The sequence below is a fragment of the candidate division WOR-3 bacterium genome (assembly GCA_039801085.1).
Lineage (GTDB): Bacteria > Hydrothermota > Tepidihabitantia > Tepidihabitantales > Tepidihabitantaceae > JAOABP01.
In genome coordinates, this window is sequence record JBDRTY010000001.1 from 115,344 (window position 1) to 173,014 (window position 57,671).

Consider the following 57,671-nt stretch of genomic DNA (forward strand, 5'->3'; position numbering starts at 1 on the left):
CGCAGATGTAAGATAAGCGTTGAAGAATAAAGGAGGATAGAATGAAGAAGTTGTTTACCGTGGCAACTCTAATCAGCACCATGCTCTTTGGTGCTGAGATCATTGTCAAGGGTTCGGATACGATGCTGAATCTGACTCAGCGTCTTGCCGAGGCTTTTTCCGCAGTCCGCCCCGATGTGACCGTCTCCATTACCGGTGGTGGTTCGGGTGTCGGTATCAATGCGATCATCAACCGCGAGGTTGATATCGCCAATGCCTCCCGAAAGATCAAGTCCAAGGAAATATCATCGGCGCGCTCCAACGGCGTCAATCCGGTTGAGATTGTGATTGCACTTGACGGATTGTCGGTGATCGTGAACGGCAAGAATCCGGTCAGTCAGCTCACGGTTGAGCAGATTGGAGCCATCTACCGGGGTGAGATCACCAACTGGAATCAACTCGGCGGGCCGAACAAAAAGATCGTGCTTTATGGCCGTCAGCCCAATTCCGGTACCTTTGTTTTCTTCCGCGAAGAGGTGGTAAAAGGAGAATATTCACCGGCGATGCGGCAGATGAATGGTAATGCCCAGATTGTGGAAGGGGTCAAGGCGGATGAGGGCGGTATCGGCTATGTCGGTCTTGGTTACATCAAGGGGATAGAGGGGATCAAGCCGGTGGCAGTGGCAAGAAAGGCGGGCGAGGCATATGTCGCGCCGACTGATGAAGCCAAGGTGCGCAGTGGTGCCTATCCATTGACGCGGCCGCTCTATCAGTACACCAACGGCCGGCCAAAGGGCATCGTCCGGGACTTTATCCTCTTCGAGCTCGGTCCTCAGGGGCAGAAGATTGTGGAGGAAGAGGGTTTTGTGCCGGTAACCCAGAACTACAGCGAGCGCAATAACCAGATTCTGCAGCAATAGCGGGGCAGATGGCAGGTTGATCATATGAAGCGACGTAGAATCGCCGACAAAGGCGTCCGGGTTCTGTTTTCTGTCAATGCGGTGCTGGCAGCGGCAGTCCTGCTCGGAATCCTGATTTTTCTGCTTGTCTACGGCATTCGGGCATTCATCCCGGCCGGTGCGGTTGACCCCGAGGATCCGAGCACGCAGCCATTGACGCTGGGCGGTTTCCTATTCGGTACCTCCTGGAATCCGGACGCCTATGGTCAGCCTAAGTACGGAATTGTGCCGCTGCTGCTGGGCAGTCTGATCACTACCGTGCTGGCACTGCTGATTGCAATTCCCATGGGTATTGCCGGTGCGGTTTTTATTGCGGAACGGCTAAAGGGCGGTGTGCGGGTGGCAGTGAAAATGGCGGTTGAGCTTTTCGCCGGTTTTCCTTCGGTGGTCATCGGTTTCTTCGGCTTGATCGTTCTCGGACCTGCTCTTGCCCGGTTTTTTAATGTTCCCTCAGGGCTCAATGTGCTCAACGCCTCGGTGCTGCTGGCGCTGATGTCACTGCCGACGATCATTTCGGTTTCGGATGACGCGCTCCGGGTAGTCCCTCATTCCTACCGCGAGGCGGCTTATGCGCTCGGGGCATCACCCTGGACGACTGCTATCCGAGTGATTCTGCCCGCTGCCCGTTCCGGTATCATGGCGGCGGTGATGCTCGGCTTTGGCCGGGCGGTTGGCGAGACCATGGCGGTACTGATGGTAGCAGGGAATGCGCCGATCATTCCCCGTTCACTTTTTGATCCGGTGCGGACTATCACGACTACGATTGCAATTGAACTCGGGGAGTCTGCGTTCAATTCAATTCACTTTTTTGCGTTATTTGCACTAGGTTTCATTCTCTTTCTGATTGCACTGGTTACCAATCTGATTGCTGAGTCAATGATTCGAAGAGAAAAGAGGAGTTTTACGCTATGAACTCCTTGCCTGCCGGCAGACGGCGCAGAAAATACTTTCTGAGTAATGTTTACTTTTTATTTCTGGCGGTTCCGGTGATACTTTTCCTCGTCTTCGTTGCCTACATGGTTTTTTATCTTTTCCGCAACGGTATCAATGTCATCTCCTGGGAGTTTATTACCCGTCCGCCGGAACGGGGTATGACTGCCGGCGGTATCATGCCCTGTATTGTCGGTACCCTGTATGTGACCTTGGTCTCACTAATCTTCTCGATTCCGATCGGCGTTTTCGCTGCCATTTATCTGGCAGAATATGCTCCTAACAATCTGCTGACCCGGATGATCCGTTCGGCGGTCCGTTCGCTTGCCGGTATTCCCTCAATTGTCTACGGTCTTTTCGGTGTTGCCCTGTTTGTCCGGGGAATCCAGCTCGGACTGTCGGTTCTGGCTTCGGGTTTGACGCTCGGCCTGATGAACCTGCCCTGGGTTATTGCCACTGCTGAAGAGGCACTCAGTTCCATTCCCGGCTCGTTCCGCGAAGGGGCACTGGCGGTCGGGGCAACGAAATGGGAAGCGATCCGGCACAATGTTCTGCCATTTGCCTTTCCCGGGATCCTAACCGGAATTCTGCTGGCGCTCGCCCGGACAATGGGAGAGACCGCTCCGATCCTTTTTACCGGTGTCACCTATTTTACCCGGGAACTACCCCGTTCACCACTGCAGAAGTTCATGGCTTTGCCCTATCATCTTTTTGCACTTGCAACTCAGCACGATCAGCTGATGAAAGCCCGGCCGATTGCCTTCGGAACCGCTGCAGTGCTGCTGATTCTGGTATTGATGTTTGATGGTGTTGCTTTCTTGCTCCGGATGCGGATTGCAACTGCCAACAAGTGGCAGGTTTGATTGACAGGAGGAATATGGAAAAGGGGAGAATAGAGATTCAGCAGTTAAATCTCTGGTTTGGAACGAATCATGTGCTCCGGGATATTTCGCTCGGCATTCCGGCTAGGGCAGTAACTGCCATCATGGGACCCTCAGGGTGCGGTAAGTCAACACTCCTGCGGTGCATAAACCGTATGAATGACCTGATCAGTGATACCAGAATTACGGGCGGGATTCTGATTGACGGCCGGGATATTTTCAGTCCGGAAACCGATGTGATTGAGCTGCGCAAGCGGGTAGGAATGGTATTTCAGAAGCCAAACCCGTTTCCCAAATCAATTTTTGAAAATATCGCCTTCGGCATCAGAATTCACCGGCTGGCACAAGGCCGCGAACTCAAGGAGCAGGTCGAAAGGGCACTTCGCCAGGCAAATCTTTGGGAAGAGGTTAAGGACCGCCTGCATGACAATGCCTTCTCCCTCTCCGGGGGGCAGCAGCAGCGGCTCTGTCTTGCCCGTTGTCTGGCGGTAGAACCGGAAATCATACTGCTCGATGAACCGGCATCGGCGCTGGACCCCCATTCTACCGCCCGACTGGAGGAGTTGATCATTCAGCTGAAAAATGAGTACACGATTGTTATTGTGACCCACAACATGCAGCAGGCAGCACGCGTTTCCGATTACTGCGCCTTCGTGATGCTCGGGGAGCTGGTGGAGTTTAACCGGACGGAGCGGGTCTTTACTAACCCCAATGACCGCAGAACCGAAGATTTCCTCGGAGGCAAGTTTGGTTGACGCTTGTCAATGATTTTGTTATCATAAACTAAAGGAGTTGTCATGACGATTCTGGAACAGAAGGTCAGTGAGTTGAAGGAGAAGCTGCTGACGATGGCAGGCAGGGTTGAGGAGATGGTGAGAGCAAGTATTCAGGCACTGGTCAAAAGGGACACCAGCGCCGCGGAGCGGGTGATTCAGGAACTTGAAGAACAGGTCAACAGTTCAGAAATTGAAATTGAGGATCTGGCAATTAATCTCGTTGCACTTTATCAGCCTGAAGCCTCCAATCTCCGGACGATTACCATGGTGATCAAGATTAACAACGACTTGGAACGGATCGGTGACCATGCGGTTAATATTGCCGAGGCGGCGCTGTTTCTCATTCCCCGCCCGCCGGTGAAGCCTCTGATTGATCTACCCCGCATGGCAGAGGCGGCGGTCAACATGCTTCACGACAGTCTTGATGCCTTCACGCGCAGTGATGCCGAGCTGGCACGCGCCGTCTGTGCCCGGGATTCGATTGTCGATTCGTTGAAGGATCAGATTAATCGGGAACTGATTACCTATATGACCTCTGATGCCAGCACAATTGACCGGGCACTGAAGCTGATGCTGATTTCACTCAATCTGGAACGGATCGCAGACCTCGCCACGAATATTTCAGAAGATGTGATCTATGCCGTTAAGGGCGAGGTCATCAAACATGGCAAGTGCGAGTCAGCCGGTTGAATTCCGGCAGCGGCTCATCGCTGTCGTTGATGATGAACACGACATTCTGGAACTGGTATCGCTTCATCTTAACCGGACCGGCTTTCAGACTGAAACCTTTGTTAACGCCGCCAGTTTTTACGAGTTTCTAAAGAGGCGCATTCCGGATCTGATTATACTTGATCTGATGCTGCCGGATGTGGATGGGGTTGATGTCTGCCGTTTTCTAAAAAGTCAGCCTGATTATTCAAGGATTCCGGTCATCATGCTTACGGCACGGACCGACGAGGCGGACCGGGTGCTGGGTTTGGAGCTCGGTGCTGATGATTACATCACCAAGCCGTTTTCACCCCGGGAGCTGGTAGCAAGGGTACGTTCGGTGCTCCGTCGGGGCGAAATCAGCAGCGATGAAGAACAGATCACAGTGGGAGGGATTCTTACCATTCATCCCCGGCGTCATGAGGTGGTGGTCGATGGGAGGAAGGTTCCGCTGACGGGCACTGAATTCCGATTGCTCTGGGCACTGGCAAAAAGGCCGGGCTGGGTATTCAGCCGGGACCAGCTTCTTAACGAAATCTGGGGGGAGGAGAAGGCGGTAATTGACCGGACGATTGATGTTCACATCAGTCATCTGCGGGTAAAGCTCGGGCAGGCAGGCGAGCTGATCAAAAATGTCCGGGGCGTGGGCTACAAAATTGAAGCCTAAACTGCTGATACCGGATTTACGGGGGACCGTATACCGTTCAGTGGTCCGGCTGCTGGTGGTAGGAATTGTGCTAGGTATTTCTACTTATGCGTTGCTGGTTGCCTACCGACCGCCGGAGGAATTTTCGGACTATGTCCTTTGGGGGCTGATTGCCCTTGCTGCCGGACTGTTACCAGCCGGACTGCTTAACTGGATGCTGTATCGTTCACTGCGGCATTCCGTTGATGAGGTCGTCCTTGCCTGTCGGAAAATTGTCAATGGAGCTTATCAGTTTCGATTTACCCCGAGCAGATTTGATGAGTTTAACCGTCTGTTTATCGCCATCGGGGAGCTGGGGGAGACGATCCGGGTTAATTCTCGGGAACTCCGGCAGAAGCAGAGCTGGCTGGAGGCGGTCCTGAATTCAATTCAGGACGGACTGATAGTACTCGATGACCGCGGAATGATTCTGATTGCCAACCGCAGTTTCGGGCAGATTGCAGGGGCAGGGGATTTTTCAGGAAAATATTACTGGCAGGCGATCCGTCATCCGGTATTAAGCGAGATTGTTACGGTTCTGAAAGATGAACGCGGGCCGGTGAGCCAGCGGATTGATATTGCTGACCGGCATTTTCTAATTAATGCTGCCCGTTCAGCAACAGGTGAAAAGGTGATTACATTCAGTGATATTTCGGAGATAGTCCGGACGGCAGAGATGAAGCGTGATTTCATCCAGAATGTCTCCCATGAACTGCGAACTCCGCTTACCGCGATCAAAGGGTATGTTGAGACACTGAGCGAGACGGTTACCGATCAGGAACAGAACTATCTGAATATCATAAAACGGCATACAGACCGGCTGATCCGGATCGTTCAGGATCTTATGACCCTTTCCCGGCTGGAAACGGACCGGCTGGTACTTGAAAAGGAGAAGACAAGCGTTCGGGAGCTGATAACCGATGCGGTTACCGCCTGCAGACCGCTGCTGGAGAATAAAGGGCTGGAACTGAAGCTTGACCTGCCGGAACCGGATGTCAGCATTTGGGGTGATCGGCTGTATCTGGAACAGGCACTGGTTAATCTGCTCGATAATGCGGTGCGGTATACCGAAAAGGGGGGGATTAAGGTCAGCGGCCGGTTTGAAAATAATGATCTGTATCTGACGGTCGAGGATACTGGAATCGGGATACCGGCTGAGCACCTGCCGAGAATTTTTGAACGCTTCTATGTTGTGGACCGGGGACGGTCACGGCAGACCGGTGGAACCGGGCTGGGGCTGGCGATCGTCAAGCATATTGTCAATCTGCACAAGGGAGAGATCCGGGTTGAAAGTACCCCGGGTGCCGGTTCCAGATTTACCCTGATACTGCCGGTTGGAAAATGAGTGCAGTTTGCCGGCTGGTTCATCTTTCAGATCTGCACCTGGGCGGCGGCTACTTTGTAGAGGGATGGGGAAGGCAGGTGGTGGATACTATAAGTATGCTGAACCCAGATCTTCTTATAATTACTGGTGATCTGACGACCGAGGGGCATGTCCATGAATATGAACAGGTAATTGAGTATTTAGGAAAATTTTCAGTTGCCCGCAGGCTGATTGTACCCGGAAATCACGATGCCCGCAATGAGGGGTACATGATTTTTGAGGAACTGTTCGGTACCCGTTATCCGTTTTTTGAGGATGGAAAAATTACTGTTCTGGGGCTTGATTCCAGTCAGCCGGATATTGATGATGGTCACATCGGGCGGTCAAATTACCTGATGATTGCGCACCGGTTTCAGGACCGATCAGGGCTGAAAATTGTCTGCCTCCACCATCATCTGGTGCCCATTCCCGGAACCGGCCGGGAGCGGCACATCTCCACCGATGCCGGCGATGTGCTGAAACTGCTGGTGGAGCTCGACGTCAGAATCGCCCTTTCCGGTCATAAACATCTGCCCTGGGTCTGGCATATTGAAAACACCTGGCTTATTACCGGCGGAACCGCAACATCCCGGAGGTTGAAAGGGAGAAGTTACCCCTCGTTCAATTTGCTGATGATTGGAGAGAGGGAGTTTGAGCTGGTGGAGATCAATGTGGCTACCGGTGAACACATTCGGAAAACTGGTGGCGCCGGTTTAAGATTATCTGATCTTGATGATTTTATGCGTCACCGGTTTCCCACCTTGGTCAGAATGGATGATGAAATAAACACCGCAGTGGAGGTGCCGGTTCCGGACGATCCGTCCGGTTGCATCATAAATTAGTGGCTGGTCAAGGACCGGCTTCTTTCCGGAATTTAAAGCCAAAGTGGGACTGTCGCACCTGGTGAGCTGTTCCGCAGAAACAGGAAAGGGACTGCGCCTCGGGCAGATGGCAGCGGTAGTTTCGTAACACCAGAATTCTCTGGTGCCTCCGCCTTTGAAGGCATAAATCCGGCCATTGAGAAAGGCGAGCGCACCGCCTGCTCCGATCCGGCGCCATCGGATGCCCAGCGGGATATCTTGAAGTCGTTCCCAGCTGTCCGAGACCGCGTCATAGCGCCAGAATTCGGTGGTTTTCCCGCCCTTGAAGGCATAAATGTAACGGCGGTTGTCGCTGGTCAGAGCGGTGCCGCTGCGGCACTTTTTCAGTGTGCCGGCGGAAGTTAGGGGCAGGGCAGAGCAGGTGCGCCAGCTGTCGCGCTCAGTAATGTATTCATAGAACTCGTTCGTTGCACCCTTGAGCACAAATACCCGCTTACCCAGCCCGGTCATAGCACTGCCGGACTTTACCGGTTTATCGGACGGTCCCTTCGGAACCGGGCGACGGGCATGCCATTCCCGCTGTTTTACCCAGTAGACAAGAAATTCGTTTGTATTGCTGCCCTTCAGACAGTAAAGTTTACCGGTATCCTGGGGTGGGACATACGCCAGACCGGAACCGAACCGGACACCAGGAGTGAAGTCCGGCAGGGCAGGAAGGGAAAGCCAGGTGTCATCGGGAATGTAATAACACCAGAATTCGCGGGTGTTGTTACCCTTCAATGCGTAAATCCGGCTTCCCCCATCCCAGCACAGTGCCGAGCCGTTCCGGATTTTCCGGCCGCGTTCCCCATCGGGCAGCGATGCTCTTGCCATCCAGGAACGGCTGGACGGCTCATACTCCCAGAATTCATTGCTTCCGCCGCCCTTAAAGGCAAACAGCCTTGAGCCCGTTGCCACCAGTGAACCGCCCGCCCGTACCGGTTTGTTATGCGGTCCGGGCGGAATTGACAGGAGCTCCCGCCAGTGCCGGGCTGAGATTGAGTCGACAAAACATATTAAACCGGTGCTGTCATTGGCCGGGTTTTCATCCCCTTCAAGTCTGACCCGGGCAAGCACAAGATAAGAGCCGGGTTCAGCCTGCCACTGATTGAAGTCAAGCCGGGCAGAGTCCCCGCTTGCCAGCCGGACCGGAAGAGATTCGGCGTAGACCGGGGTGGTATCAGGTAAAGATGCGAAGATATAAAGAGAGGAATTAAATTCTGCTGTTTCTTCTCCGGGGTTGTGAACCACAATTACCGGTGTTACCGCCTCAGCCAGTATTGTTTCAGCCGGGGCGGCAATTCTGAGTACCGCAGCATCCCGGCGGGTAACACGAAATAATTTGGTCAGGGTGTCGTTTGCCGGTTGCATGTCGGCAACAAGACTGGTGCGTGCCGATGCCCGGTAACTGCCACCAGTTGCCTGCCAGAGGGAAAAGCAAAGCAGTGATTCCTGTTCCGGTTCAAGTCCCGCAAGTAACAGGGAATCGGCATATATCCGGCTTCCGGCACTGTCATAGATTGAGAGATAAACCGGCAGGTTTGACGGTCGGTTGCCAAAGTTCCTGACCTGAATCTGGGGAACAATTTCCCGCCGGCTGTTTATTGATTCAGGTTTCGGTATCGCCACCACTCCGGCATCAAGCACCTGCACGAACAGACTGGTGCTCATCGTGTCATTGGTGGGGTTCCGGTCACCAGGGCATGATAATGAACAGAATACCGTCTGATGGTTTCGTGCCCTTGCCTGCCAGATGTTAAACCGGGTTATTACCGAATCTCCTGATGCAATGGCAATAAAAACGCTGTCCTGATAGGTGTTACCAATAATAATCTTGGCTTTGACCGTTGCGGTATCATCGCCGTAATTTTTAATCAGTATCTGCGGCGGTCCGGCGGTTCCTGAGTCAACTATACCGGTGGGCCAGATGATTGCACTGACCCCGGCATCCTGGTTAACGACACGGAAACAGCGGCTGGCGGTGTCGTTTTCCGGATGCAGATCACCGTTCAGATTTAACCGGAAGCGGGCATAGTAATTACCAGTATCAGTTTCCCAGACCGGGAAAGCGGTGTCGCGCCTAACCCCTCGTCCCAGTCTTAAATTTATCATGCTGGTGTAAACCGGCTGTTGACGGGCAAGGGAAATGATCGAACAGCAGGCGGTGAAACTGGCGTCGACATTTCCGGCATTCCAAATCCGGATCCGAGGCTGGACCGTGAGTTCGTAAATCCGGTTCCGGGGTGCGATGATACTTTCCAGGACAATGTCCTGCACCCGGACAAAGATGTTTTTCCGGACGGAATTGTTGTTACGAATGGCATCATTCCGGAAAAGGGTTGAGCAGACCGCGGTTGCATTTCCCCGGGTGTGCACCGGCAGGCTGGCAAATACAACAACAGTTGACTCATTGACACCCAGTTGGTCAATGAACGAGCTCCGGCTGGAATCGGCAAGATGGAAAAATACGAGGATTGATTCTGCAGCCAGATCACCGGTGTTTTTGATTACCGCCATCGGCGTGACCACTGCCGCCGAATCGATCGTATCACCAGGGTGAGTAATCCTTAAAATCGCAACATCACTCAGTTGTTCGTAACGGAGGAGCCGGACTTGGGATACGGATGCTCCCAAAATGTCGGTCCAGGCGATCTGAACCGTGCCCTGCCGGGCAGAGATGGAGAGGCGCTCCCGGTCGATACTTGCATTAGCCGGCTTTAAAACCTGAACCGTATCCCAGTCACCGGCAGCGGTGCGCTTGCGGTAACAGATCTGCTTTGTTCCATTGACCGGTTCCCCGTCAATCCAGGCGCAGTGCAGATTGCCAGAATCGTCGCAGATTATTGATGGTTCTGATTTGCCCCTGCTCCACTGGTTCAACCGGCAGGTGTCACCCCAGCCACCTTCGCCCCGGGCACGATAGAGAACTGACTGGGCGCTCTGAGAACCGCTTACCCAGATAACATGGAATGAGTCGGCATCCGCACAGACGGCAGGCTGGGAACTGGTCCGGTAACTGTAAACAGTTTCAATTTCTGCCCAGCCAGTGGCAAGCCGGAGCCGGGCGGCGACGATGTAGGGATTTGGAGGCTGCTTCCAAGTAACCATGACCGTTCCTGACGGCGAGCAGGCGACTGCCGGTCTAACTGGTTCGTAGTTTGTTATAAAGGCTACGGTTTCACCATGGCTCCAGCCGGTATCGGAACGGTAGGTGTACAGAAGCAGAGCGTTGCCTGTCGGGGTTTTGCGATTCCAACAGCAGTGATGGTGCTGAAATTGATCGATGGTAAGTGCGACAGCTATGTCACTCAGATCACCACTTAAACTGTCAATGAGTTCCCATTCTCTGGTAATAAAACTACGCCGTTTCAGCCAGAGTAACCCGTTGGCAGGCCAGACGACATAGATGTTGCCACCAGAGTCGCAGGCAATTGCAGGCTCACCCGCACTGCGAGTGCCGTGGTAGATGATGGTGTCGCTGTTCCATTGCCGGCGTGCGTGATCCCAGCTGGAGTACCAGATAGCGAATGTATCGGGTGCTCGACCCCGCCAGACAATGTGAATATTGCCAGCCGGATCGGCGACCACCGCCCGGGCATTGTTATGGCAGGTCTGGTCAACGCTGTTCCGGGTGGTAACTGAGTCCAGAAGCCAGACGGCTGAAGTGGAGCTGGTGGTCATCAGGACAAAGATCAGCAGGGATAGCCGTTTACTCACAGATTACATATAGGGAACAGGGGTTGCCGGTCAATATCTCCGGATGGTATTACCGCTGGTCATAATTTGACAGTGCCGGTGTAAAATATTAAACTATATATAAATTTATCGGAAGTTGAAGCGGGCTTGTGCCTTTGGTCTTTCAGTGAGGGCAGAGCCCTAACCAGAAAGCTGATAATGGAAAGCAAATCCATCGAGCAACTGCTGGATGCCGGTTTTCTTGATGAATTACAGGAAGGCATCTGGATTGCCGACCAGGAACACCGGCTGGTCTTTGCCAACCGGGTGCTGGTCCGGCTGCTGGCATATGAAAGTGAACAGCAGCTGTTGGGGCGGAGCTGGCGGGAGCTGCTTCTGCCAGGTGATGTGGCGCAGGTGATGCGAACTCTGGAAACCGGCAGTGTCAGCTGCAGTCTGCCTTACACCCGTCTGCTGGGAAACAATGGCCGGACGGTCCCGGCGAAGATGGTCGTCAACCGGAGGTCAAAAGAAAAGGAAAGCTGGCTGGTGGGGATGGTGGTAGAATCGCCGCTGGCGGGAATTAACCGGGATATCGACATCTGGGTAAGTGGCCAGGTGATGGAGAATGCGCCTGATGGTATCTGTATCATTGAGAACGGGCAGATTATCTATGTGAATCATCGGTTTGAGGAATTGACCGGCTACAGTTCACTCCAGCTGGGCAGAATGACGCTGGACCGGCTGCTGGCTCCGGCTTACCGGAAAAGCGTAAGCCAGTTCATTGAGGACCAGCACCGGCTGCTGACGCCCGCGCATCAGGAGGTAAAGATTCAGCACCGGACCGGCCGGGAGGTTGATTGTGAGTTGCGGGTAGTGCCGCTGGAGCACGCCAACCGGCATCTCCTGCTCTGCTATCTGCACGATATTTCAGAACTGCGGCAGGCAGAGCGGATGCGGACCGAGTTTGTGGCGATGGTTTCTCATGATCTGAGGGCACCACTGGCAGCGATCCGGGAGGCGATTGCGCTCCTCGCCGATACCGCGGCGCAGCGCCTGGAGGAAAAACAGCGCCGGTTTCTGATGATCGCCCAGGAGGAGGTGGACCGGCTCAACCGGATGATTGATAACCTGATTGAGGTTTCCCGGATGGAAGCTGGCAAGGTTGAGCTCAATTTGAGGGCGGTGGACCTGAATGATATCATTAATATTTCGCTGGAAAGTATGGCGCTGCTGATTAACAAGAAGAATCTCAAGGTGGTGCGGCGGATACCGCCACGGCTGCCTCCGGTAGCCGGTGATCCGGACCGGCTGCTCCGGGTGTTCAACAACCTGCTGGACAATGCGATTAAGTACTCCCCGGACTCCGGGACAATTCAGATTGAGATTGATTTCGTGGATCCGGAGGCACCGGTGCTTTCTGAGCCCGGAATTCTGGCAAATACCCGTTACCTGAAAGTAACAATTACTGATGAAGGTCCGGGAATTCCGACTGAATTTCTTGACCGGATATTTGGCAAGTTTGAACGGGTGGAACCGCATGGTTCCGGCAGCGGTCTGGGGCTGGCGATTGTCCATTCGATCGTGGAACTGCATCATGGCAAGGTGTGGGCGCGTTCTACTATTGGAGAAGGGGCAAGTTTCAGTTTTATCCTGCCGGTGAAGGAGATCTGATGAGCGAAAAGAAGAAAATTCTGATAGTTGAGGACGAGGTCAATCTCCGGGAGCTGGTGAAGGCACGGCTCGAGGAGAACAATTATGAGGTTATAACCGTCGCCGACGGGTTCAATGCAATTATTCAGTCCCGGAAGGTCAAGCCGGATCTGATCATCCTTGATCTGATGATTCCCCATATCGACGGGTATGCGGTCTGCCGGGTGCTGAAGTCCACTCCGGAGCTGAGCAGTATCCCGGTGATCATGTTCACCGCCCGCACTTCGATGGATGACCTGCGCCGGGGGATGGAGATGGGTGCGGATGCCTATCTTATGAAGCCGTTCAAGCCGGAAGAGATGCTGGCGAAGATCCGGGAGCTGCTGGAACGCAGGGAGTCACCGCCGGAAGCGGCGCCGGCAGTCACTCAGGGCGGGCCGGTGGGCGGAGTGGTTTCTGAGCAGGGTGGCCAGACATCGCCGGAGAACACCGCAGGGAGCGGTGCAGGTCCGAGTGCAAAATGAGGCTGACAGTTGACAGCCGGCAGAATTGTTCTGATTTCCCGGCAATAAAATTTTTGAGTGGTCGGTTTAATTAACAGGAGTGTGTATATGAACCTTGAACAGCTGATTAAAGCCGCACTGGCAGAGGATATCGGTTCAGGCGACATCACCAGTCGCCTGCTGATTCCGGAAAATCAGAAGGGAGTTGCCCATATTATTGCCAATGGCACCGGCATTCTTGCCGGAATTAAAATCTGCGGGCAGGTTTTCAAGGCGGTGGACCGTCGGATCCAGTATGAACCCTTTTACCGGGACAGCAGCCGGTTCCGGCGCGGCGCGATTCTTGCCCGGGTTGCCGGTCCGGCACGTTCAATTCTGACTGCAGAGCGCACCGCGCTCAATTTCCTGTGCCGGCTTTCCGGAATTGCTACCCTGACCGCCAAGTTTGTCTCCCGGATCAAGGGTTCCCGGGCGATTATCCTTGATACCCGGAAAACCACACCCGGCTGGCGGGAACTGGAGAAATATGCGGTCCGGTGTGGAGGTGGCAGAAACCACCGGATGGGGCTCTATGATATGGTGCTGATCAAGGATAATCACCTGACGCTGGTCGGTTCAGTGACCGAGGCACTCAACCGGGCAAAGGGGGCAAAGGTGCCAGTGATGATTGAGGTCAAGACGATTGACCAGCTGCGTGAGGCGCTGGCAGCCGGTGCCAAGCGGATCATGCTGGACAACATGACCGTCCCGCAGCTGCGCCGGGCGGTCCAGATCAATGCCGGACAGGCGAAACTTGAGGCATCGGGCGGTGTCAGTCTGAAGAATGTGCAGCAGATTGCCCGTTCGGGCGTTGACTTCATTTCGGTGGGCGAGCTGACCCATTCGGCACCCGCTGCCGATATCAGTCTGGAATTTTCAACCGAAATGTAGGGTTCAGGTCCGGACAAAGAACTTGCCGGGCAGCTGCCGGACCAGCCCTTTTACTTCCAGCTGGAAAAGCAGGGTCATAAGTTCCGGTATCGGCATACCGGTGGCGGCGCAAATTTCATCAATATGGACCGGCTCCGCACCGACTGCCTCCAGGACCGGTTTCTCATCGGGCAGTGGTTCAACTGGCTGTGGAGTTTCAGCCGGTGTGTTCATGCCGAGTGATTCGAGAACCTCACCGATGCCGGTAATGAGCCGGGCTCCCTGCTGAATCAGCCGGTTGGTGCCCGTGCTCCGTTCATCATCAATTCTCCCCGGAACTGCGAATACCGGCCGTTCCTGCTCCCGAGCCCAGCTGCAGGTGCTGAGCACACCGGATTTCTCGCCGGCTTCAACCGCAATTACCGCCCGGGACAGGGCGGAGATGAGCCGGTTGCGCTTGGGAAAGTTCATTGCCAGCGGTCCGGTACCCGGAGGGAATTCAGATACAAGCGCGCCGGAACCGGCAATTTTCTCCGCAAGCTGGCGGTTTTCCGGCGGATAGAGGACATCAATTCCGGAACCGAGCACCGCAATTGTTCTGCCGCCGGCAGTCAGTGCTGCCCGATGGGCGCAGGTGTCAATTCCCCTTGCCAGACCGCTGACTACGGTCAGCCCGGCACGGACAAGTTCGGCTGCCAGCCGTTCCGCAACCCGCTGTCCGTAATGGGAAGGTCTTCTCGTGCCGATGACCGCCACCGCCTGCCGGTCACCAGATTTGATTTCTCCCCGGATAAAAAGGACTGGCGGCATATGGGGTAAATTCCTGAGATTTTCCGGGAATTCCGGGTCAAGAAAGTCGATGATTTTGACACCCAGTGTGCGCAGGGTTTTCAGTCGGGCAGTAGTTTCGGCACTGCGCTGATAGCTGATGATCGCCTGCGCCAGTTCCGGAACGATACCGGGGACCGCGGTCAGTTTTTCCTTCTCGGCTTGGAAAATTGCCTCAGGATTCTGGAAAGTTGCCAGCAGTCCCTTAAGCCGGTACTCAGTCATGCCGGGAATGGAATAGAGGTCGACGAGGAGTTCCTTATTCTGCACTTTCCCCGGGAAAATGGTCCTGAATCAGCTGCTGGAGCCGTTCCAGCCCGGTGCCGAGGAGTGCAGAAACCCAGATTACCGGCATCGGGGCAGAAACTGACGGTTTCTTCCCCTTTATCAGATCGGCTTTGTTCAGCACCAGCACCGCGGGCCGGCTCAGCAGTTTCTGATCATAAAGCCGGAGCTCCTCCTGCAGAATTTTTAAATCCTCTGCCGGTGTCCCGGCACCATCAACCACATAGAGCAGCATCCGCGTGCGCTCAATATGACGCAGGAACCTGAGCCCCAGTCCTTTTCCCTCATGAGCACCGGCGATGATGCCCGGCATGTCGGCAACGGTGAAACGGAAATTCCTGCCGGTAATCACCCCCAGATTCGGAGTAAGCGTGGTAAATGGATAATCAGCAACCCTGGGCCGGGCTGAGGTCAGGGCACGCAGCAGGGTGGACTTGCCGGCATTGGGCAGACCGACAATGCCGATATCGGCCAACAGGCGCAGAACCAGCCGCAGGGTCCGTTCCTCGCCCTTTGCACCCGGTTCAGCTTTACGGGGCGCCTGCTCCACCGGAGTGGCAAACCGGGCATTGCCCCTGCCTCCTTTTCCTCCCCGTGCCACCACCAGCTCCTGACCTTCGTGCAGGATTTCGCCCAGTTTCTCACCGGTCAGGGCATCAAACACATCGGTGCCCAGCGGCACCGGCAGGACCACATCCTCACCATTCCTGCCGTGCCGGTTCTTACCCATGCCGTGCTGACCTCTGCCTGCCTGATAACGGCGCCGGTAGAGATAGTCCGCCAGAGTCTGCAGATGCTCACTCCCCCGCAGGATTACCGAACCGCCGTCACCGCCATCACCGCCGTCCGGACCACCGCGGGGCACATACTTCTCCCGCCGGAAGGAAATGCAGCCGTCACCGCCGTCGCCCGCCCGGACCGAGATTATCGCTTCGTCAACAAACCGCATCTAACGGGAAAATTTTCTTTTCAGCGCCGCTACCACCACCGGTGGAGCGAAACAGGACAGTTCCCCGCCGGCGCGCGCCAGCTCGCGCACGAGTGAGGAGCTGAGATAGAAATACTTTTCTGAGGGCAGAAAGAAGACCGTCTCCAGTTCACCGGCAAGCTTGCGGTTGGTCAGCGCCATCTGGAACTCATAGTCAAAGTCCATCACCGCACGCAGACCCCGGATGATGGCGCAGGCGTTCTGGCTGCGGACAAAATCCACCAGCAGTCCGTCAAAACCTTCAACTTTGACCCGCTCCAGTCCGGCGGTTGCCTGTCTTGCCAGTTCAATCCGTTCCTCCCAGGAGAAAAGCGGATTTTTCTCCTCCCGCCTTGCCACCGCGACAATCACCTCATCAAACAGCCTTGATGCCCGCTCAACGATATCCAGATGACCCAGCGTAATCGGGTCAAAACTGCCTGGATAGACCGCTCTTTTCATTCCTGCCTCCTGAAAAAGGTTACTGCTGTCTCACCATAAGTCCGCTGTTTGAGGACAATCCAGCCGTTCGGGACCCGGACCGTCTCCTGCCGGCTGTGTTCAATGACCAGCCAGCCGTTTATTTTAACCAGCCGGTTCCGGGCAACAAGTTCGGCGGTGCGGTCTGCCAGCTCCTGATGATAGGGCGGGTCCGCGAGGACAATGTCAAAGCCGGCATCCTGCAGTTTCGGCACCACCCGGAGTACATCACCGCGGATGATCTGCACATTTTCCAGCCCGGCAAGGTTCGCTTTCAGACAGCCGATGATCTTCAGGCTTTTTTCCACGAACACCACCAGAGCTGCACCCCGGGAAAGCGCCTCAATACCCAGCGCACCACCACCGGCAAAGAGATCGCACACCCGGGCATTTCGGACCGCGGTGCCCAGGAGATTGAAGATTCCCTGCCGGGTGATGTCCTTGGTCGGGCGCAGGCCCGAGCGGGGATAAACCAGCCTTCTGCCTTTCAGTTCGCCGGCACTGATGCGCACAGAGCAATATAAAACGAAACGGGCAGAAAATCAATCGGCGCCGGACTTTTTACCAGACGGTCCGGGGCTGGTTATTCGCAGAACAGGGATTTTCTCCACTGCGGTCGAAATGACCTTTACCTTTTTTTGTCATTCCGAGTGAAGCGGAACCGGGGAATATTTCCTTCTCAGACGGAGAGGGATTTCTCGACTGCGCTCGAAATGACCATACCCTCAGATGTCATTCCGAGCGGAGCGTAGCGGAGTCGAGGAATCGGTAAATCAGTGCAAAATGCAAAGTGCAAAATGAAAAATGAGGTTGCCGGTTTTTCTCTATTCATTTAGAGTCATAAAGAAAGCAAAATTTCACATTTGCAAGCCGGTTTCCTAGAGGGCATTCGAGTAAGTTACGGTTCTGCAGAGTGTTGGCGGGCTGATTCCGTTTCCGGAGTAAACAGGGGGCAGTTCCCCCTACCGTGCCAGTTTTGGTTCGGAATAAAATAAAAAGGCTGGGACACGCCCTGATGTCCCAGCCTCTGCTGAATAAGGCTCGGTCTAACGGACGAGTATTGCCCGTTCGGTTGTGTTCATTCCCGGTGTCTGGAGCCGGATGAAGTAGACACCAGGGGTAAGTCCTTTTGCGGACCAGCGGAATTCATTTGTGCCCGGTTGCGCGGTGCCTTCGTAGATTGAGCCTACCGTTCTGCCGGAGATGTCGTGGACCGTCAGCCGGACCGGTCCGGCAGCAGGCAGGTTGAGCCGGATCGTCAGGTTGCGGGTGAAGGGGTTGGGGATGATGGAGAGGGGGGAGTTGAGCGGTGCCGGTGCAGATGCCAGTTCGGAAATTGCCACATTCCGGTCAAACCAGGACTGGGCGCTGTCCGCATTTGCCCGCGCCGAGGTCTCGTCCGCACCACCGACAAAGGCAACCGCAAACCGGTAGGTCTGACCGACCGGCAGATCAAACGGACCGCTGGAGACCAGCACTGACCAGTCATAAGCCCGGTTGGAGTTGCGCTGGACAATCGTGCCGTTGAGGAAGCGGAATTTCATATTGTCGGTCATTGCCGAGTCCGGATAGACATAGATCGCATGGTCAACTCCAGAGAGGTTGGCAAAGGACTGGGGCGCGAGAATCTTGACACCGACGGTCGGGTTGGCGGTGGTGGACTGGCGCATGTAGGTGAAGCGGCGGACCGTGTCGGAGAACAGGGTGTTGGTGGTGGAGGAGGAGCCGATGTCAAAGTCGGCGAAGATGCCGGCATAAAGACCGTTGACCGGGTTTGAGCCCTGGTTCTGGATGTCAAAGACCATGACCACAAAGTCGTCGTAGCCGGGCTGGGCGCTCATATAGGTGTTCTGGGTGATCTTCAAGCCTTTGGGTGTCGGATGTCCCGCATCGGAATAGGAGCCGCGGAAATGTTCATCACCATAGACCGGCGGTGTGACCGGACGCAGACTGTCAACCGGCCGGAGGTCGGTGTTGGGGGTTCCGGATGCAGGATTGCCGTAGTGGTGATCTGCTACATAGGAGGGCGAGTTGCCAACTGCAAAGCTGCCGTAATAAAGGGCGGTCGCTGAGGTTTTGGGATAACAGAAGCCGGAGCCGGAGCCGTCCGGGATGTCATAACCGATTGAGCCCTGACAGGAGACGGTCAGTTTGCAGTAGCCGGTGTCATGGGTCATGAGCAGCTGACCCGGAATCGGCGGTTCACCAATGATGAGGCTGATTCTGAACTTCGTTGCATAGTCGGCGCTGTCGCCGGAGACAAACAGGGTGCAGGGGATGGTGGTGCCGGGCGGAATGGTGCTCAGGGCTGAGACTGCCAGCGGGTCGGTGGTGTTGGTCCGCTCCTCGCCCGACGGGATGTTGCCCCAGGTGGCAAGCGAGTCGGTGACCGTCAGCCGGCTGTCATAGGCACGCAGAATGCCGCTGGTGTTGTTGCAGGCAGCACCACCGGAGTTGCGCAGGGTGATGCGCAGCCGCGCCTGTTCACCCGGGTCAACCCGGCCGTTGTTGTTGCCACCAGGCGGCGAGTCGTGAATCGCAATCGTGCGCAGGACCAGCATCGGACCGCCCGAGCCGGTGATGTAGTTGACCGCTGCCAGCGCATCAATTCTGCCCGCACCGAAGTCATTGTCCTTGCCGCCAGGTCCCAAGTCCACCGCGGTCACCTCAAGGATTGAGTCCACCACCGCCGGGGTCAGGTTGGGGTTCTTGGAGAGCATCAGGCAGACCGTGCCCGCAGTGTGCGGGGTCGCCATTGAGGTGCCGTCCATGCTGGTGTAACCGCCGCCAACCCGGCAGGAGATGACCGCCACCCCGGGCGCACTCACATCCGGCTTGGTCAGTCCGGGCGGATAGACATAGTCGTTATAGGGCGCAACCGTGCCCCAAGTGACCGGACCCCGGCTGGAGAAGGAGGCGATCGCATCGGTTGAGTCGGTCGCACCGATCGAGATGATCCCGGAGAGGGTGCCGGTGCCGGTGTTCTGCGGGTTCCACCAGGGCGGCGGCACATTACCCGGACAGCGGCAGGAGTTGGGCGGAGTGAGACTGCGCTCGTTGCCCGCCGCCACAATCTGGATCACACCCGCCGCATTGACATTGTCCGCCACCTGCCGCCAGGTCGCCTGGTGCGGGTTCCAGGAAAGCATCCAGCCCAAGGACATCGTGTAGAGGTCCGCACCGTTGGCCGGTGAGAGCGGGGGCGAGACCACAAACTGCATCGCCTGCCAGCACTGGCTCTCCGCCACCGAGTCCGCTACCGTCCGCACCCGGCAGACCATGATCCGGGCATCCGGCGCCACCCCGCACTGGGTGCCCGAGGTGCCATCACTGGCAACCGTGCCTGCCGTATGGGTGCCATGCCCGTTCTGATCCATCGGGTTGTTGTTGTTGCTCTCGAAGTTCCAGCCGTGATAGGGGTAGTTGGGGTCCTCCCACATGTGGTCTGCCAGGTCGGGATGGGTGTAGTCACAGCCGGTATCAATGTGCCCGCAGACCACACCCTGCCCGGTGTAGCCCTGTGCCCAGACCTCAGGCGCCCTTATCTTGCGCACACCCCAGGTCGCATCATACTGCGGCTCTGCGGGCGCACCCGGCTTCTCGAGCAGGTCCGGACACCAGGCAAGATCATAGTTGACATAGTGGACATCTGCCCGCTGCGAAAGCTCCCGGATCACCGCCGGCGTCGCCTCGCAGGCAACCGCATTGACAATCCAGATCGAGCGGATGTCCCGGACCAGGCCCTGTTGCTCCTTCTCCTCGAGATAGCTCAGGATGGAGGACTGCTCCCTTCGGGCAAACTCGCCGAGAATCTCTGCCACCCGCACCCGGCGCTCCCGCCGGCTCAGACCGTCAACCTGCGAGAAAAGCAGCCGGGTGTCATACTGGTTTTTCAGAACGATGTGAACCGGCAGCTTCTGGTCAGCCGCCGCGGTGCTCAGATGCCGCTCCAGCTCCGGACTGATCATCCCGAAGCCGAAGGCAAGGAGCAGAAGTAGAGTTGTCATGATGGTTTTTATCATTTGCGCTCCTCTGGTTTGTTTGATCGGTTTTCCATTTTATCGAGCCTGACTTTAATTAGATTATATCCGGAAGATTTGTCGGGTCAATTTTCTTGACTGAGGTCAGGCGCAAGGGCAAACTTTTAAGGTGAGGTATCTGCAGGTCTTTGTCTCGGTACCGGACCGAAGAACCGCCAGCCGGATCAGCCGGATGCTGCTGGCGGAACGGCTGGCAGCCTGTGTACAGATTTTAGGTCCGATTGTCAGCAGTTACTGGTGGCAGGGGAAGATCGAGCAGAGCCGGGAGTGGCTTTTGGTGATTAAAACGGACCGGGCGCATTACCCCCTTCTTGAGAGGCGGGTCCGGGAGATGCATCCGTATCAGGTCCCCGAGATCATTGCAATGGTCATCAGTGCCGGGTATCAGCCATATCTGAAGTGGCTGAGTGCGGAATTAATCCCGGACAAAAGTAAATTTCCGGGCAGGAGGATTTGATGCCGGTCAGCCGGCTGATTCTGGAGCTGAGCCATCCAGAACCGGCGGTTCGGCGTGCTGCCGCCCGTGAGCTCGCCCGGCTTGATCCGGAGACAGCCGCAGGTGCGATCGTCTTTCTGCTGAAGGACCCGGAGCCGGAGATCCGCCGGGAGGTGGCGGGAATTTTAAGCCGGCTCGGCAGGACAGCCGAGGAACCGGTGGCACGGTATCTTTCAACCTGGGAGGGACCGCTTGAGTTGTGGGTAATAGAGCTTGTCGGGGAGCTGAAGCTGGCTGATGGGGTGGATTATCTCCTCAAGCATCTGAACGAACCGGAGCCGATGACAAGACGGGCGATCGCAGTGGCACTGGGCAGGATTGGTGCTGCTTATGCAGATGCGCCGGGGATCACCAGTACCCGGGCACTTGAAGGACTGCTGGAACTGCTGCGGGATTTGAATCCCGAGGTGCAGGTCGCAGCCGCCGAGGCGCTTGCCGGACTGAGCAGGCAGGAGGCGGTTAATCCGCTCCTTGATGAGTTGCAGGATGAAAATCCGCAGGTGCGCCGGGCAGCAGCAGTCGCACTGGGAAGAATCGGGGTGCCGGTTGCTGCTGCTGAACTGGTTCGACTGGCAAACAATGATCCGTTTGCTGAGGTGCGCCAGGCAGCACGGGAGGCGCTGGAGCGGATTTCGGACCGTTCGGTGCGTTCACTTTTGGAGGCGTTGACTGCTGAGAATTTGGATGAGCGGGAAGCGGCGCTGCGTCAGCTTCTGGATGCTGGTCCAGCGGCGTTGCCGCCGTTAATCCGGCTGGCAGGGAGTGATGATTCCGGCATCCGCCGGCTGGTTGCCTGGGTTCTGGGCATGCTCGGGGAAGAGGCGGGACTGGCCACTCTGTTTCTGCTGACTGAAGATTCAGAAGGTGGCGTCCGGCTGGCGGCGATTCAGGCGCTAAGCAGAATCCGGCATCTGCGGGCAGCGGAGCGGCTGAGCCGGTTGCTGGAGGATGCGGATCCGAAAATCGCCGGTATGGCAGCCAACGCCCTGGAAAGGCTGGGAGAGCTGGCAGTAGAGCCGGTTTTCGGAATACTGACTCATCAATCACCCGATGTCCGGGTGCGGGCAATTGATGTGCTGGGCCGGCTCAGACATGAGGGGGCGGTGGAACGGCTCATCAGCGGTCTTGATGATTCTTCATACTGGGTCAGACTGGTTTCGGCGCAGGCGCTGGGTGAAATTGGCGATGTGCGGGCGGTGCCGGCGCTGATTGAGCGTCTTGATGACCCGGACCGGCTGGTAAGGGCGATGTCCGCCGAGGCACTGGGCAAGTTGAGAGATTACCGGGCGAGCATGAAGCTGCTGGAGCGGGTGGAAGATGAAAGTGATCTGGTGCGGGCGAATGTTTTTCTGGCACTGGGAAGGATCGGCAATCCGATTGCGGTTCCTTTTCTGATGAAGGCGCTGGACGATCCCGAAGTCCGGGTCCGGCTGGCGGCAATTGAGGCGCTGGGATTGTTACGGGCAAAGGCGGCAAGAGAGAAACTCAGGGCGATTGCCCGCCCCTGGCCCTGGAGCCGGGAGCCGGGAAGAGTCAAGGACGCAGCACGCTGGGCACTGAGTATGATTGATTCCTCCGGGACAGTTATTTGATGAGCGCCCGGGCGTATTCCTGCGGGTTGAACTGCTCGAGGTCATTAAGCCCCTCACCGGTGCCGACAAAGAGGACCGGAAGTTTGAGCTCGATGACCACCGGGATGATGATTCCGCCGCGGGCAGTTCCATCCAGTTTGGTGATGATAATGCCGGTGAGGCCGAGACGCTGATGAAAGATTTCTGCCTGGCGGAGTCCGTTCTGGCCCACGGTCGCATCGAGTACAAGCCAGATTTCCTCCGGTGCACCCGGTTTGACCTTGCTGCAGACCCGTTTGATCTTTTCCAGTTCTGCCATCAGGTCCTGGCGGGTATGGAGCCGGCCGGCGGTGTCGACCAGCACCGTGTCAAACTGCTGCTGGCGTGCCCGGGTTATGGTATCAAACACAACCGCTCCCGGGTCCTGGCCTTTCTGCGAGTGGACGATTGCGACCCCCGCCCGCTCCGCCCAGATGCGCACCTGTTCCGAAGCGGCGTCGCGATAGGTGTCAGCGGCAGCGATGATGACCCGTCTGCCCCGGGCGGCATAGTAATGGGCCAATTTCCCCACGGTGGTTGTTTTGCCCGAGCCGTTGACCCCGACGATCATGATCACTACGGGAGTTTCCGGTGACGGGCGGTTACCGCGATCGGTTCCGCTCAAGAGCCGGATAATTTCCTGTTCCAGCGCCGCCTGCGGGTTTTCCTCCGCCCGGTTGAGACGGTCCAGCAGCTGAGCGGTGGCGCGGGCGCCGACATCCGCGCTGATCAGGGCGGCTTCCAGTTCCTCCAGGTTGAGCGTTTTGGCGGTGATCAGCCGGGAGAGGAGTTGGCGAGTCCGGGCAAGTGTTTCCCGCAGTCCCATGGGTTAATTTTCGGGCAGGGGCGATGCCGGGTTGTTCCGGCGGTAGTCTGCAAGGCTCACGGAAATGAGTTTTGAGACCCCGGGCTGTTCGGCAGTTACACCGAAGATGACATCAGCCCGTTCCACCGTTGCGCGGTTATGGGTAATGATTATCACTTGGGTCTTTTCGGTCATCCGTTTGAGGTAGTCGGCAAAACGGCTGACATTGGCGTCGTCCAGGGGGGCATCGATTTCGTCCAGAAAACAGAAGGGAGCGGGTTTCACCCGGTAGAAGGCGAAGAGGAGTGAGATCGCCAGCAGTGCCTTTTCGCCGTCCGAAAGCTGCTCCAGCCGTTTCGGATTTTTCCCCCGGGGGCGGGCAATGATGGCGATTTCAGACTGGAGCGGGTCCGCATCATTAACCAGAACCAGATCGGCATCCCCTTCCAGAAACAGTTCCCGGAAGACCTGCTGAAAATGAAGCCGGACTTCCCGGTAGGTATTGAGAAACTGTTCCCGGGCGTGCCGGTCAATTTCCTTTAATGACTCTTCCAGATTCTGTTTTGCCTGCAGGACATCGTCCCGCTGGAAGAGCAGGCGTTCAAGGTCCTTTTTTTCCTGTTCATACTCTTCTGCTGCCAGTGGATTTACCGGACCCAGGGCGGCAAGCCGGCGACGAATTTCCTCCAGCCGGTTCAGTTCATCGGCTGATTCTGCCGGTGCCGGACTGAACTGGCTGAGATCGGCACCCAGGGATTTGGCCTCATCAAGCAGGGCACGGACTCGGGTTTCCAGTTCGGCGCGCTGGAGCCGGTATTCCAGAAGCCGGTTCTGGTTATTCTGTTGCTGGTTCCGTAACTCGGCAATGTTTTTTTCCAGTTCGGCGGTGGCTGCGGAAACATCGTCAAGGTTGAAGCGGGCATAACTCTGCTCGGCTTCGGCAAGCTGCGCCTGGAGCTGATTGATGGCAGTGTTTAACTGCTCGCGGCGGTCCTTCAGCTGCTGCTGGCGTTCGTGATGGCGGGTCATGGTGGCGGTAATTTCCCTGATCCGCCGGGATTTGTCCTCAATGGACTGTTTGATATGGCTCATTTCGGTTTCCAGATGCCGGACCCGGGCCCGTTGTTCTGCCAGCTGAGCCAGCAGTTCGGATGCGGCCTTCAGTTCGTTTTTAACCTGCTGTTCGGCGGTGTTTGACCGCTGTTCCAGCCCGGCGAGTTTCTGTTCGGACTGCTCAATCGCGGTGCGGAGTGCGGTCAGCTCCTGCTGATGTTCTGCCAACGCAGTGGTTATGGAGCCGGTTAATCCGTTCAGCCGGCGGATTTCCGCATTCAGGCGTTCGTATTCCCGCTGCAGTTCCGCGGCAACACCGGCAGTGGTGCTCAGCCGGGATTCCAGAGCATAAAATTCTCTTTCTGTCAAGCGAAGTTCACTTTCTGCCTGGTCCAGCTGAGCCTGCAACTGGAGGCGCTGTTCGTTGAGGTGGGCAGCGGTCTTTTCAATCGCTGCAAGCCGTTCATTGAGTGCGGCAGTGCTGTGCTCGAGTTCCCGGATTCTGCTCAGGATGACCATACTGCCTGCCTGTTCACCGGCAAGCACGAGCCGGCCGTTACCGAGATAGGCATAGCCGTCAGCGGTGACGAAACGGGACGCCGGATACTTTTCAATCATTGACCCGAGAGATTCACTGTTGCGGAGGGCAGCAAAAGATTCCAGCAGTGACCGCAGCAGGGCAGGGGCACCGGTACGGAGTCGGACAAACTGGTGGAGCGTGCCGATGATCGCCGGATCCGCGGGGGGCGGGCTTTCGGGTACAGGTGCGGTCGCCAGTGAGTTTATGAGCAGGCCGAAACGCTCAGTCGGGAAGCGGTCAAGAAGCCGCTTCAGTTCCGCCGGTTGAATTGTCTCGGTGTTCAGGAAGTCGAGCAAAAAGTTGAATGCTGCCTCGCAGGCACGTTCCCAGCCCGGGTCCGGTTCGAGCCAGTCGCTCACCGGAGTAACATCGCCCAGTATTTCCCTTGCGCCCGCCAGCACCGAGCGGGCAACCCGGGTTTCGAGCCGGGCAATCTGGGCAGCGTTACCGGTCCTCTGCTCCTCGAGGTGGCGTTGTTCCCGCCCGAGCTCTGCCAGTTGCCGTTCAATGGCAGCGAGTTCCTGCTGCCGGAGTGTTGACTGCTGTCGCTGGTAGTCGAGCTGATTTTTTAAGTGCTCGAATTCACTCTGCAGTGTGTTGCGGTCCGTTTCTGCCTGATTCAGTTGCTGGCGGAGGCGGCGGGCTTCTTCAGTCAGGCGCTCAGTTGTTGTTTTATTATTTGCCAGTTCTGCTTCGAGGCGGATGATTTTTCCCCGGAGTTGCTGTTCATTTTCCCAGAGCTGACGCAGCCGGTCGCGCTCCTGTTCTTCCTCCTGGCGGGAAGTAATAACTGTGGTTTCCTGCTGCCGGCTCTCAGTCTGCAGGTGCTGCAGTTCAGCCTCCTGTTTCCGCAGGGTGGAATTGGCGTTTTCCAGCTGGTTAAGTGCGGTGTTAAATATCTGTTGCAGTTCGTTGATTTCCTGTTCCAGCCGGGTCTTCTCCTTTTGCAGTTCCTCTGAGGTACGGTCAAGAAATTCAGATTCCTGCTGTTCCATCAGCAGTCTTGCCTGCAGTTCCGCCAGTGTCTGGCGGCGCTGATTTAATTCATTGAGTGCCTGCTCCCGTTCACTCTGGATGCCGACCAGCCGGGAATGAAGCTGACGGAGTTCTTCCTCCTGATGCCGGATCTGGAGGGTAAGTTCGGCAGCGGCGTCCTCAAGTTTCCGGATTTCCTGTTCGTTTGCGGCAAGCTGTTCGTTTAATTCCCGGTATGCCTGCTGGAGTTCCCGGAGTCGGAGCTGGCTTTCTTCCTGTTTGAGTCGCTGGTAGACCCGGAGCCGGGCGCTCTGGCGCTGGAGGCTGCGCACAATTCTTTCCCGTTCGGCAATGATATCCTCCAGCCGGGTTAAATCGGTCTGGGTAAGAGTTAATTTGCGCTGGCACTCTTCTTTGGAGTCGCGGAATTTGGCTAAAGTCGCCGCCTCTTCAAACATCTGACGGATGTTGCCGGCGATTATTTCGCGCATCTGGCGGAGATCAAAAATCGAGTAGGCTTTCGTGCCGATGCCGGTGGAGAGAAACAGGTCCTGAATGTCACGAAGCCGGCAGGGCTGGCGGTTCAGATAGTATTCACTCTCACCGGAGCGGAAATAACGGCGCCGGATTTCCACTTCCGAACCGAGTGCGGGCTGATCTTCGGTGGAGAGGATGAGGCGGACCTCGGCAAAGTTTACCGGCGGCAGCTGCGCGGTGCCGGCAAAAATCAGGTCTTCATTTTTTGCACAGCGGAGCACTGCGAACGACTGTTCGCCCAGCACCCAGCGCAGTGCATCGAGAACATTGGATTTGCCGCAACCATTCGGTCCGATGATACAGTTCATTCCTGGTGCAAAGCGGAGGGTTGTTTTTTCCTGGAAGGATTTGAATCCTAAGAGCTGAAGTTCCTTGATATACACTTAGCTTTAATGATATACCGCAGTTTACCTCGAGTCAACTATAAAAAACCGGGCTCAGTTTGAGCCCGGTTAGAATCAGGAGGTAGTTTTATCAGCGCAGAACCGCCGTCTTGTACCGGATGATATACCGACCGTCGTTCAGTTCGTAGAAGTAAAGACCATTTGGTACCAAGTGGTGGTGTTCGTCAGTGGTGTGCCAGACAGCGGAATGAACTCCAGCAGGCAGGTTGCCTTCAACCAGTGTGCCGACAAGTTTCCCGGAAGCTGAGAAGACTTTCAGAGTAATAGTGCGTGTTTCCGGCAGCGAAAAACGGATGGTCTGGTTCCGGTTTGCCGGATTGGGGGCTACCTGATTGAATTCCGGTCGCATTGTCGGCTTTTCCTCAGAGACAGCAGTGAGGTATGGTTCGATCCAGCTACGAATCACCGCCTCATTAAACCCTTCCATTGAGCCAACGACCACCCCGGCCGTGTCAATGACATAATTCAGCGGGATGTAGCCATTCATCCGGTATGCGGTCCAGCCGGCTCCGGCATCGCGGAAGAAGGGGTAGCTGTATGCGCGGGCATACACCTTTACCACATTTTCCATATCCTGCCAGAGATTGATTGCCAAAGGCAGATACCCCTGACTGCCGTATTCATCAAACATTGCTTGTATTCGCGGCAACTCCGCGAGACAGGATGGTCAGGTGGACTGCCAGAAGAAGAGTTGAATTACATGTCCACGGTATTCCGCCGGGATGGTGTGAGTCTGCCACGCGGTATCCGGGACGGAGATGTTGGGTGCCGGATCACCGGGCTGAGGCCATGCCCAGAGCAAAACCGGTGCTGTCAGCACCAATAACAGTATGAGTACCTTAAGCTTCACCAATATGACCTCCTTTTATAGTTATGATAACAAATCGTGGTATTGTGTCAATAAATGAGATTAGATTTTGAGTATTTCAGTGGGATCAACCGGCTTGCCAAATTTGCGGATTTCAAAGTGCAGGTGGGGTGCAGTTGCCTGTCCGGTCATACCGACCCGGCCGATTATTTGCCCGACCTTCACCGAATCGCCACGGTTCACCAGCCACTGGGCAAGGTGTCCATAGTAAGTTTCGTAGCCTTCGGCGTGCGCAAGCCCGATGAACCGCCCCAAGACACGGTCGGTTCCCCGGCTGATGACAATACCGTCAGCCGCAGCCCGGACCGGACTTTCCCGGGGGACTGCCAGGTCAACCGCAATGTGTTCGGGACTGGCACGTCTGGAGACAACATATCCGGAAACTGGTACAAGTATCGGAACCGGATATTTTCCCCAGGGTTGGTCAGAAATCCATTCCGGGAGAATAAATGAGTCGGGAGTCATGCCCTGCCAGTCTACGGGCGGCGGTGATAGTTCAACACCAAGCATCCGCGCAAGTTTTTCCCGCTCAATTTCCAGGTTTTCCAGTTTTTCCCGGAGCTGGGTTATTTTCTTGAATTCTGTTTCCAGTTTCCGGTTACGCTGGGTGAGATAGATCAGCTGATGGAACCGGTAGGCACCGGAGGCGACAATTCCAACTGCTGCCAGCACGAGCAAAACGGACAGACATAACAGGGCGAAAAGCAGCCGGGCGAGACCGAGCGAGATGCTGAAACGAAGTGAATTTGGTGTATAGTTGCCAAAAATGAATACGGTGATTTCTTTTTTAGCCACCGGATTCTTTCCGGATCAGTTGGCAGATACGAGTAAGGTCTTCGGAAGAGTGGAACATGATCGTGATTTTTCCCGCGGATTTGCCCGGCGGTGTAATCACGACCCGGGTGCCGAGGGTTTCCTGGAGACGCTGCTCAATTTCCGTCAGATGAATGTCCTTTTCCGTTTTTCTGGTTTCCCCCTTCGTTGTCGGAATTTTACCTTCACTGCAGAGTCGTTCCAGAGTTCGGACAGAAATGCCCTCAGCAATTACCTTTTCACACAGGTCCACCTGTTCACGCCGGCTGGTGAGCGTCAGGAGCGCGCGCGCATGACCCGGGGTAATCTGTCCCAAGCTTAGTGCTTCACGGACGCGGTAGGGGAGAGTGAGCAGCCGCAGGGCGTTGGTGATCGTCGAGCGGTCTTTGCCCACCCGGCGGGCGATTTCTTCGTGGGTGAGATTAAACTGTTCATGCAATGCCTTATAGGCAAGGGCTTCATCAATTGGATTCAGATCAGAGCGCTGTATGTTTTCGATCAGCGCCATTTCGAGCATCTCACGGTCGTCAACCGGGCGGATGATCGCCGGAATTGCAGTTAATCCGGCAATGCGGGCAGCACGCCAGCGCCGTTCCCCCATTACCAGCTCATACCCGTCGTGACGGCGACGGACAACAACGGGCTGAAGTACTCCCTTTTCCCGAATTGATGCTACCAGTTCCTGAAAATGCGGGTCATTTTCTGCTTCCTTGGTAATGCGGGGCTGATAGGGGTTGGGTCGGATTTCATCAATGGGGATCGGGCGGGATTCTGTAGCCAGAGCCTCCTGAGTTTTTTCCGGGATGATAGCGCGCAGCCCTTTGCCTAATGCCTTACGGTTCATCGGTTTTTACTCCTGATGGATGTCGGGACAATATTTCATTTACGAGTGCCAGATATGCCTGAGCGCCGGCCGACTGTCCGTCGTAGGCAAAGATCGGCTTGCCGAAACTGGGGGCTTCGGCAAGCCGGATACTGCGGGGGATGACGGTTGAAAACACCTGTTCTCTGAAGAATTCGCGCACCTCATTTTCCACCTGCTGGCAGAGGTTGAGCCGGCTGGAGAACATCGTAAGCAGTACACCTTCGATTTCCAGCGTCGGGTTAAGTGTTGAACGGATGAGGTTGACTGTTTCCAGAAGTCGGGACATTCCCTCCAAGGCGTAATATTCTGCTTGTACGGGAATAAGCACGCTGTTGGCGGCGGTGAGACTGTTGATTGTCAGCAGAAGCAATGATGGCGGACAGTCAATGATGATGAATGAATATTTCGGTTCAATCAGGTTGAGCGCACGGCTGAGCCGGAATTCCCGCTGAGGGGCTTCTACCAGTTCCACTTCGGCTCCGGCGAGGTTGAGCGTGGCGGGCAGCAGGTCCATTTTATTAAAGCAGTTTCTGATGATTGCGTCATCAACACGCTGAGTTTCGAGCAGAACTTCGTATACAGAGACAGCGAGATTGCTGCGGTCAATTCCGAGTCCGACGGTGGCATGTGCCTGTGGGTCCATATCCACCAGGAGCACATTATAGTCCCGGAGTGCCAACCCGGCAGCGAGGTTGATTGCGGTTGTCGTTTTTCCCACTCCGCCTTTCTGATTACAGACGGCGATTCTGCGTGCCATTATTCACTAATTTAATCCCTTAAATTTCAGTGTCAAACAGGGCTGAAAATATGTTTCACCTTCTCACGATGACAAGCTTCCGAGTTGTAGTTGTAGATGATGTTCTGTCAATGTGCAAGATGTAAATTCCGGGATTTAAAGTGAAAGCCGGAAAGGGGATCGTGCCACTGCTGGTGATTGCCGAGTGAGTAGTCATAACTTTTCTTCCCGCCGGATCATAAATTTCAATACATGCATTTTTCAACAATTGGGAGCCGAGGAGATTGGACAATTCAGGTGAACTGAGGCAGGATGGTAAGATGACTTCAACATGCAATCGTTGAGGACGGGGAAGACTGTCCGGTTTGTCCTGTGCTATGATGGCAGGATATTGAACCTGCTGGTTTGCTACATAGCGCCATAATTCCAGAGTTTTATTTCCTTTCAGCGCAAAGAATGTACCGCCTCCGAAGTGAGTGATATCACCACCGCGGTTGACGCGCTTTTTTTTGCCCGTGGAGCCGAACTGCGGTAGCGTATCAAGTTCAGACCAGCTGCGGGTAAGAGGATCGAATTTCCAGAATTCGCAGGTGTTTCCACCTTTCAGAGCATAGATGTTGCCGTCATAAAAAACGGCACTGCCGCCATCTCGTGATTTTTTATTTTTTCCAGTTTGTCCGCTGGAAACCGGAATTCCGGGGAGTGGAGTGGAGCTCCATTGGTGGGTTGAGAGATCAAATGTCCATAATTCGTGATACTTTGCCTTATGGGCATAAATCGTGGTTCTTTGATCATATACGAGCCAAGATCCTTGTCCCCATCTCGGTTTGACCCCGGCAGGAGCATCGGGCATGCGCTGCCAATCTGGAGCAGTAATATTAAAGCGGTAGAATTCCTGGCTCCCGCCTTTCAGGAGGTAAACATATCCGGTATCGTTTTCGGTCACATACACCAGATCAGTACCCCCCTTTACCTTTTTACCATCCGGTCCTTGAGGGATATCCGGCAGCTGGCGCCAGCTGTTAGCGGGAATTTCGTAACACCAGAATTCAAATGTGCCGTTGCCTTTTGCCATAAAAATTACTTGGTTACTGCCGACCGCTGAAGTCCCCTTTTTAGGAAACCGGCGTGCGGGTCCTTCTGGAATGGGCATCAGCATTGTCCATGAATCACGAATCGGATCGTAGGCATAAAAATCACCGGTTTTGTTTCCTTTGGCAGCATATATCATTCCGTATTCGCCAGCACTGGCAAGCCAGCCTCCATCGCTGACCGGACTGCCGGAGGGCGCGGCAGGCATTGATAGCACTTCCTGCCATCCATTATTCCAGAGCGGAGTAACGATAAAATTGGCGGACCGGCAGTTGTTTGCGGATACTTGATCATACGGGTAATAAGTACTGCAGCGAACAACATATGTGCCGCTGGAGCTCAAAGTGCAGGGTCTAAAAATTACTGATGGTTCTGAATCTCCAGGAGCCATGGTGATATCCTGCCGGTCAATGTAAATACGCGTGCCGGCAGAGGATTCGATTATCAGCCATGCTTGGAAAGTTGCATTCACATTGCCGTAATTTTGCCAGCATGCAGCTGGGGTAATAACAGTGCCTGGCGTATAGCTTCCGCTCGGGACAAGGATTTTTGCCACCCCGACATCCCGGACACGGATAAAAAAGTTTACTGAGCATCGATCGTTTTCTGGATGCTGGTCCTGTGCCAGCCCGGTAGAGCAGGTCACTTGCCAGCTTCCCCGTTGCTGAGCGGTAAAACGAGGAAAGACAATTTCGTAATCAGTGTTGGGCTGATGGAACTGCACAGTTTCGCTGCGGGCGTATTCTGAGCCGATGCGCATAAAAACCGGGTAAGTTTCAATTCGGCTGCCATGATTAAACAGTTTTACCACCGGATAGACTGCCGTACCCGAATCAACCGTTCCTGCCGGGACCAGAATCGAGATACAACTTACATCTCTTGAGACTACTTCACAGGAGCCAATATAAGGAAGGATGTTTTTCCCACTAACCACGATCTGCAGTCTGCCCGGGGATTGCGGGTGGATTGGGAATGTTACCTGTCCCATGCCATCTGTTTGTCCATATGCATAGATTAATGTGTCCATTGATATGCATACCTGGGCGCCGGGGAAAGGAGTCCCGTCCACTTTGACCGTAATGGTAAAATTCTGTTGTGTCATCGGTACAACTGTATCATGGATGACATCAGGTTTCAGCGGTGCATCGATCCAGACATTGAGCTCCGGGTCACCCAAGAGATTCCACTCAAGGTAGCGAATGCTGTCGCCGTAGATTGAATCGACCCAATGGCGGCCTCTCAGAGCAGCGGAGCCGAGACGGTATTCTCCTTCTTCATAAAGGGCGTGGAAGAATCCCCGGTAACAGGCGCTGCGATAACGCGAAAGATGGGTGCCACTCCGGGTAGTGCCGAAGAAGGCAATTGCTCCTCCCAGCGCTGAGGGTGAGCCGGCGCGAACAAACTGATCCCCGTACATGGTTTCCCCGGGAGAAAGGGTAATAGTGGCGCAGGTGGCGCTGACGACGACCGGCATTTTGATGCCATTCTGCCAGCTTGCCGGTGTGACGGCATTGAAAGGTGAGTACCAACTGCCAACACCATTGCCGCGATAGGTAATGAAAATTCTGCCATCACTGCCTGCATAATTAACCTGCCGGCTGGAATCTCCGTACAGGTTACAGAGACTTTCAGCCAGCAGAAAATTTCGTTCCTGCCAGTATGCCCGCAGGATCTGAGCATCTTTTTGATAGTAGGAATCGGGCGGAACGTCTTCGCGGACGACGGTCGTCCCTTTACGGAACCACAGTGTATCAATGCCGGCAGGGGGATTTTCATACGCCAGAACCTTGGCGACGAAAGTGCTGCATTCTCTCGGATTGTGAGCGGGAAATCTGCCTACCGGGATTTCAATTCTGAAGTCACCGGTCATATTACCGTAATAGTTGTCATTGTTGTTAGTGAAACTGGGAATGTATTCAGGAGAACCCAGCAGGAGAATATACTCGGGAGGAATGTCCCAGTAATTCCAGGCATAACGGATATAGGAATGAATCTGACTGGTATCTGTTCCGGTTTCTGAGGTAGTAACTATTTTTGCCAGCATACCTTTGGCAGTTTTCCAACGGGCAAGCGGTTCGGCAAAGGAAGCAAATGCATCGGGAGTGATGATGAGATACCTTGCACCGGTTGCAGCAGTACTTGCCGAGTACAGGATTAAGATAATAAAGAATATGCATTTTTTAGTTCTCACAGCGCCTCCTAAAATTTATTTTAGACGATGTAACACAGATAGAATACATCAAGAACCCGAGTTGTCAAACCGCTGGCAAGAAACTGGGTACTGGGTAAATCAGTTTTACCAGCAGTATTTCAGTTCAATCGAGGATGACAGGGCAGCGAGGTTGTCAATTGCTTCTTGGTGCCACTCCGGGGTAATGTTGAGCATTGTTTCTAGAGTGAGTTCCTGCTGATGAATGCTCAGAATTTTCCAGCTGCCGGTGAGGGTAAATTCGTTGAACCGGTAACCAGACTGAAAAGCCGAGTCCGCTAGCAGATAACGGCGGGTTCCGAAACGGTCATCCAGCGACAACCAGATACGGGTTGAGCGGGGGAGTTCAACTCCGAGTGACAGAGAGATTTCTTGGTAATCCTGACTGCTTATTTGGTTCAATGAACGAAGATTTTCCATCTGGGGCGTTATCCGAAAAGCAAAGGCACTCCCGGGCTGAATTTCAAGTTCCAGTTCCAGCCGGTTGGTAAGCTGGTTCTGATAAACGGCGGTTGTCTCATCAAACCAGAGGAACCGGATGTTTTCCCGCAGGCTTATTCCCAGCAAAGAGCCGAAATTCCGATTGATGAAGAGAGAGGGGTTCAAGTCGGCATAGCTGCGGTTTTTTGCCGGGTAGATGCGCCGACTGAAGGTGTTGTCAAGTTGCAGGGTCCAGTTGTGAAGAAAGTAACTGTTTCCATTTAAATACAGAATATACTCAGTATAGTTATGCCGGGGTTGAGTTTGAGCCCAGAGCCGGTGGAGCTTTGATTCCCAGGTGAGTGTCAGGTAATCGCCGAATTGAATATCAAGGTTAAGCTTTGTCCGGTTAAGATAGTAATTATAAAAGGCACTGTCGGGAGAAAAGTAGCGTTGATGTTCAATTTCATTTCCGCCCGTGAGGGTAAAATCTTTATTAAGTTCGTAGTCAAGATCAAGCTTGAGCAGGGTATTAACATAGGATTTATTCCAGACGGAATCCTGAAACAGGGGTAGATAATTATGATAGTAGGAGAGCTCATTTTCCATCGCACCATTGAAGGTCAGAGAGGAATTCAACGGGATTGAGAAACGAAAATTTAACCAGTCAGTCAAGTCTGTGTTGGAAAACTGCAGAGTATTTTTACTCTGGATTGTGTAATCAATACGTTCGTGATTCAGATATACGGTCCAGAAGGAACGAAGTTCGGTGCTGGGCACAATAGTATCACGGGTGATCGTATCGGCAACAGAGTAGCGCAGATTGGAGTAATACCCGCCCACACCAGCATCACTGCGGATGGTAACCCCCCAAATTAGAAAAATCAGGTTCATCCGGTATCAGGAGGAAATTTCCGGTATCAGGCAGAACATCAGTTTTTACCGGCAGGCGGTTCAGCGAGATTGAGAAGCTCAACGATCCGGTAGAGCATCTGGCGCGCCTGATTGGTCTGCTCGAGGGCAGCATTGAGGTCTCTCTGGCGGTACAACTCCCGGGCGGCATTTTGTTGTTTTATTGCCAAGTTCAACATTTCTTTTATTCTGGCATCCTGCTGCTGGTTAACTCTTTCCTCCCATTGAACAATCAGATGTTCAGTTTCTTCCAGGGCCGAACTGACAAGCGTGCTGTCGGGCGTTTGAGTTACCAGTTGCCAGGCACGCATCGCCAGTTCCCGGGCGGCAAAGGTTAATTTTACGGTCACAAGATACATCCGCGAACGGAAGCGGTTTTTCGCCTGCACCTGCCATTCTCCAGCGCGGGAGAACATTTCCTGTGCCCGGAAATTATGACTGGCAGCAACTGGTCCGCTGATGCGCTGAAGAATTAAATCAGTGCGGTTCAATTCACTCTGAATTTTTTCCCAGGATTGAAACCGCCCCAATTTTCCCATTATTTCATAGATATGGTTCCGGGCTGCCATGGTGAAACGGAGTGCCCAGCGCCAGCGTCGCGTGTGGAGGTAGTTCAGGGCGGCGTTCTGTTCGGTCTGGACTGTTTTCCACAGATCCGCGATTTGCGGGTCGTCAATTCGTGTAATCTGGGGTCGGAGCTGACTCATCAGTTCGTTTGTGCGTTCAATTTCGGCTGCTATCCGTTGAGGATCAACGGTAATCAGTTCCATTGCCTCGCGGGCGCGCTGGCGGGCAGCGAGTGTCCGGCTGTAGGACCACCGGTAGCGTCTCCGGCGATAGCCGTCCCAGGCGGTTTGCTGGATCACAATTGCCTGATTGAGGAGTAACTGAGCTTCAGAATTGTTTGATGGTTCAACTATAGTTCCTGCCTGTCGGATGATGTCGTCAGTGCGCTCCAGTTCCTGCCGAACTTTGTCCGGATGCTGGGCGTAAACGATACCGGCGATTCCCAGCATCAGGATTGGTATAAGCAATGAATAATTTTTCCGCATACGCTTTTAGTATAAGCAATTTTTATGCCAGTCCTGGTTGTTTCATTATAGAGAAGCATGTTCCTCAGCGGTAAGGTGTGTACCGGACGGAATTGAACATATCTGTTCCATACCGGTCACCCCGGGAAATTCTCGTCTATATTATACTTCGCAATTTTCGTATACAGCATCCTGCGTGTTATGCCAAGGATTTTGGCGGCTTTGGATTTATTTCCTCCCGCCTGCCTTAATGCCTCTTCTACGAGTCTTTTTTCCAGTTCCGGAAGGGAACGGGGTCTGTCAGTTTCTGGGTTTTCAGCGGTGATTCTTTCCGGAAACTGGATGTGTTGAGGTTTTATTTCGCCTCCGGCAGCAAGGATTAGCGCCCGTTCCAGAACATTTTCCAGTTCGCGAACATTACCGGGCCAGTCCCATTTGGAAAGCAAATCGATGACATCTTTGCTTAATTCGCGGTGGTAGCCGAGACGATTGAGAATATGATTGCAGAGCAGAGGTATATCCTCCTTGTGGTCACGGAGGGGAGGGATGTGGATTGGGAAGACCGCCAGCCGGTAATAGAGGTCCTCACGGAACTTACCCTGACTGACCAGCTGACTCAGATTGCGGTTGGTGGCGGCGATAATTCGAGCATTCACAGTGACAAGTTGATTACTCCCCAGGGGGATGAAACTCCGATCCTGGAGAAAACGCAGTAATTTTACCTGCATGGAGGATGTCAGTTCTCCAATTTCGTCAAGAAAAAGAGTGCCGCCATCGGCCTGTTCCAAGCGCCCCCGTTTTTTACCCGAGGCTCCGGTAAATGCACCTTTTTCATATCCGAAAAGCTCGGATTCCAGCAGCGTTTCCGGTAATGCGGCAGCGTGAACTGTAATGAATGGATTCTGTGCCCGCAGGCTAGCATTATGGATCAGGCGGGCTACCAGTTCCTTTCCAGTGCCACTTTCGCCGGTGATCAGGACCGTAGTATCGCTGGCAGCGACTTTCTGGATCATAGTGAGCAGTTTCTTTATTGCGGGACTGGAACCGACCAGGTCTGAATACCGGTTAGTGCTTTTAAGTTCCTGTTTTAAGATTCTGTTTTCCAGCCGCGTCCGGTGGGCTTGTTTGATTTTCTCCAGCAGCACGAGGAGATGGTCCACAGATACCGGTTTGGTAACGAAGTCGAAAGCCCCCTGACGCATGGCTTCAACTGCGGTGGCGATGGTGCCGAAGCCGGTAACGATTATGACTTCGGTATCAGGATTGATTTTTTTAGCAGTGCTCATAACCGCCAGTCCATCAACTGGCGTCATTTTCAAGTCGGTAATAACAACTTCATAGGTGTTTTTATTCAGAAGTTCCAGAGCAGTAGCCCCGCTGGTCACTGTATCCACCGCATATCCGGCACTGCGGAGATTGCTTGCGGTTAATTCACAATAAGCAGCTTCGTCATCAACGAGCAGAATTCTCATATACAGGTAATTTTACTTCAACGGTGGTTCCTGTGCCAGTTTTGCCGAAAATCGAGATTTGACCATTATGGAGCTCAACGATTTTCTTGGCGATAAAGAGGCCGAGTCCACTACCTTTCTCTTTAGTAGTGAAGAATGGCTCAAATACCTTTCGGCGGTATTTTGCCGGGACCCCCGGTCCCTGATCAACAATTTTTATCACAATCCATTTATGCCTGCCGGTCTGTTTCGCTTCCCCGGAAATCCGGATCGTGCCTCCCTGGGGCTGGGCTTGAATTGCATTAAGCAGGAGGTTAATAAACACCCGGCGCAATTGTTGGGGTACGCCTTCTATCGGTGGCAGTTCGCTCAGGATGATTTCTGTACTGATTTTGCATTTGTGAATTTCAGGGCTCAGCATACTCACGGTTTCCTGAATTAGTTCTCTGATATTTACCGGTTCAGTTGGTCCCGGTTGGCTGATACCCATGCTTAAATAATTGTTGATAATTTCGTTCAGGCGTACAATCTGTTCCTGGATATATCCGAATGTTTTGTCGTCAGCGAGATTGTAGCGAATTCGGAGATTGTCTGTAGCAGCTAAGATTGTGGCAAGGGGATTCCGGAGGTCGTGGGCAAGCGAGGCGGACATTTCGCCCAGCAGAGCAAAGGTTGCGGTCCGGGCGACATTCTCCTGAAGTTTTAAGGCGTAACGGTTGAGGGTAATGCCAGTGATGACAATGGCAAGCATGGCGAGCAAACTCAGGGCGTTGATAAATAAAAGTGTTCGTTGATAAGTAAAAATTGTGCGGAAGAAACGGGCGTCAGCCTCCACTCCCAGTACTGCCCGCGGTATACCGTTACGATCGTAGACCGGCGCATAGGCGGATTTAAGATAGACAGAGCCGGCGGTATAGAGCCGGGTACTGGCAGGCATGCCGGCAAAGGCTGACTGGATTTCCGGTGCGTCGAGTTCAATCAGGGGAGAATGCTGACCGACAACTTGCGGGTCACGGAGGTTGATAAAGAAGCGCAGGCTTTCATCAATCATGGAGATATTCAGCAGATTACTGGAATTCATTGTTTCAGTTAAAACCGGAATGATTTCACGGCTGTTTTCCCAGCCTTTTAATCTGAGGGCAAGAATTGAGGCGATATTTTCCAGCCGGGTTTCCAGTTCTTCTTCCAGTGCCTTCCGGGTCTGAGTCAATATCAGCCAGCTCTGAACATTGAATACAATCAGTACCAAAACAGCAAAGGTAATTGAGTAAATTGTGAATCGGCGCATATCATCAGAGAGTATAATTCGCAATCAATGCGAATGCAAGGTACATGCCGTGAGAAATTATTCCCCACGCCCCCAGGCCGGACTGGGGGCGTGGGGATGGCTAATTTTTCAATCCTTCTGTCGGTTCAACGGGTGAAGCCGGAAATCAATACTGCGCGTAATTTCGTTGGGTGCAACAGAGACCGGTTCAGGATAGGTTTCGGGTTGATAGTTTGGTTTGAATGCGGACACTTCATAGTTACCAGGGTCCAGCCCCAGGATTCGATAAAAGCCGTGACCATCGGTTCTTGCTGTTTGCTGCCTGTTTTCGCCCCGAGCGATGACGAGAACACCAGCAATCGGATAACCGGTTTCACTGTTAACTACCTGTCCCGCAATTCCGCCTCTCCGAGGTTTGGGGGGCAAAGCAAAGTTGATATTTTCCGTCACTTGATGCTCTTGAACCTCCACGGGCTCATTGTAATTCTCCGGCAGATAATAAGGTGCCGTGGCTGTGACTTGATAGATTCCGGGTCTCAAACCACGGCAGATGTAATATCCGTTTCGGTCGGTTCTTGTGCGTTTTCTGAAACCCTGATTGCTGATTATCACCACCGCGTTGGGAATTGGTTTTCGGGTAATTTCATCAATCACCCGTCCGGAAACAGCTCCGGTGTGGGGTTCGATCGGACGCAGTGCGATGTTGATATCCGAAGTTATCCTTTCCGGCTGAACGACGACCGGACGGGGGTAGTGGCCGGTCACATAGTTGCGGGCGTGGGCAATAACCCGGTATCTCCCGGGTTCCAAGCCGGTTATCTGATAATTGCCCTGCTCATTGGTCTGAGCTCTGCCCGCCGGTGTGCTGTCGGAACAGGCGATCACGACCGCATTGACTACCGGATTGCCGGTAATGAGGTCAGTAACCCGTCCCGAGATTCCGCCTGTCCCGGCAATCAGCAGCCCGGCGCAGCTGATGCTAATCAGCAGTCCAAGTACTTTCTTCATTTTGCTCCTCCTTTTTTCATTTTCACAATCAGAACTTGCAACTTCTGTTCCATTGTTTTAAGTAATTTTGTTTTAATTACTTATCAGTAAGTCTAAATATTGACAGTGAGCATCACCGGACAGTTTTGGATTAAATCGAGCAGTTTAGCTCAGCAGGCGATCGTAAAAATCGACCCTGCCGATGCCGAAGGGAAACCGGGCAAGCCGCTGCCAAGAACCGTCCGGAAATGTCCGGATTAGTGTCAGAGAGTCAATGACACCCAAGGTTTTGCCGATCCGGTTGGCTTCGGTGACTGCAAGGGTGCGCTTATGGTCGTCGGGCACCCGCAAAAGTATTAAAGAGAGTGCCGGTTCAGGTGTGGTTTTTAAAAGCGGCACGGGTTCACTTCCCAGTAGTGTTTGGTGAATCAGGAGCAGCTCGGAAGCACCATTGACAATCGGAGCAATGATAAACTCTCCCGCTTCCTGCCAGTTCTCGGCAGTGATTGCCAGCGGGTGTAATTTTTTCCGCGTCTGACTGATAAACTCGATTACCGTCATTACTTCACCGAGATCGGCAGGAATCCAAGGGTTGGTGAGTCTAATGTGCGGGTCAGGCTGGAGAATAGCGGAGGCGTAGCGTTCGCGCAATTGCAGAAAATCGGATTCCCTTTCCAGTTTCGGAGTTGCAATCACGATAAAATTACCTGAATTCACATTTTAATTATATCTGAATTTCTAACTCTATGCAATACCGGGGGATAGATTCGTCAGTCGATTCGGAGGTTCTTGAGCATATCTTCCTCTATTGATGTAACGAAGAAAATTTTGTCCCGAACCCCGACTTTAACCTCGGACATTGGTTTACAATCTGAGTAGCGGGCGCAGATACGGGCAGCGGTGAGCATGTCTTCTTCGGAGGTGGAATTCAGCAGCAGAACGGTCGGTCCGGGTATATCTACCGGTTCCAGAATTGTATCACCCGGCCGCGACAGGTTATTAATAATGCGGTTTTCCCGTTCATTTCTTCCAACGATGACTTTCCTGCCGGAATCCAGACGGAAATGTCTGCCGATCCGAAGAAGTTTGACTTCTCTTATGGTTTCCTCGCCATGAGCGAGAGCTTCGCGCAGGCGCCGGGCAAAAATTTTGTCGGTGAGCAGACAGCCACCAGCGGGATTGGGATACTCGCGGATACCGAAATTTGCTGCCAGTTCCATTTGTGGTTTACGGGATCGTCCCTGAATTGCCAGCAGTCTTTCCCGGTTGATCAAACCCTGAATTTCCGGCCAGGTCGGTTCCAGCAGCTTGGCAGAAAGGGGACGTAGCAACCTTCCGGTAAGCCCGGATTTTCTTTCGATTAATTCCATTGCCTGCCGGTGCTGAGACATCGGGCGTTCACCAAGTACCTCCCCGGTTACCACAAAATCGGCGCCGATCTGTTCCATGAAGATGCGGGCGAGAGTAAAGGTATAAATCCGGCAGTCAATACAGGGGTTCATTCCCCCACCATATCCGTAGCGCGCATTTTTAATCAATGAGATGTAGTCCTGGCGTAAAGGGATGATTTTCAGCGGGATGCCGAGCTGATGCGCCATTTTCCGCGGGAGAAAACGTTCATCTTTCTTAGGCAGCGGATGAAACGGGGGGAGAAAATGGAGGGCGATTAAGGAGACATTCTGTTCCTGCATTAAGGCGCAGGCGAGGATGGAGTCAAGCCCACCTGAGAACAGCGCGATCGCCTTCGGCATAATCCAACTTTATCCTTAAAACAGCAAAAAGTCAACAGACCTTCTGACTTGACTTTGAAGGCTGGTCGGCTAATTTTAATCAATGAGGAGGAATTTACCGAAACTCGCGGGATCAATCGCTCTCCCTCTGATAATTGGATTTGCCGGTTCGATGTTTACACGTCCATCAGTTGATAGCTGGTTTGCAACCCTGAGAAAGCCGGTTTTCGCTCCGCCGAACTGGCTGTTTGCCCCGGCATGGACATTGCTGTATATTATAATGGGAATCGCTTTTTATCTAATCTGGCAGCAGGGATATTCAGCGAAGCTGCGTTTGGCATTCACAGTTTATGCCCTGCAACTGATTCTGAATCTGCTCTGGTCGCTTTTCTTTTTCGGGTTACGCAGTCCGTTGCTGGGGTTCGCAGATATTATTATTCTCTGGATAGTAGTGCTAATTAATATTATTCTGTTTTACCGCCTAAGGCACGCAGCAGGTCTGCTGCTGATTCCTTATATCTTGTGGTTAAGCTTTGCTTTGGTTCTGAATCTGAGTATCGTGCTATTAAATTAAAATGAAAAGGAGGTAATAGCAATGGAAGACCGACAAACCGAAGGAAAAGGGATACCTTTGTTGGGCGATGAGTTTCCGGAACTGAAGGTCCAGACCACCCATGGTGTGATCGAACTGCCCAAGGCGTATGCCGGTAAGTGGTTTGTGCTTTTCAGCCACCCGGCGGATTTTACCCCGGTATGCACAACGGAATTTGTGGCATTCCAGAAGCGGTATGAAAAATTCCGGGCGCTGAACTGTGAATTGATCGGTCTGAGCGTTGATCAGGTGTTTTCTCATATCAAATGGGAAGAGTGGATTAAGGAGAAACTGGGTATTGAAATTGAGTTTCCGATAATAGCGGACACAGGCAAGGTAGCCAGTCGCCTCGGTCTGATTCATCCCGGTAAGGGAACAAATACGGTGCGGGCAGTTTTTATTGTCGACGACCGGGCAAAGATCCGTATCATTCTTTATTATCCCCAGGAACTGGGGCGAAATATCGACGAAATCCTGCGGGCGGTGGAGGCAATGCAGATTTCGGATCGCTACCGGGTGGCGATGCCGGCAAACTGGCCCAACAACGAACTGATCAGGGATCATGTGATTGTGCCTCCGGCAACGGATGTCAAAACCGCCCGGGAGCGTCTGGTGAAGGCAAAAGCAGGCGAGTTTGAATGTTTCGACTGGTGGCTCTGTCATAAGAAACTCGCACAGTGAAAGCGGGGTTAGTTTGGCGCTAAAGGAGGCGGTATGCTTTCGGATATTCCGAAGAAATTGAAGGAGCTGGATCAAAAAACGCTGGAGCTTGAGATACTGCGGGCAGGAATCATTGCGGAACTGGATGCGATTAATCTTTATGAGCAGATGGCAGCGATGACCGAGAATGCACATATCCGGAAGGTGCTCCTTGATATTGCGCGGGAGGAAAAAACACATTTTGGCGAGTTTGAAGCGCTGCTGATGAAACTTGATCCAGAACAAGTTAAGGAATCGGCTGAAGGTAGAAGGGAGATCGAGGAGCTTGACAGTGATTGAGTTCTGATCAGCGGCATGCCGGGCAGAAAATTCTAAAACCGCTCAGGGAAAACTGGCATTCCTTGCAATAACTGCTATAATAGACAGCTGTGATTGAACCGGAAGAAAAATCGGATTATCAGCAATTGCTTTCGAGGCCGGCGGTACTGATTCCGCTGGTTATTACTCTGCTGCTGGTATTAGCAGGAGCGATTTTCGTTGTCGTGAAAAATGTCGGCAGGGTGCAGGTTGGCCCGGCACCGGTGAGTCTGGCACCAATTCCTTCAGACACAACCATGGCAAGACCCCGGCGTCAGCTCCAGAGAGGAATTGAGCGCCTGGAACGGCGGCTGGCTCAGTATCGTCAGAAGCTTGATTCGCTGACCCCGGCGCAGGATTCGCTTTACCGGCTCTGTGCAGAAGGCCTTGCCCGTCTCTGGAATGAATTCAGCACAGTCGAGGCGGCGGCCGGTTATGAAGAAAGGAAGGAGCGGTTTTCCCGGACTCGGAAACATTATGTCGAATTGCGGGAGCTGGTAACTGATTTTGTCCGGGCGGTTGATTCCACTGTTTCCCGGACTTCACTGGATTCGCTTGACCGGGAGTTTCAACGGCTGATTGAGGAGAAATAAGCTGTGAGGGGCAGCAGGGCGAGGCGTGATGTTGTGTGGGAAGTGGAAGTTACGAAAAACTCCCCGGATCCCGAAGCTCAGGCACTGATCGCCGATGTCAGGGACCTGGGTTTTAAAAAAGTATTCCGTTTAAAAATTACGCGGCTGTGGTTTCTATCCGGAGCACTCAATGAGGATGACATTGGACAGATAACCACGAAACTGCTGTGCGATCCGGTGAACGAGCAGGCGAAAATTACTCTGTTGGCTGATGGCAGACTGAAGACGGTTACCGGTTTTGAGGTGCTGTTCAATCCCGGAGTGATGGACCCGAGCGTCGCAAGTGTGCTGCGCGCCCTGGCAGATATGGGTTATTCCGGTTGCTCTGTCCGCAGCGGTCGGCGGTATGAATTCAATCGGGAGTTCAGTCCGGAAGAACAGGACCGGCTGGTTAAAGGGTTGTTGCTCAATCCGCTGATTCAGCACCTTGCCCAGCCCGGGGAAATCGTGTTTGCCCGCGCCCGCCCCTACCGTTTTCGCCCGTCAGTGATCCGGATTACCGGGCTTGATGATGTTCAGCTTGCGGCAATTTCTCGAGAGCGACTGCTGGCACTGTCGCTTGAGGAAATGCAGATTCTCCAGCGGTTCTACGAGGAACTGGGACGGGAGCCGACTGATGTCGAACTGGAAACCTTCGCTCAGACCTGGTCGGAGCATTGTCAGCACAAAACTTTCCGGGGGGAGATTACCTTTGGTGCGCGCCGGATTAATAATTTACTCAAGTCAACGATTATGCGGGTTACTGAGGAGCTAAATCTGCCCTGGGTGCTTTCGGCATTTCATGATAATTCCGGTGTAATTGAATTTGACGAACAATACGGAATTAGCTTCAAGGTAGAGACCCATAATCACCCTTCGGCGCTTGAGCCCTACGGCGGTGCTGCTACCGGCATTGGTGGGGTAATCCGGGACTGTCTGGGGACCGGGCTGGGTGCCAAGCCGATAATGAATACCGATGTATTCTGTTTTGGTTATCCCGGCACACCGCATGAGGAGTTGCCCCCCGGGGTTCTGCATCCCCGAAGGGTGCTGAAAGGGGTCGTCACCGGTGTGCGTGATTATGGTAACCGGATGGGAATTCCTACTGCCAATGGTGCGGTTTATTTTGATGAAGGTTTTCTGACCAATCCGCTGGTATTCTGCGGTACCGTGGGGTTGATTCCCCGGGACTGCCTGAGAAAAGAGGTTCGAGCCGGACAGGCGATTGTCCTGTTAGGCGGCAGAACGGGGAGGGACGGAATTCATGGAGTAACTTTTGCCTCACTGGAACTGGATCAGGAGTCGGCAGCGTTTTCCTCCGGAGCGGTTCAGATCGGTAATCCGATTGAGGAGAAGAAACTGCGTGATCTTGTGCTCTGTGCCCGGGATCGGAGGCTGTTCAGTGCCATTACTGATTGTGGTGGGGGTGGGCTTTCCAGTGCCGTGGGCGAGCTGGCTCAGGAACATGGATGTGAGGTCTGGCTGGAACGAGTACCGCTGAAGTATTCCGGTTTGACGCCGGCGGAAATCTGGGTATCTGAGGCTCAGGAGCGGATGGTGGTGTTCGTGGAACCCGGGCAGGTTGATGAACTGCTGAAGCTGGCAAAAGAGCATGATGTTGAGGCGACGGTGATCGGCAGAGTGACAGATTCCGGGCAGTTGCGGGTAAAATACAGAGGGTCGCTGGTCGCTGATTTGCCGATGGATTTTCTCCATCATGGGTGGCGCAGCGTTAAACGGACCGCGGTCTGGAATCGCCCTGATGTTTCCGAGCCGTATGTTCCGGAGTATCAGAATTTGAACGAAATAACCCTGAAGCTGTTAGCCAGCCCCAATATTGCGAGCAAGGAATGGATTACGCGTCAGTATGATCATGAGGTGCAGGCGGGGACGGTTGTTAAACCATTCTGTGGGAGATACGGTACCGGACCGAGCGATGCAGCGGTCATCATGCCCGTCCGGAATTCCGCTCGCGCCTGTGTAATTGCCTGCGGTATCTGTCCCCGCTACGGGATGATCGATCCTTACTGGATGGCGGCATCGGCAATTGACGAGGCATTGCGGAACTGCATTGCTACCGGTGGTGATATTGAGCGGACCGCAATTCTGGATAACTTCTGCTGGGGAAGTCCGGAGCGCCCGGAACAGCTCGGAGCGCTGGTGCGGGCAGCAGAAGCCTGTTACGATATTGCCCGCGGTTTCCGGGTGCCGTTTATTTCCGGCAAGGATTCGCTTTATAACGAATTCCGCACCGCTGCCGGCGAGACGGTGCCGATTCCGGGGACACTGCTGATATCAGCGGTGAGTGTGATTCCCGACGGGACGCAGACGGTGACCGCTGATTTCAAGCGTGCCGGTTCCCTGATTTATCTTCTGGGCGATACACTGCCGGAGCTCGGGGGCAGTGAGTATTTGCGTCTGCATGGCGGATTAGGTCGTGATGTTCCCAAGGTTGAACCGCGAAAGGCACGCCGGCTGATGAAACAGCTCGGGCGGGCGATCAGAGCCGGACTGGTGCTTGCCTGTCATGACCTTTCTGAGGGAGGGCTGGGAGTGGCGGTGCTGGAAATGGCATTTGCCGGCGGACTGGGGGCAAGACTGGATCTGCGCCGGGTTCCGGGTGCTCAACAGTTTGAGCGTGATGACTTCCTGCTGTTCAGCGAGTCCAACAGCCGGTTTCTTTGTGAGGTGCCGCTCGAAGCCCGTCACCATTTTGAACGGCTGATGCAGGGGTTGCCGGTGAGAGCGATCGGGCAGACCACGAGCGAGTTGCAGGTAGTGATCCGGGGGTTGCAGGCAACGGAAGTTCTCCGTCTGGCAGTTGCCGATGCCGAAAGGGTCTGGCGTCAGGCGCTGACCGCCCGGCTGTGAGTTTATTCCTGGTCTTCGGTAATATAAGGGTCGATAGGTGACTTGGTCATCAGTCGCATCAATTCATCATTAAAGCGCTGGGCGGGATAATATCCGAATACCTTCAGGATGTGGTTTTTGGCAATCACTTCGTGCACCAGTGCAAGGTTCTTGCCCGGAACTACGGGAATGGTGACCAGGGGAATTTTTACGCCGAGAATTTCGGAAAACTGCTCCTCAATTCCCGCCCGTTCACATTCAACACCGGTCTTCCAGTGTACAAGCCGGACTTCAACCTCAATCCTTTTCTGGACCCGGATGGCGCGGACACCATAGAGACTGTAGACATCAACGATGCCGACCCCCCGGACTTCAATATGATGAGCCAGCGCCGGTGATTTGGCAGCGGAGTAGCCCATCAGGATGCCGTTCCCGCGTCGGAGGACGCGCACCAGGTCATCGGCAATCAGCCGGTGTCCCCGGTCCACCAGGTCAAGGGCACATTCACTCTTGCCGATTCCTGATTCACCGGTGATCAACAGCCCGACACCAAAGACATCCACCAGATCGCCGTGGATATAGGTCTCGGGAGCAAGCCGGTAGTCGAGAAATGAGGTCAGGAGGTGAATAAATGGTGTTGTGTCCAGTGGGGTGCGCAGGACCGGAACCGCCAGCCGGTCGGCTTCGCTGAGCCAGATCGGATTTAAATCCAGCCCCTTGGTAACAATTACTGCGGCAGGATTAAGCTCCAGCAGGGTCCGGACCGACTTCGTGTATTCAGCCGGGGTCAGGGTATTAAGAAATGACAGTTCGGTACTGCCGACGATCTGAATCCGTTCCGAGAGGAATACACCGGTGAAACGGGCAAGTGCCAGCCCCGGACGGTTGATGTCCGAGGTTACAATATAATGACTTTCCAGTCCACTGGCGCCGCCGAGCAGTTCCAGGCGCCATTCTTCCTTTTTTTCCCGGAACAGTGTCCCGACGGTTATCGTTTTCGGGGGAGGAAGGCCGGATTCTTCAGCGTTCATATCTGCTGCCATTATCCGCCTGTTTTTTCCCGGCCGGCACGACGGCGCCGGGTGCGGATTTTTTCCAGATGCCGCTCCAGCTGCACTGTGAGCTTGTCGGTCAGATCGTTGACTGCCTCATAGAGGTCCTTGCCTTGGCCCCTGGCGGTCACGATAAAATGACCGGAATGAAATTTTCCCTCGGCAATTTCAAATGCCCGGTCCCGGAAGAGGATAATTTCCCCTTCCAGTACCTGATGGTCATAGCGGGCAATTTTACTCATTTTTTTCTCAATATAATTCCGGAGATAGGGGGTGACTTCCAGATGACGGGCGGTAATGGTGATCTGCATTTAACCTCCTTTTCACCACAAAAATCTTACCGGAATAATGTCTTAAGTCAAGCAGTCACTTGCGGTAAGATTTGAATTATAACTCTTTTCTTCCTTCCAGAGCCCGGCCGAGTGTTTCCCGGTCTGCCAGTTCCAGTTCACTGCCCACCGGCAGACCCCGGGCGATTCTGGTTACCCGGATGCCAAACGGTTTGAGCTGCCGGGCAAGGTAGATTGCCGACGCTTCACCTTCGACGGTCGGGTTGGTGGCGAGGATTACCTCGCTAATCTTCCCGTTTTCAATCCGGGCAAGCAGTTCCCGGATGTGGAGATTTTCCGGTCCGATCCGGTCCAGTGGTGCCAGTGCACCACCGAGGACATGGTAGATGCCGTGAAACTGCCCGGTCTGTTCCAGTGCCAGCACATCTGCCGGTTCCTCAACTACGCAGACCAGGGAGTGGTCCCGTTTCGGATCAGAGCAGATGGTGCAGATTTCCTTTTCCGTCAGATTGAAGCACACCGGGCAGAGGTGAATTTTCTCCAGTGCCTGGTTCAGTGCGGTGGAGAGTTGCCGGGCAAGTTCCGGGTTTTTCAGCAGGTGGAAGGCAAGCCGCTGAGCCGACTTTTTTCCGATGCCCGGCAGACTGCTCAAGGCGGCAAGCAGTGATTCAAACACGCTGTTCATGGTTCCTCTTCCGCATCACCGAACAGCTCCCGGACCTTGCGGTTAACCCAGTCCGGCGGTAACTGTTCGTGGATCAGAGTGGTCTCGATAACTGCCGGGCTGCCGGTCAGGGTGCTCAGAGTGGTTTCAATCAGTGCCCGGCTGCTCTTCAGCAGATGAATATTACCGCGATGTTCAAGATACAGTCCGATGGTCAGTTTTCTGCCATCCCAGTTCAGCGGTTTGGCAAACTGAAGAATCGGAAACAGTCCCGGGCGTTGCTGGGCGATACTTTCGAGCATGGCGGTCCAGAGCTGATCCAGTGGTTTGTTCCCCACCGGCGGAGCTGAGGGCGGAGGGTCTCCGGCTGATTCGGGTTGAGGTGGGGGTTTTTCTACCGGCGGCGCCAGGTCAGCAGAGCGGTTTGACTTTACTTTTTTTCCCGCGGGCGGGTCAGAGGTTGATGAGGTAGGTGCCGGGTTGCCGGCAGAACCGAGCTCCAGCAGCTTCAACGAAACGATCTCCAAAAGGATTTTCGGGAGGAGCGATTCCCGAGCCTGTTTTTCGGACATGCTCAGGGTATTGATGATGTTGACAATGCGGGCGAGGTCAAATTTTTCTGCCTGCTGCTGGAGCCGGTTGATCTCCTCGGGCAGAAACCCTTCAGCGAGGGTTCCCCCCAATTTCAGCAGGAGCAGGTTGCGGAAATGATTTACCGTTCCGGTGAAAAATTCCACCAGGTCATAGCCGGCGGTGAACAGCTGTTCGGTGAAGTCAAGCATCGCCTTGGGGTCGCGGGTGCTGAGCAGGTCAGCGTACTGATAGAACAGATCTGCAGGCACAAGCCCCAGCAGTTCTTCGACATGAACGAGTTCGATCCCTTCCGGACTATAAGTGGCAAGCATGTCCAGAAGCCCTTCAGCATCACGGATCGCACCATCTGCCCTTCGGGCGACTGCTGCCAGCGCCGGTTCGCTGATTTTAATCTGCTCCTGCTCTGCCAGCCATTTCAACCGGTCGATGATTTCGTTGACGGTCGCCTTGCGGAAGTCAAAGCGCTGGCACCGGGAAAGGATGGTGGTCGGTACTTCATGCGGGGCGGTGGTGGCGAAGATGAATTTCGCATGGGCGGGTGGTTCCTCAAGTGTCTTGAGCAGGGCATTGAACGCCTCCTTGGTCAGCATGTGAACTTCGTCAATGATATACACTTTATAACGAAAGCTGGCCGGGGCATATTTTATATTCTCGCGCAACTCACGGACCTGGTCGATTCCCCGATTGGAAGCACCGTCAATTTCCAGGACATCCATACTCCGCGATTCCGCTATTTCCACGCAGGCGGAGCACTGATTGCAGGGGGTCACAGTCGGTTGACGGTAGGAAAGGCAGTTCAGGCTCTTGGCGAGGATGCGGGCGGTTGTGGTCTTGCCGACACCGCGCGGACCGGCAAACAGATAGGCGTTGGCGAGCCGGTTATTTTCGATTGCCCGGATCAGGGTATTTTTAACATGGTCCTGAATCAGTAATTCGGCAAAGGTCCTGGGCCGGTATTTGAGAGTCAGAACCTGCCGGCTGGACATGATTTATCAGAATCCGGTCGTGCCGGAACCTTCGCGCAGCTGGTGAGAGGGCGGGAAAACCTCGGGCTCCAGCCAGGTGTCCCGGTGACTGACCGCCGGTCCGTTTACCGTTGCTACCTTCCGGTCCTGGCGGGGTTCACGGTGGCGACCATCACCGGACCCGGCTTTCAACGCCCGGGGACATTTCCAGCTGGACTCGCACCAGACCGAACTCATGGTTCCTCTCTGCCCCGCATCGGCGGATTTCGGGTCACAGGGGACCGCCAGCCCCCCGCATAGCACGACCGGAAATAACCCTTTGTCCCCAAACCCGGCAATGGGCATCAGCGCATCATCTGTGCAGGTTCAACGAAGAGTCTCTTGGTGTCAATCGTATCGCTGACAATCCCCAGCCGGAGCAGACGGGCAGCCAGTGTCTGAACCGCTGGCCGGTTGATCTCGACCAGCCGCTGATACTGAGGCAGACGGCAGAAACCGCAGACATTCTGGCAGTAAGGGAAGTAGCGTCCCAGAGTCTGCTTGCCTTCTTCAGGCCGGGCATCGATCCGGTCAACCGCCATATCCAGTGCAATCTTCAGCCGGGTGCGCTGTGCCCGGGTGGTCTTTTTCAGAAATTCCGGACTGAAGCCAATCGCAAATGCCGGGAACGGGTTGTTGAGATAGCGGGTGGCAATTGCGCTCAGTGTGTCGACCGTATTCAGATTGAGCGGACAGACCGCAGGCTCCACGAGCCAGGCGGCATCCAGCTGTCCGGCGGTGAGCATCGCCGAAAGTGCGGTCAGGGATGCTTCAGTGAGTTTCACATCCGCCGGCTTGAGTCCAATTTCTCCGAGAAGGGCGGCGACATAGTCTCGCAGGATCGGCGGGTAACCGAGCCGTTTGCCCTTGAGATCGGTGAGCTTGTTGATTTTGCTCTTTTTTACTTTGGCAAGCGCATCCACCGGCAGAGCGGGCCGGAATTCCACCGCCATGAACACCAGCAGGGTTTCGCCCTTGGTGCTCATATGCCTCAGAATTGTACTCCAAGGGAACACCCCGACATCGGTTTTGCCGGCAAAGAGCTCGGTCAGTGCCTGCTCGGGGTCAGAGTAGAATACCAGCTCAGGCAGAATCCGGTTTTTGACAAACAGGGTGTCGTCGCTTGCGACGAGAAATGGTAGTGCTGCTACCGAGCTGTCGCAGGCAAACCGCAGGGGCATCGGCCGGTTTTCCTGAATCTGCGGATAGAGGATGATGCCGACCAGTACTGCTGCCAGGATGATGATAATGACGGTCAGAATTCGGGTCATTGTTCCTCCCCTTCTTATTGTTTTAATTTCTTATACCGCTCATAGGCGGCGGCTGCCTTGTCCTTCTCGCCCGTCTCGCGGTAACAGTGCACAAGGTTGAGCCAGGCTTCGGCGTTGTCCGGATTGATTTTCGTGGTCATCATCAGGTCCTCGATTGCCTGTTTCAGAAACTCCCGTCCCGCATCCTTCTTCCCGGATTCAATCAGCGACAGCCCGATGCCGGTCCGGCTCACCCCGAGCAGCAGATAGATGTTTTCCAGCTGAACCGGATTCTCGTTGCTCAGGAATACCCCTTCCGGAGTGACGGCGGAGAGGTCCTGCTGTCCTTTGAGGTGCGGGAAGTAGAGATAAACAAAGCCACCCCCATAGTAACCGAGAGTGGCAAGTGCGCTGTCAATCTGACGGGCAAGCGGTCCGGTGATTTCGAGATAGCCCCTGGGGACGACATCAGTGGTGACAAGAGACACAAGCTGCTGCTGCAGCGTGCCTGGTAATTTTGCTACCGGCACGACGGTGTTTTCGATCACCCGGGCGAAAGAAATCATCGCCAGGCTGTCTTTCTTCGCCTGGTACTGGGCGATCCCGAGATTAAAAAGGGCGGAATAGTCATAAGGGTCATTGGCAAGTGCCTGCTGGAATAACTGTTCCGCCTGGGTGCGGTATTTGTTGGAGGTGTCGCCCCGGGTTTCGGCTGAAGCACGCAGCAGGGCAGAGCCGAGCCGGGTGGAGGTGACATTCAGATTGTTGGCGGCGTAGAAAAGGCGCGAGGTTACCTGGGCAATCTGCTGGAGCTGTTTTTCCTGATTCAGCTCCTTCTCAATATAGCGCCGGAGCTCCTCCGGTCCGGCATAGCGCTGTTTGTCAACCAGATTCCGGGCGATTTTCCGGACCTGGGCGGTGTCGCTCAATTTCAGGAGATTCACCAGCTCCGCATAGGCGCTGTCATAACGCGCCTGATAAATCCGCAGTGCCTGATGATAATAATAACTGGTGGAGTCCCAGCGGCTGCGTCTTGTCTCCCTGGGCAGCAGGCTGTCCGGAACCTGCAGGTAATACAGCCCGATCAGCGAATAGGCTTCGGCACTGCCGGTGTTCAGAGACAGCATCTCGCGGGCGGTCTTCAGCATCTCGTCGAATTTACCGAGTGCGCTGTAGGCATTGGCAATCAGCGCATAGGTCTGGGACTTTGCCGGTTCAATCAGCAGGGCGGCACGGGCAAAGCTGATCGCCTTTTCGTATTCCCCGGCGTTCAGATTGTCCCGGCTGGCAGCAATGAGTGCGGTCCAGCTCCAGTGGGTCTGCTGTTCATCCTTGCGAATGTCCTCGACAATCGAGCTGTCGTTACTGATTGCGGCGAGAAAATGTCCGGCAGCCGGAATCAGCTGATTCAGCTGAGCATCGCAGAGTCCGAGCCAGAGGTGAATCTGAGCGAGGGTCTTGCTGTCTGCAGTACTGCCATACTGATCCAGTGCCTTCTGAAACTGCTCCCGTGCCCGTTCATATCTGCCGCCCTGATAGTGGATCCTGCCGCCGCGCAGCAGCGCATCCAGGGGCACATTCTGGGCGCCGGCGATGACAAACAGGGCGCAGACAGTTAGAACCATCCGCCGAAGATTAAGCATTTTTTATCCTCCTGAGATTGTTAATCAAACAAACTATAATAGCGATTTTCTTTCCGGTGTCAATCAGGATAAGGCCGGGTTTAGTCTTCTGGAGCGAATGAGAATTGAAGGTTGAGATTTAATAAATTGAGATGGCATGCAGTCTCAAATTTCTTCTTTCGTAGAACGATCACCGGAGTATAGCAATATACCAGTGTTTTTAATTTTAGAGAATAGAGAATTCGTCAACGGTTATTTTTTTATGGCAACAGGCGGAAGCATGGGAAATTCTCTGTTTGCAGGTAGTCCTTTCGGGATTGTACCATGAAGTAATACGTAGCGGACAATATCTCTAATAGCACCAGTATTTTGGAAAATAGTCTCATAAATTTTAAACCTTTTTTTCCAAGTGTTTACATGAGTTTTAACTTCCTTTTGTAAAATTTCATAAGCATTTCTGCTCATCTCAATTGAATCTTGGATTCGGCTTCTAAAATCATCCGATTGCATGAACTCAAGTAAGGACTTGCCTTTGGTTTCTAATTCCGATTTTGATAATTTCAGTGAATACATCTGTATAAGTATTTCTCGAAGAAATGTTGCCACATCAAGCACTCCAAAAGGATGTACAATGATTATATCACCTTCCAGCCAGAATCCTTGTCGATTTTCTTTGAAGGCCCAAGTGACAATTACACCATAGTCAGCTGTGGCTCTAATTTTATCACGCCTGATTTGCTCAACAAATTTATTATGGAATTTATGAGTTTTCTTGCATTCATAGATAATTTTACCTATTGGTTTGCCTTCTGATTTAATGGTCTGTATTATGTCTCCCTTTTTGCCTGTAGTTTTTATTTCATCTTTCGGGAATGCATGTTTGAGTTGATGGGCAAGTTCCTTTTCAAAGTCAAATCCTTCGACTTGAGGGGTTGTCCCTTTCTTTAGCATTTCTTCATATTGCCTTGCGCGTTCGATTGCTTCATCTCGTGCTTTACGATATTTCTCGAGCAATTTCTCCATTCGTTGGGTTTGAGCTTTCTGTTTCTCAATACCAGCCTTTAGAGCTTCCCGTCGAACTCTTTTTAATTCCATCTGTTTTTCTCGCTCTAATTTTTCCAGTGCAACTTGTTTTTCCCTTTCAAGCTTTTCTTTTAATTTAAGTTTTGATAGTTCGTAAGTCTGTTTAATTTTATCAAGCTGATTTCGAAGTTTTTCAGCTTTAGCTTTTTCTTTCTGGGCTCCTATTTTTATTCCTTCTTTTCTGACTTGGTCGACCGCTTTTTCATATTTCGCTTTTAGTTTTTCCTGCTGTAACCTGAATTTCTTTTCAAATTCCGCCTTAAGATTTTTTTCTTTTGCTTTTAAATTCGAGTATATTTTTCTTATTTTCTTTCGCTCTGCTTGCAACTTCTGCGCAGTCTGAAGTTTCAGTTCTTTCTCTTTTTGTCGAATTTTTCTGTATTCAATGATCAACTTGTTCTTTTGTTCTTTTGCTTGTTTTAATTTTTCTTCTAATTCCTTTTTATAACGTTGCTGCGCTTCATAGACACCAACCACTTTTAACCATTTTTTGTATGGAAGCATAGTACCGCACAGCGGGCATGGTTCGGTTTTTTCTGCCAGCGTGTTATTTCCGCGTATTTTGATTTCTTTTAAGTTTTCCATATGGGGAAGCGCCAAATTCAAATAGTAGGATCACTGATACGCTACAATAAACATAATCAATAATGTTTCATAAAAGAGAAGTTAGCAAGTTACCGGTACCGACAAGCCGACCAGAACTATCCCGTGTTTGGTTCGTTTTAGGGTCATAAGTACCTCTGAGTCTTCCACCAGCATCCCTTAATTCCAATTTTCCATTTGGTAAAGTTTTTATTTTACCGAGGAGTCGACCAGAACGATCTCTTAATTCTTGGTCTTTCATGAGTGTACCTCCTTTTGTATTATAGACTGTAAAAATGCCTTTTCATTGAAAAGCCTTGAGAAATTATGTATTAGTTTTCCCCGCCTGTCAAGTTATTTTCGTTTGTTCTTGGTCGTAGTCAATGGGGAGAAAATTTTAAAGTACGCAACCTTGACATAGAGCTCTGCAATTTTCTTATCCTTGTTCTTTCTGCATCGTTTTTAATGATTCTGCTGTTATAAATTGCCAGTGGTCGTAAAATTTCTACTCGTTCTGAAACGGGTTCGAGCGTCGGTTTCTATAAGTACAATTTTTTCAATATCTTCCATCTTTGTACCCCTGTTCGGTCTGTAGAGGAGGCAGTTCCCCCTACCGTCTGGAGCCGGGGATGGGTGATGATCATTGCGGTTCGGGTCGGGCGGGTTTGAGCTATCCTGTTGATGGTGGCGGATTTATCGCGGGTGGACTGTTGCTGCTGGTATGTCCTTTGATTGCTGATACCGGATGCCGGTACGGTTCCGGATGCGGCGGCAGGAGTGGCGGATTGGGCAGTTTTTGTAACTGTGCTTTCAGGTTTGACTTGTGTTTTTATGTTAATATATTTGAGTTCGTGCGTGAAGATTCAGTAGTTCCGGTCTATATTGAAGATGAGTTGCGCCGGTCGTTTCTTGACTATGCGATGTCGGTGATCGTCGCCCGGGCACTGCCTGATGTTCGGGACGGTCTGAAGCCGGTGCAGCGGCGAATCCTCTGGACAATGAATGAGATGGGGCTCTTGCCGAACCGGCCGTTCCGGAAGTCGGCAGCGGTGGTGGGCGATGTGCTCGGTAAATACCATCCCCATGGTGATGCGGCGGTTTATGATGCGATGGTCCGGATGGCGCAGGATTTTTCCATGCGTTATCCGCTGGTGCAGGGGCAGGGGAATTTCGGTTCGATTGATGGTGATGCAGCAGCCGCCTACCGTTATACCGAAGCCCGGCTCGCACCGCTGGCGCTGGAGCTTTTGCGCGATATTGAGAAGGAGACGGTTGATTTCCAGCCCAATTTTGACGGCCGGCTCAAGGAGCCGGTGGTTCTGCCCGCCGCTTTTCCGAACCTGTTGGCAAACGGGGCAACCGGGATTGCGGTCGGAATGGCAACCAGTATTCCGCCCCACAATCTTGGCGAGCTGATTGACGGGCTGGTGGCGCTGATTGATGATCCCCAGATTACGGTTGCCGGGCTGATGAAGCATATCAAGGGCCCGGATTTTCCAACCGGCGGGACGATTGCGGGAACTGATGGTGTCCGCCAGATGTATGAAACGGGCCGGGGCAGTTTTGTCGTCCGGGGGAAGGTGGTTTTTGAGGAGGTGAAGGCGGGCCGGGACCGGCTGGTAATTACCGAGATTCCCTATCAGGTGAACAAGGCGAGTCTGGTGGAGCGGATCGCCGAGCTGGTCCGGGAGAAGAAGATCGCCGGGGTCGCGGATCTCCGGGATGAGTCGGACCGGGAGGGGATGCGGATTGTGCTCGAGCTCAGGAAGGAGACGCCGAAGGAGGTGATCCTTAATCAGCTGTTCAAGTGGACACCGCTGGAGTCCTCATTCGGCGCCATCCTGCTCGTGCTGGTGAATAATGAGCCGAAGGTGCTGAATCTCAAGGGGCTGCTCGAGCAGTTTCTTGAGTTCCGGCTCGAGACGGTCACGAGAAGGACGAAGTTTGAGCTCGCCCGGGCTGAGGAGCGGGCGCATATCCTGGAAGGGCTGAAGATTGCGCTCAAGAACATTGATGCGGTGATTGAGCTGATAAAAAAATCCAAGGATACCGAGACCGCGCGTCAGGGGCTGGTGCAGAAGTTCAAGCTTACGGAACGGCAGGCGGATGCGATTCTGGAGATGCGGCTGGCACGGCTGACCGGACTGGAGCGGGAGAAGATTGATGAGGAGTACAAGGGGCTGATCAAGGAGATTGCCCGGCTGAAGAGTCTGCTTTCGTCGCGCAAGCTGATGATGGGTGAAATCCGGCAGGAGCTCTTGGAGCTGAAGAAGCGGTTTGCCGATGAACGCCGGACTGAGATCCTTGCCGAAGCGCCGCGGGATGTGTCGATTGAGGATCTGATCAAGGAAGAGGATATGGCAGTTACGATCACCCACCGGGGCTATATCAAGCGGATGCCGGTCAGTGTTTACCGGCGTCAGAACCGCGGGGGCCAGGGCCGGACCGGGGTGCCGGTTGCGGAGGAGGATTTTGTTGAGGGGTTGTTCGTTGCTTCAACCCATGACTACATGATGTTTTTCACCGACCGGGGCAGGTGCTACTGGCAGAAGGTTTATGAAATTCCCGAGGGGTCCTATGCCTCCAAGGGGCGTTCAATTGCCAATCTGGTGGAGATGGAGAAGGGGGAGTGTACCAGTTCCTATGTGGCGGTGCGGGAGTTTTCCCCGGACCGGTATGTGTTTTTTGTGACCCGCCAGGGGATGGTCAAGCGGACGAGTCTTGAGGCATTCTCCAACCCGCGGCGCAAGGGAATCATTGCGATGACCGTGGATGAGAAGGATGCCCTGATTGCAACCCTGCTGACTTCGGGAAGGGATGATATTCTGCTTGTGACCAGAAATGGAATGGGAATCCGGTTCAAGGAGACCGATGTCCGGGAAATGGGCCGGACCGCTGCCGGTGTGCGCGGAATTAAACTGAGCAAGGGTGATGAGGTGATCGGCGCAGTGGTGTGTGCGCCGGGCAGTTCGCTGCTGACCATATTTGATAACGGTTTTGGCAAGCGGACCGATTTCGATCTGTTTCCGGTACAGCGGCGTGGCGGCAAGGGGGTGATCGCTGCCAAGCCGGTGGAGAAGTCAGGGAAGCTTGCCTGTGCCAAGGCGGTGACCGACTCCTCAGAGGTGATCATTACCT

The 57,671-nt window shown here is 53.8% G+C and carries 48 protein-coding genes and 1 other RNA gene (2 of these 49 cut by a window edge); 20 read left to right on the top strand and 29 right to left on the bottom strand.

The annotated features are described in order from the left end of the window. The 12 genes from ABIK48_00550 to nadC form a co-directional block, all read left to right on the top strand. Nucleotides 1–11, top strand: partial view of a hypothetical protein gene (locus ABIK48_00550; GenBank protein ID MEO0020651.1) — the final stretch only. 1,177 nt of this gene lie to the left of the window's left edge; 11 of the gene's 1,188 nt are visible here — the last part of the coding sequence; the start codon falls outside the window, past its left edge; its stop codon occupies nt 9–11. 30 nt (nt 12–41) lie between these two features. Then, nucleotides 42–899 (top strand): PstS family phosphate ABC transporter substrate-binding protein, encoded by an 858-nt coding sequence (locus ABIK48_00555; GenBank protein MEO0020652.1) that lies wholly within the window; start codon nt 42–44, stop codon nt 897–899. Between the two features lie 24 nt (nt 900–923). After that, nucleotides 924–1,850 carry a phosphate ABC transporter permease subunit PstC gene (pstC, locus tag ABIK48_00560; GenBank protein ID MEO0020653.1) on the top strand — a complete coding sequence of 309 codons (927 nt, stop codon included), beginning with the start codon at nt 924–926 and terminating at the stop codon, nt 1,848–1,850. Further along, the gene (gene pstA, locus ABIK48_00565) at nt 1,847–2,731 is read left to right on the top strand and encodes a phosphate ABC transporter permease PstA (protein ID MEO0020654.1); all 885 of its coding nucleotides are present in this window, start codon (nt 1,847–1,849) and stop codon (nt 2,729–2,731) included. The genes pstC and pstA overlap by 4 nt, the downstream gene beginning before the upstream one ends. A gap of 14 nt (nt 2,732–2,745) precedes the next feature. After that, nucleotides 2,746–3,504: a phosphate ABC transporter ATP-binding protein PstB gene (gene pstB, locus ABIK48_00570; protein MEO0020655.1), complete on the top strand. Its 759-nt coding sequence runs from the start codon at nt 2,746–2,748 to the stop codon at nt 3,502–3,504. 42 nt (nt 3,505–3,546) lie between these two features. After that, a complete protein-coding gene (gene phoU, locus ABIK48_00575) occupies nt 3,547–4,215 on the top strand; it encodes a phosphate signaling complex protein PhoU (protein MEO0020656.1) in 669 nt (222 codons plus the stop codon). Beyond that, nucleotides 4,190–4,900: a response regulator transcription factor gene (locus tag ABIK48_00580; GenBank protein ID MEO0020657.1), complete on the top strand. Its 711-nt coding sequence runs from the start codon at nt 4,190–4,192 to the stop codon at nt 4,898–4,900. Before phoU ends, ABIK48_00580 begins: the two co-directional genes overlap by 26 nt. After that, complete coding sequence (locus tag ABIK48_00585; GenBank protein MEO0020658.1) at nt 4,866–6,263, top strand: ATP-binding protein; 1,398 nt, start codon at nt 4,866–4,868, stop codon at nt 6,261–6,263. Before ABIK48_00580 ends, ABIK48_00585 begins: the two co-directional genes overlap by 35 nt. Next, nucleotides 6,260–7,123: a metallophosphoesterase family protein gene (locus ABIK48_00590; GenBank protein MEO0020659.1), complete on the top strand. Its 864-nt coding sequence runs from the start codon at nt 6,260–6,262 to the stop codon at nt 7,121–7,123. Before ABIK48_00585 ends, ABIK48_00590 begins: the two co-directional genes overlap by 4 nt. A gap of 3,912 nt (nt 7,124–11,035) precedes the next feature. After that, nucleotides 11,036–12,490: an ATP-binding protein gene (locus tag ABIK48_00595; GenBank protein ID MEO0020660.1), complete on the top strand. Its 1,455-nt coding sequence runs from the start codon at nt 11,036–11,038 to the stop codon at nt 12,488–12,490. Beyond that, entirely contained in the window at nt 12,490–12,993 is a 504-nt protein-coding gene (locus ABIK48_00600) for a response regulator transcription factor (protein MEO0020661.1), read from the top strand. Before ABIK48_00595 ends, ABIK48_00600 begins: the two co-directional genes overlap by 1 nt. Nucleotides 12,994–13,080: 87 nt before the next feature. Next, complete coding sequence (nadC, locus tag ABIK48_00605) at nt 13,081–13,902, top strand: carboxylating nicotinate-nucleotide diphosphorylase (GenBank protein ID MEO0020662.1); 822 nt, start codon at nt 13,081–13,083, stop codon at nt 13,900–13,902. A 3-nt stretch (nt 13,903–13,905) separates the two neighbouring features. On the opposite strand, the gene dprA is transcribed toward nadC, so the two are convergent. The 5 genes from dprA to ABIK48_00630 form a co-directional block, all read right to left on the bottom strand. Then, the gene (gene dprA, locus ABIK48_00610) at nt 13,906–14,979 is read right to left on the bottom strand and encodes a DNA-processing protein DprA (GenBank protein MEO0020663.1); all 1,074 of its coding nucleotides are present in this window, start codon (nt 14,977–14,979) and stop codon (nt 13,906–13,908) included. Further along, nucleotides 14,969–15,943: a GTPase ObgE gene (gene obgE, locus ABIK48_00615; protein ID MEO0020664.1), complete on the bottom strand. Its 975-nt coding sequence runs from the start codon at nt 15,941–15,943 to the stop codon at nt 14,969–14,971. The genes dprA and obgE overlap by 11 nt, the downstream gene beginning before the upstream one ends. Continuing rightward, on the bottom strand, nt 15,944–16,423 hold the full coding sequence (coaD, locus tag ABIK48_00620) for a pantetheine-phosphate adenylyltransferase (protein ID MEO0020665.1): 480 nt from the start codon (nt 16,421–16,423) through the stop codon (nt 15,944–15,946). It lies immediately after the preceding gene. Beyond that, nucleotides 16,420–16,953: a 16S rRNA (guanine(966)-N(2))-methyltransferase RsmD gene (rsmD, locus tag ABIK48_00625; protein MEO0020666.1), complete on the bottom strand. Its 534-nt coding sequence runs from the start codon at nt 16,951–16,953 to the stop codon at nt 16,420–16,422. Before rsmD ends, coaD begins: the two co-directional genes overlap by 4 nt. A gap of 534 nt (nt 16,954–17,487) precedes the next feature. Then, nucleotides 17,488–20,463 carry a S8 family serine peptidase gene (locus ABIK48_00630; GenBank protein ID MEO0020667.1) on the bottom strand — a complete coding sequence of 992 codons (2,976 nt, stop codon included), beginning with the start codon at nt 20,461–20,463 and terminating at the stop codon, nt 17,488–17,490. Between the two features lie 127 nt (nt 20,464–20,590). Between ABIK48_00630 and cutA the strand changes: the two genes are divergently transcribed. Beyond that, nucleotides 20,591–20,938 (top strand): divalent-cation tolerance protein CutA, encoded by a 348-nt coding sequence (gene cutA / locus ABIK48_00635; GenBank protein ID MEO0020668.1) that lies wholly within the window; start codon nt 20,591–20,593, stop codon nt 20,936–20,938. Further along, nucleotides 20,938–22,569, top strand: coding sequence for a HEAT repeat domain-containing protein (locus ABIK48_00640; GenBank protein ID MEO0020669.1), 1,632 nt, complete (start codon nt 20,938–20,940; stop codon nt 22,567–22,569). The genes cutA and ABIK48_00640 overlap by 1 nt, the downstream gene beginning before the upstream one ends. Here the strand turns inward: ABIK48_00640 and ftsY are convergent. From ftsY to ABIK48_00715, 15 genes are all read right to left on the bottom strand, one after another. Then, the gene (ftsY, locus tag ABIK48_00645; GenBank protein ID MEO0020670.1) at nt 22,562–23,413 is read right to left on the bottom strand and encodes a signal recognition particle-docking protein FtsY; all 852 of its coding nucleotides are present in this window, start codon (nt 23,411–23,413) and stop codon (nt 22,562–22,564) included. The two genes, ABIK48_00640 and ftsY, sit on opposite strands and share 8 nt — an antisense overlap. Before the next feature lie 3 nt (nt 23,414–23,416). Then, nucleotides 23,417–26,920: a chromosome segregation protein SMC gene (gene smc / locus ABIK48_00650; protein ID MEO0020671.1), complete on the bottom strand. Its 3,504-nt coding sequence runs from the start codon at nt 26,918–26,920 to the stop codon at nt 23,417–23,419. A 91-nt stretch (nt 26,921–27,011) separates the two neighbouring features. After that, nucleotides 27,012–27,590, bottom strand: a complete 579-nt coding sequence (locus tag ABIK48_00655; GenBank protein ID MEO0020672.1) for a T9SS type A sorting domain-containing protein — start codon at nt 27,588–27,590, stop codon at nt 27,012–27,014. Nucleotides 27,591–27,608: 18 nt separating this feature from the next. Beyond that, nucleotides 27,609–27,791 carry a hypothetical protein gene (locus tag ABIK48_00660; GenBank protein MEO0020673.1) on the bottom strand — a complete coding sequence of 61 codons (183 nt, stop codon included), beginning with the start codon at nt 27,789–27,791 and terminating at the stop codon, nt 27,609–27,611. Nucleotides 27,792–27,851: 60 nt separating this feature from the next. Further along, nucleotides 27,852–28,604, bottom strand: a complete 753-nt coding sequence (locus ABIK48_00665; protein ID MEO0020674.1) for a M23 family metallopeptidase — start codon at nt 28,602–28,604, stop codon at nt 27,852–27,854. Next, nucleotides 28,597–29,466, bottom strand: coding sequence for a ParB/RepB/Spo0J family partition protein (locus ABIK48_00670; GenBank protein ID MEO0020675.1), 870 nt, complete (start codon nt 29,464–29,466; stop codon nt 28,597–28,599). The genes ABIK48_00665 and ABIK48_00670 overlap by 8 nt, the downstream gene beginning before the upstream one ends. Beyond that, entirely contained in the window at nt 29,456–30,244 is a 789-nt protein-coding gene (locus ABIK48_00675) for a ParA family protein (protein MEO0020676.1), read from the bottom strand. The genes ABIK48_00670 and ABIK48_00675 overlap by 11 nt, the downstream gene beginning before the upstream one ends. Nucleotides 30,245–30,299: 55 nt before the next feature. After that, complete coding sequence (locus ABIK48_00680; GenBank protein MEO0020677.1) at nt 30,300–33,506, bottom strand: C25 family cysteine peptidase; 3,207 nt, start codon at nt 33,504–33,506, stop codon at nt 30,300–30,302. A 105-nt stretch (nt 33,507–33,611) separates the two neighbouring features. After that, entirely contained in the window at nt 33,612–34,838 is a 1,227-nt protein-coding gene (locus ABIK48_00685; GenBank protein ID MEO0020678.1) for a hypothetical protein, read from the bottom strand. 38 nt (nt 34,839–34,876) lie between these two features. Next, complete coding sequence (locus ABIK48_00690) at nt 34,877–35,890, bottom strand: hypothetical protein (GenBank protein ID MEO0020679.1); 1,014 nt, start codon at nt 35,888–35,890, stop codon at nt 34,877–34,879. A gap of 134 nt (nt 35,891–36,024) precedes the next feature. Beyond that, nucleotides 36,025–37,359 (bottom strand): sigma-54 dependent transcriptional regulator, encoded by a 1,335-nt coding sequence (locus ABIK48_00695; protein MEO0020680.1) that lies wholly within the window; start codon nt 37,357–37,359, stop codon nt 36,025–36,027. Further along, nucleotides 37,340–38,626, bottom strand: a complete 1,287-nt coding sequence (locus ABIK48_00700; protein MEO0020681.1) for a HAMP domain-containing sensor histidine kinase — start codon at nt 38,624–38,626, stop codon at nt 37,340–37,342. Before ABIK48_00700 ends, ABIK48_00695 begins: the two co-directional genes overlap by 20 nt. 108 nt (nt 38,627–38,734) lie before the next feature. After that, entirely contained in the window at nt 38,735–39,613 is an 879-nt protein-coding gene (locus ABIK48_00705) for a carboxypeptidase-like regulatory domain-containing protein (protein MEO0020682.1), read from the bottom strand. Nucleotides 39,614–39,757: 144 nt separating this feature from the next. Then, a complete protein-coding gene (locus tag ABIK48_00710; GenBank protein MEO0020683.1) occupies nt 39,758–40,309 on the bottom strand; it encodes a hypothetical protein in 552 nt (183 codons plus the stop codon). A 53-nt stretch (nt 40,310–40,362) separates the two neighbouring features. Then, nucleotides 40,363–41,343: an asparagine synthase-related protein gene (locus ABIK48_00715; protein ID MEO0020684.1), complete on the bottom strand. Its 981-nt coding sequence runs from the start codon at nt 41,341–41,343 to the stop codon at nt 40,363–40,365. An 82-nt stretch (nt 41,344–41,425) separates the two neighbouring features. Between ABIK48_00715 and ABIK48_00720 the strand changes: the two genes are divergently transcribed. The 5 genes from ABIK48_00720 to purL all read left to right on the top strand — a co-directional run bounded on the left by ABIK48_00720 (nt 41,426) and on the right by purL (nt 46,413). Continuing rightward, nucleotides 41,426–41,896: a TspO/MBR family protein gene (locus tag ABIK48_00720; GenBank protein MEO0020685.1), complete on the top strand. Its 471-nt coding sequence runs from the start codon at nt 41,426–41,428 to the stop codon at nt 41,894–41,896. Between the two features lie 21 nt (nt 41,897–41,917). Beyond that, entirely contained in the window at nt 41,918–42,595 is a 678-nt protein-coding gene (locus tag ABIK48_00725) for a peroxiredoxin (GenBank protein MEO0020686.1), read from the top strand. A gap of 33 nt (nt 42,596–42,628) precedes the next feature. Then, nucleotides 42,629–42,913, top strand: coding sequence for a ferritin family protein (locus tag ABIK48_00730; protein MEO0020687.1), 285 nt, complete (start codon nt 42,629–42,631; stop codon nt 42,911–42,913). Nucleotides 42,914–43,002: 89 nt separating this feature from the next. Next, complete coding sequence (locus ABIK48_00735) at nt 43,003–43,524, top strand: hypothetical protein (protein ID MEO0020688.1); 522 nt, start codon at nt 43,003–43,005, stop codon at nt 43,522–43,524. Nucleotides 43,525–43,527: 3 nt separating this feature from the next. Then, nucleotides 43,528–46,413, top strand: a complete 2,886-nt coding sequence (gene purL, locus ABIK48_00740) for a phosphoribosylformylglycinamidine synthase subunit PurL (GenBank protein ID MEO0020689.1) — start codon at nt 43,528–43,530, stop codon at nt 46,411–46,413. Between the two features lie 2 nt (nt 46,414–46,415). On the opposite strand, the gene hprK is transcribed toward purL, so the two are convergent. The 9 genes from hprK to ABIK48_00785 all read right to left on the bottom strand — a co-directional run bounded on the left by hprK (nt 46,416) and on the right by ABIK48_00785 (nt 54,795). Next, nucleotides 46,416–47,423, bottom strand: a complete 1,008-nt coding sequence (gene hprK / locus ABIK48_00745) for an HPr(Ser) kinase/phosphatase (GenBank protein ID MEO0020690.1) — start codon at nt 47,421–47,423, stop codon at nt 46,416–46,418. An 11-nt stretch (nt 47,424–47,434) separates the two neighbouring features. Continuing rightward, a complete protein-coding gene (gene raiA, locus ABIK48_00750) occupies nt 47,435–47,755 on the bottom strand; it encodes a ribosome-associated translation inhibitor RaiA (protein MEO0020691.1) in 321 nt (106 codons plus the stop codon). 76 nt (nt 47,756–47,831) lie between these two features. Continuing rightward, complete coding sequence (gene recR / locus ABIK48_00755; protein ID MEO0020692.1) at nt 47,832–48,419, bottom strand: recombination mediator RecR; 588 nt, start codon at nt 48,417–48,419, stop codon at nt 47,832–47,834. Further along, nucleotides 48,416–49,978 (bottom strand): DNA polymerase III subunit gamma/tau, encoded by a 1,563-nt coding sequence (gene dnaX, locus ABIK48_00760; GenBank protein MEO0020693.1) that lies wholly within the window; start codon nt 49,976–49,978, stop codon nt 48,416–48,418. Before dnaX ends, recR begins: the two co-directional genes overlap by 4 nt. Nucleotides 49,979–49,995: 17 nt before the next feature. Beyond that, an RNA gene (gene ffs, locus ABIK48_00765) (signal recognition particle sRNA large type) lies at nt 49,996–50,262 on the bottom strand. A gap of 39 nt (nt 50,263–50,301) precedes the next feature. After that, the gene (locus ABIK48_00770; GenBank protein ID MEO0020694.1) at nt 50,302–51,267 is read right to left on the bottom strand and encodes an ABC transporter substrate-binding protein; all 966 of its coding nucleotides are present in this window, start codon (nt 51,265–51,267) and stop codon (nt 50,302–50,304) included. Between the two features lie 14 nt (nt 51,268–51,281). Further along, nucleotides 51,282–52,889, bottom strand: coding sequence for a tetratricopeptide repeat protein (locus ABIK48_00775; protein MEO0020695.1), 1,608 nt, complete (start codon nt 52,887–52,889; stop codon nt 51,282–51,284). 231 nt (nt 52,890–53,120) lie between these two features. Beyond that, nucleotides 53,121–54,557, bottom strand: coding sequence for a DUF2130 domain-containing protein (locus ABIK48_00780; protein ID MEO0020696.1), 1,437 nt, complete (start codon nt 54,555–54,557; stop codon nt 53,121–53,123). Between the two features lie 46 nt (nt 54,558–54,603). Then, nucleotides 54,604–54,795 (bottom strand): hypothetical protein, encoded by a 192-nt coding sequence (locus tag ABIK48_00785; protein ID MEO0020697.1) that lies wholly within the window; start codon nt 54,793–54,795, stop codon nt 54,604–54,606. A 589-nt stretch (nt 54,796–55,384) separates the two neighbouring features. On the opposite strand from ABIK48_00785, the gene gyrA reads away from it, so the two are divergent. Continuing rightward, on the top strand, nt 55,385–57,671 hold the 5' portion of the coding sequence (gene gyrA / locus ABIK48_00790; GenBank protein ID MEO0020698.1) for a DNA gyrase subunit A. The gene runs 140 nt beyond the window's last position; the window shows 2,287 of its 2,427 coding nt (coding positions 1–2,287); the start codon lies at nt 55,385–55,387; the stop codon falls past the right edge of the window.

What these genes read in the sequence shown, in the direction of transcription:
- dnaX (MEO0020693.1), bottom strand. Translation starts at nt 49,978, where the DNA reads ATGTCCAGCCGGCAGGTTCTGACTCTCAAATACCGGCCCAGGACCTTT.
- ABIK48_00555 (MEO0020652.1), top strand. Translation starts at nt 42, where the DNA reads ATGAAGAAGTTGTTTACCGTGGCAACTCTAATCAGCACCATGCTCTTT.
- pstB (MEO0020655.1), top strand. Translation starts at nt 2,746, where the DNA reads ATGGAAAAGGGGAGAATAGAGATTCAGCAGTTAAATCTCTGGTTTGGA.
- ABIK48_00580 (MEO0020657.1), top strand. Translation starts at nt 4,190, where the DNA reads ATGGCAAGTGCGAGTCAGCCGGTTGAATTCCGGCAGCGGCTCATCGCT.
- ABIK48_00670 (MEO0020675.1), bottom strand. Translation starts at nt 29,466, where the DNA reads ATGAACCGTAAGGCATTAGGCAAAGGGCTGCGCGCTATCATCCCGGAA.
- ABIK48_00695 (MEO0020680.1), bottom strand. Translation starts at nt 37,359, where the DNA reads ATGAGAATTCTGCTCGTTGATGACGAAGCTGCTTATTGTGAATTAACC.
- ABIK48_00685 (MEO0020678.1), bottom strand. Translation starts at nt 34,838, where the DNA reads ATGAACCTGATTTTTCTAATTTGGGGGGTTACCATCCGCAGTGATGCT.
- ABIK48_00770 (MEO0020694.1), bottom strand. Translation starts at nt 51,267, where the DNA reads ATGACCCGAATTCTGACCGTCATTATCATCATCCTGGCAGCAGTACTG.
- ABIK48_00785 (MEO0020697.1), bottom strand. Translation starts at nt 54,795, where the DNA reads ATGAAAGACCAAGAATTAAGAGATCGTTCTGGTCGACTCCTCGGTAAA.
- ABIK48_00600 (MEO0020661.1), top strand. Translation starts at nt 12,490, where the DNA reads ATGAGCGAAAAGAAGAAAATTCTGATAGTTGAGGACGAGGTCAATCTC.
- ABIK48_00720 (MEO0020685.1), top strand. Translation starts at nt 41,426, where the DNA reads ATGAGGAGGAATTTACCGAAACTCGCGGGATCAATCGCTCTCCCTCTG.
- ABIK48_00730 (MEO0020687.1), top strand. Translation starts at nt 42,629, where the DNA reads ATGCTTTCGGATATTCCGAAGAAATTGAAGGAGCTGGATCAAAAAACG.
- ABIK48_00585 (MEO0020658.1), top strand. Translation starts at nt 4,866, where the DNA reads ATGTCCGGGGCGTGGGCTACAAAATTGAAGCCTAAACTGCTGATACCG.
- ABIK48_00595 (MEO0020660.1), top strand. Translation starts at nt 11,036, where the DNA reads ATGGAAAGCAAATCCATCGAGCAACTGCTGGATGCCGGTTTTCTTGAT.
- phoU (MEO0020656.1), top strand. Translation starts at nt 3,547, where the DNA reads ATGACGATTCTGGAACAGAAGGTCAGTGAGTTGAAGGAGAAGCTGCTG.
- ABIK48_00630 (MEO0020667.1), bottom strand. Translation starts at nt 20,463, where the DNA reads ATGATAAAAACCATCATGACAACTCTACTTCTGCTCCTTGCCTTCGGC.
- ftsY (MEO0020670.1), bottom strand. Translation starts at nt 23,413, where the DNA reads ATGGGACTGCGGGAAACACTTGCCCGGACTCGCCAACTCCTCTCCCGG.
- obgE (MEO0020664.1), bottom strand. Translation starts at nt 15,943, where the DNA reads ATGCGGTTTGTTGACGAAGCGATAATCTCGGTCCGGGCGGGCGACGGC.
- recR (MEO0020692.1), bottom strand. Translation starts at nt 48,419, where the DNA reads ATGAACAGCGTGTTTGAATCACTGCTTGCCGCCTTGAGCAGTCTGCCG.
- nadC (MEO0020662.1), top strand. Translation starts at nt 13,081, where the DNA reads ATGAACCTTGAACAGCTGATTAAAGCCGCACTGGCAGAGGATATCGGT.
- coaD (MEO0020665.1), bottom strand. Translation starts at nt 16,423, where the DNA reads ATGAAAAGAGCGGTCTATCCAGGCAGTTTTGACCCGATTACGCTGGGT.
- pstA (MEO0020654.1), top strand. Translation starts at nt 1,847, where the DNA reads ATGAACTCCTTGCCTGCCGGCAGACGGCGCAGAAAATACTTTCTGAGT.
- ABIK48_00705 (MEO0020682.1), bottom strand. Translation starts at nt 39,613, where the DNA reads ATGAAGAAAGTACTTGGACTGCTGATTAGCATCAGCTGCGCCGGGCTG.
- ABIK48_00675 (MEO0020676.1), bottom strand. Translation starts at nt 30,244, where the DNA reads ATGGCACGCAGAATCGCCGTCTGTAATCAGAAAGGCGGAGTGGGAAAA.
- ABIK48_00775 (MEO0020695.1), bottom strand. Translation starts at nt 52,889, where the DNA reads ATGCTTAATCTTCGGCGGATGGTTCTAACTGTCTGCGCCCTGTTTGTC.
- ABIK48_00700 (MEO0020681.1), bottom strand. Translation starts at nt 38,626, where the DNA reads ATGCGCCGATTCACAATTTACTCAATTACCTTTGCTGTTTTGGTACTG.
- raiA (MEO0020691.1), bottom strand. Translation starts at nt 47,755, where the DNA reads ATGCAGATCACCATTACCGCCCGTCATCTGGAAGTCACCCCCTATCTC.
- ABIK48_00640 (MEO0020669.1), top strand. Translation starts at nt 20,938, where the DNA reads ATGCCGGTCAGCCGGCTGATTCTGGAGCTGAGCCATCCAGAACCGGCG.
- ABIK48_00725 (MEO0020686.1), top strand. Translation starts at nt 41,918, where the DNA reads ATGGAAGACCGACAAACCGAAGGAAAAGGGATACCTTTGTTGGGCGAT.
- ABIK48_00715 (MEO0020684.1), bottom strand. Translation starts at nt 41,343, where the DNA reads ATGCCGAAGGCGATCGCGCTGTTCTCAGGTGGGCTTGACTCCATCCTC.
- ABIK48_00590 (MEO0020659.1), top strand. Translation starts at nt 6,260, where the DNA reads ATGAGTGCAGTTTGCCGGCTGGTTCATCTTTCAGATCTGCACCTGGGC.
- pstC (MEO0020653.1), top strand. Translation starts at nt 924, where the DNA reads ATGAAGCGACGTAGAATCGCCGACAAAGGCGTCCGGGTTCTGTTTTCT.
- hprK (MEO0020690.1), bottom strand. Translation starts at nt 47,423, where the DNA reads ATGAACGCTGAAGAATCCGGCCTTCCTCCCCCGAAAACGATAACCGTC.